The sequence below is a fragment of the Arcicella aurantiaca genome (genome assembly GCF_003148625.1).
Lineage (GTDB): Bacteria > Bacteroidota > Bacteroidia > Cytophagales > Spirosomataceae > Arcicella > Arcicella aurantiaca.
In genome coordinates this window covers 230,685-288,355 of the sequence record NZ_QGGO01000003.1, presented here as the reverse complement: position 1 = coordinate 288,355, position 57,671 = coordinate 230,685, and the positions used below count along the sequence as shown (strand labels likewise).

The 57,671-nt window shown below is 35.0% G+C and carries 44 protein-coding genes, 1 tRNA gene and 1 other RNA gene (1 of these 46 only partly in view); 32 read left to right on the top strand and 14 right to left on the bottom strand.

Going from position 1 to position 57,671, the window contains the following annotated elements; genetic code table 11:
* Positions 1 to 497, bottom strand: partial view of a DUF5686 family protein gene (locus LV89_RS04415; RefSeq protein ID WP_146199075.1) — the start only. 1,906 nt of this gene lie to the left of the window's left edge; only the first 497 of its 2,403 coding nucleotides appear in the window; its start codon is at positions 495 to 497; its stop codon lies off the left edge, out of view.
* A gap of 238 nt (positions 498 to 735) precedes the next feature.
* On the opposite strand from LV89_RS04415, the gene LV89_RS04410 reads away from it, so the two are divergent.
* The 4 genes from LV89_RS04410 to LV89_RS04395 all read left to right on the top strand — a co-directional run bounded on the left by LV89_RS04410 (position 736) and on the right by LV89_RS04395 (position 7,194).
* Complete coding sequence (locus LV89_RS04410) at positions 736 to 2,910, top strand: peptidase domain-containing ABC transporter (RefSeq protein ID WP_109741644.1); 2,175 nt, start codon at positions 736 to 738, stop codon at positions 2,908 to 2,910.
* A 97-nt stretch (positions 2,911 to 3,007) separates the two neighbouring features.
* On the top strand, positions 3,008 to 4,366 hold the full coding sequence (locus tag LV89_RS04405; protein WP_109741643.1) for an HlyD family secretion protein: 1,359 nt from the start codon (positions 3,008 to 3,010) through the stop codon (positions 4,364 to 4,366).
* A gap of 174 nt (positions 4,367 to 4,540) precedes the next feature.
* Positions 4,541 to 5,944: a TolC family protein gene (locus tag LV89_RS04400; RefSeq protein WP_158279507.1), complete on the top strand. Its 1,404-nt coding sequence runs from the start codon at positions 4,541 to 4,543 to the stop codon at positions 5,942 to 5,944.
* A 44-nt stretch (positions 5,945 to 5,988) separates the two neighbouring features.
* A complete protein-coding gene (locus LV89_RS04395; RefSeq protein WP_109741641.1) occupies positions 5,989 to 7,194 on the top strand; it encodes a THUMP-like domain-containing protein in 1,206 nt (401 codons plus the stop codon).
* Positions 7,195 to 7,211: 17 nt separating this feature from the next.
* Here the strand turns inward: LV89_RS04395 and LV89_RS04390 are convergent, their stop codons facing one another.
* On the bottom strand, positions 7,212 to 7,589 hold the full coding sequence (locus tag LV89_RS04390; protein WP_211321145.1) for a ribosomal maturation YjgA family protein: 378 nt from the start codon (positions 7,587 to 7,589) through the stop codon (positions 7,212 to 7,214).
* 93 nt (positions 7,590 to 7,682) lie between these two features.
* Positions 7,683 to 9,014 carry an APC family permease gene (locus LV89_RS04385; RefSeq protein ID WP_109741640.1) on the bottom strand — a complete coding sequence of 444 codons (1,332 nt, stop codon included), beginning with the start codon at positions 9,012 to 9,014 and terminating at the stop codon, positions 7,683 to 7,685.
* 117 nt (positions 9,015 to 9,131) lie between these two features.
* On the opposite strand from LV89_RS04385, the gene LV89_RS04380 reads away from it, so the two are divergent.
* Positions 9,132 to 10,493, top strand: coding sequence for a deoxyguanosinetriphosphate triphosphohydrolase (locus LV89_RS04380; protein ID WP_109741639.1), 1,362 nt, complete (start codon positions 9,132 to 9,134; stop codon positions 10,491 to 10,493).
* 52 nt (positions 10,494 to 10,545) lie between these two features.
* Here LV89_RS04380 and LV89_RS04375 read toward each other — a convergent pair whose 3' ends face one another.
* Positions 10,546 to 11,589, bottom strand: a complete 1,044-nt coding sequence (locus LV89_RS04375) for an SdrD B-like domain-containing protein (RefSeq protein ID WP_158279506.1) — start codon at positions 11,587 to 11,589, stop codon at positions 10,546 to 10,548.
* A gap of 558 nt (positions 11,590 to 12,147) precedes the next feature.
* The gene (locus tag LV89_RS04370) at positions 12,148 to 12,660 is read right to left on the bottom strand and encodes a methylated-DNA--[protein]-cysteine S-methyltransferase (RefSeq protein WP_109741637.1); all 513 of its coding nucleotides are present in this window, start codon (positions 12,658 to 12,660) and stop codon (positions 12,148 to 12,150) included.
* Positions 12,661 to 12,772: 112 nt separating this feature from the next.
* Here LV89_RS04370 and LV89_RS04365 point away from each other — a divergent pair, with 112 nt between their 5' ends.
* The 5 genes from LV89_RS04365 (at position 12,773) to LV89_RS04340 (ending at position 19,827) form a co-directional block, all read left to right on the top strand.
* Positions 12,773 to 13,654 (top strand): DNA-3-methyladenine glycosylase family protein, encoded by an 882-nt coding sequence (locus LV89_RS04365; RefSeq protein ID WP_109741681.1) that lies wholly within the window; start codon positions 12,773 to 12,775, stop codon positions 13,652 to 13,654.
* Positions 13,655 to 14,753: 1,099 nt separating this feature from the next.
* The gene (locus LV89_RS04355) at positions 14,754 to 16,790 is read left to right on the top strand and encodes a TonB-dependent receptor family protein (RefSeq protein ID WP_109741635.1); all 2,037 of its coding nucleotides are present in this window, start codon (positions 14,754 to 14,756) and stop codon (positions 16,788 to 16,790) included.
* Between the two features lie 143 nt (positions 16,791 to 16,933).
* Positions 16,934 to 17,332, top strand: a transfer-messenger RNA (tmRNA) gene (gene ssrA / locus LV89_RS04350).
* Positions 17,333 to 17,615: 283 nt separating this feature from the next.
* Complete coding sequence (locus LV89_RS04345) at positions 17,616 to 18,680, top strand: carbohydrate-binding family 9-like protein (RefSeq protein ID WP_109741634.1); 1,065 nt, start codon at positions 17,616 to 17,618, stop codon at positions 18,678 to 18,680.
* Between the two features lie 64 nt (positions 18,681 to 18,744).
* The gene (locus LV89_RS04340; RefSeq protein ID WP_109741633.1) at positions 18,745 to 19,827 is read left to right on the top strand and encodes a family 10 glycosylhydrolase; all 1,083 of its coding nucleotides are present in this window, start codon (positions 18,745 to 18,747) and stop codon (positions 19,825 to 19,827) included.
* A 237-nt stretch (positions 19,828 to 20,064) separates the two neighbouring features.
* Here LV89_RS04340 and LV89_RS04335 read toward each other — a convergent pair whose 3' ends face one another.
* The gene (locus tag LV89_RS04335) at positions 20,065 to 20,466 is read right to left on the bottom strand and encodes a prolyl oligopeptidase family serine peptidase (protein ID WP_229201471.1); all 402 of its coding nucleotides are present in this window, start codon (positions 20,464 to 20,466) and stop codon (positions 20,065 to 20,067) included.
* 227 nt (positions 20,467 to 20,693) lie between these two features.
* Positions 20,694 to 23,048: a DNA/RNA non-specific endonuclease gene (locus LV89_RS25530; protein WP_211321144.1), complete on the bottom strand. Its 2,355-nt coding sequence runs from the start codon at positions 23,046 to 23,048 to the stop codon at positions 20,694 to 20,696.
* Between the two features lie 504 nt (positions 23,049 to 23,552).
* On the opposite strand from LV89_RS25530, the gene LV89_RS04325 reads away from it, so the two are divergent.
* Positions 23,553 to 25,118 carry a L,D-transpeptidase family protein gene (locus tag LV89_RS04325; protein WP_109741632.1) on the top strand — a complete coding sequence of 522 codons (1,566 nt, stop codon included), beginning with the start codon at positions 23,553 to 23,555 and terminating at the stop codon, positions 25,116 to 25,118.
* Between the two features lie 185 nt (positions 25,119 to 25,303).
* Here LV89_RS04325 and LV89_RS04320 read toward each other — a convergent pair whose 3' ends face one another.
* Positions 25,304 to 26,851, bottom strand: coding sequence for a S8 family peptidase (locus LV89_RS04320; protein ID WP_229201470.1), 1,548 nt, complete (start codon positions 26,849 to 26,851; stop codon positions 25,304 to 25,306).
* Positions 26,852 to 27,019: 168 nt separating this feature from the next.
* Between LV89_RS04320 and LV89_RS04315 the strand changes: the two genes are divergently transcribed.
* The 4 genes from LV89_RS04315 to LV89_RS04305 all read left to right on the top strand — a co-directional run bounded on the left by LV89_RS04315 (position 27,020) and on the right by LV89_RS04305 (position 30,732).
* Entirely contained in the window at positions 27,020 to 28,342 is a 1,323-nt protein-coding gene (locus LV89_RS04315; protein ID WP_109741631.1) for a vanadium-dependent haloperoxidase, read from the top strand.
* 629 nt (positions 28,343 to 28,971) lie between these two features.
* A complete protein-coding gene (locus tag LV89_RS25005) occupies positions 28,972 to 29,130 on the top strand; it encodes a hypothetical protein (RefSeq protein WP_158279505.1) in 159 nt (52 codons plus the stop codon).
* A gap of 151 nt (positions 29,131 to 29,281) precedes the next feature.
* Entirely contained in the window at positions 29,282 to 29,932 is a 651-nt protein-coding gene (locus tag LV89_RS04310; RefSeq protein WP_109741630.1) for a cytochrome b/b6 domain-containing protein, read from the top strand.
* A gap of 50 nt (positions 29,933 to 29,982) precedes the next feature.
* Positions 29,983 to 30,732, top strand: coding sequence for a molybdopterin-dependent oxidoreductase (locus tag LV89_RS04305; protein WP_109741678.1), 750 nt, complete (start codon positions 29,983 to 29,985; stop codon positions 30,730 to 30,732).
* A gap of 46 nt (positions 30,733 to 30,778) precedes the next feature.
* On the opposite strand, the gene LV89_RS04300 is transcribed toward LV89_RS04305, so the two are convergent.
* Complete coding sequence (locus LV89_RS04300; RefSeq protein ID WP_229201469.1) at positions 30,779 to 31,759, bottom strand: phytanoyl-CoA dioxygenase family protein; 981 nt, start codon at positions 31,757 to 31,759, stop codon at positions 30,779 to 30,781.
* 279 nt (positions 31,760 to 32,038) lie between these two features.
* Here LV89_RS04300 and LV89_RS04295 point away from each other — a divergent pair, with 279 nt between their 5' ends.
* The 8 genes from LV89_RS04295 (at position 32,039) to LV89_RS04260 (ending at position 39,541) form a co-directional block, all read left to right on the top strand.
* Positions 32,039 to 32,878: an AraC family transcriptional regulator gene (locus tag LV89_RS04295; protein ID WP_109741629.1), complete on the top strand. Its 840-nt coding sequence runs from the start codon at positions 32,039 to 32,041 to the stop codon at positions 32,876 to 32,878.
* Between the two features lie 160 nt (positions 32,879 to 33,038).
* The gene (locus LV89_RS04290) at positions 33,039 to 34,262 is read left to right on the top strand and encodes an AAA family ATPase (RefSeq protein ID WP_109741628.1); all 1,224 of its coding nucleotides are present in this window, start codon (positions 33,039 to 33,041) and stop codon (positions 34,260 to 34,262) included.
* The gene (locus LV89_RS04285; RefSeq protein WP_109741627.1) at positions 34,246 to 34,788 is read left to right on the top strand and encodes a hypothetical protein; all 543 of its coding nucleotides are present in this window, start codon (positions 34,246 to 34,248) and stop codon (positions 34,786 to 34,788) included. Before LV89_RS04290 ends, LV89_RS04285 begins: the two co-directional genes overlap by 17 nt.
* Positions 34,789 to 34,835: 47 nt before the next feature.
* On the top strand, positions 34,836 to 36,848 hold the full coding sequence (nadE, locus tag LV89_RS04280; protein WP_109741626.1) for an NAD(+) synthase: 2,013 nt from the start codon (positions 34,836 to 34,838) through the stop codon (positions 36,846 to 36,848).
* A 50-nt stretch (positions 36,849 to 36,898) separates the two neighbouring features.
* On the top strand, positions 36,899 to 37,522 hold the full coding sequence (locus LV89_RS04275) for an HAD family hydrolase (RefSeq protein ID WP_109741625.1): 624 nt from the start codon (positions 36,899 to 36,901) through the stop codon (positions 37,520 to 37,522).
* 260 nt (positions 37,523 to 37,782) lie between these two features.
* Positions 37,783 to 38,544, top strand: a complete 762-nt coding sequence (locus LV89_RS04270) for a type III pantothenate kinase (protein WP_109741624.1) — start codon at positions 37,783 to 37,785, stop codon at positions 38,542 to 38,544.
* Positions 38,545 to 38,600: 56 nt separating this feature from the next.
* On the top strand, positions 38,601 to 38,819 hold the full coding sequence (locus LV89_RS04265) for a helix-turn-helix domain-containing protein (RefSeq protein ID WP_109741623.1): 219 nt from the start codon (positions 38,601 to 38,603) through the stop codon (positions 38,817 to 38,819).
* A gap of 2 nt (positions 38,820 to 38,821) precedes the next feature.
* Complete coding sequence (locus LV89_RS04260; protein ID WP_109741622.1) at positions 38,822 to 39,541, top strand: hypothetical protein; 720 nt, start codon at positions 38,822 to 38,824, stop codon at positions 39,539 to 39,541.
* Here LV89_RS04260 and LV89_RS04255 read toward each other — a convergent pair.
* The gene (locus tag LV89_RS04255; RefSeq protein WP_109741621.1) at positions 39,528 to 41,270 is read right to left on the bottom strand and encodes an Eco57I restriction-modification methylase domain-containing protein; all 1,743 of its coding nucleotides are present in this window, start codon (positions 41,268 to 41,270) and stop codon (positions 39,528 to 39,530) included. The genes LV89_RS04260 and LV89_RS04255 overlap by 14 nt on opposite strands.
* A gap of 462 nt (positions 41,271 to 41,732) precedes the next feature.
* Between LV89_RS04255 and LV89_RS04250 the strand changes: the two genes are divergently transcribed.
* Positions 41,733 to 44,219: a TonB-dependent receptor gene (locus LV89_RS04250; RefSeq protein WP_109741620.1), complete on the top strand. Its 2,487-nt coding sequence runs from the start codon at positions 41,733 to 41,735 to the stop codon at positions 44,217 to 44,219.
* Between the two features lie 181 nt (positions 44,220 to 44,400).
* Here the strand turns inward: LV89_RS04250 and LV89_RS04245 are convergent, their stop codons facing one another.
* A complete protein-coding gene (locus tag LV89_RS04245) occupies positions 44,401 to 44,685 on the bottom strand; it encodes a hypothetical protein (RefSeq protein ID WP_109741619.1) in 285 nt (94 codons plus the stop codon).
* Positions 44,686 to 45,012: 327 nt separating this feature from the next.
* Here LV89_RS04245 and LV89_RS04240 point away from each other — a divergent pair, with 327 nt between their 5' ends.
* Together LV89_RS04240 and LV89_RS04235 are read left to right on the top strand one after the other, a co-directional pair.
* A complete protein-coding gene (locus tag LV89_RS04240; protein WP_109741618.1) occupies positions 45,013 to 45,579 on the top strand; it encodes a DUF4082 domain-containing protein in 567 nt (188 codons plus the stop codon).
* Between the two features lie 113 nt (positions 45,580 to 45,692).
* Positions 45,693 to 46,991, top strand: a complete 1,299-nt coding sequence (locus LV89_RS04235; protein ID WP_109741676.1) for a serine hydrolase domain-containing protein — start codon at positions 45,693 to 45,695, stop codon at positions 46,989 to 46,991.
* A gap of 105 nt (positions 46,992 to 47,096) precedes the next feature.
* On the opposite strand, the gene LV89_RS04230 is transcribed toward LV89_RS04235, so the two are convergent.
* Positions 47,097 to 47,169: transfer RNA gene (locus tag LV89_RS04230), tRNA-Thr, on the bottom strand.
* A 365-nt stretch (positions 47,170 to 47,534) separates the two neighbouring features.
* Here LV89_RS04230 and arfB point away from each other — a divergent pair.
* The 4 genes from arfB (at position 47,535) to LV89_RS04210 (ending at position 52,381) form a co-directional block, all read left to right on the top strand.
* On the top strand, positions 47,535 to 47,951 hold the full coding sequence (gene arfB / locus LV89_RS04225) for an alternative ribosome rescue aminoacyl-tRNA hydrolase ArfB (protein WP_109741617.1): 417 nt from the start codon (positions 47,535 to 47,537) through the stop codon (positions 47,949 to 47,951).
* Between the two features lie 141 nt (positions 47,952 to 48,092).
* Positions 48,093 to 49,130 carry an agmatine deiminase family protein gene (locus tag LV89_RS04220; RefSeq protein ID WP_109741616.1) on the top strand — a complete coding sequence of 346 codons (1,038 nt, stop codon included), beginning with the start codon at positions 48,093 to 48,095 and terminating at the stop codon, positions 49,128 to 49,130.
* A 28-nt stretch (positions 49,131 to 49,158) separates the two neighbouring features.
* Positions 49,159 to 49,896 (top strand): hypothetical protein, encoded by a 738-nt coding sequence (locus LV89_RS04215; protein ID WP_146199073.1) that lies wholly within the window; start codon positions 49,159 to 49,161, stop codon positions 49,894 to 49,896.
* Between the two features lie 220 nt (positions 49,897 to 50,116).
* Positions 50,117 to 52,381, top strand: coding sequence for a peptidylprolyl isomerase (locus LV89_RS04210; RefSeq protein ID WP_109741614.1), 2,265 nt, complete (start codon positions 50,117 to 50,119; stop codon positions 52,379 to 52,381).
* 56 nt (positions 52,382 to 52,437) lie between these two features.
* Here LV89_RS04210 and pepT read toward each other — a convergent pair whose 3' ends face one another.
* On the bottom strand, positions 52,438 to 53,685 hold the full coding sequence (pepT, locus tag LV89_RS04205) for a peptidase T (protein ID WP_109741613.1): 1,248 nt from the start codon (positions 53,683 to 53,685) through the stop codon (positions 52,438 to 52,440).
* A gap of 264 nt (positions 53,686 to 53,949) precedes the next feature.
* Here pepT and LV89_RS04200 point away from each other — a divergent pair, with 264 nt between their 5' ends.
* Together LV89_RS04200 and LV89_RS04195 are read left to right on the top strand one after the other, a co-directional pair.
* Positions 53,950 to 55,224 carry a citrate synthase gene (locus LV89_RS04200; RefSeq protein WP_109741612.1) on the top strand — a complete coding sequence of 425 codons (1,275 nt, stop codon included), beginning with the start codon at positions 53,950 to 53,952 and terminating at the stop codon, positions 55,222 to 55,224.
* Between the two features lie 197 nt (positions 55,225 to 55,421).
* Entirely contained in the window at positions 55,422 to 56,597 is a 1,176-nt protein-coding gene (locus tag LV89_RS04195) for a septal ring lytic transglycosylase RlpA family protein (protein ID WP_109741611.1), read from the top strand.
* Positions 56,598 to 56,688: 91 nt separating this feature from the next.
* Here the strand turns inward: LV89_RS04195 and LV89_RS04190 are convergent, their stop codons facing one another.
* Positions 56,689 to 57,621, bottom strand: a complete 933-nt coding sequence (locus tag LV89_RS04190) for a methylenetetrahydrofolate reductase (RefSeq protein ID WP_109741610.1) — start codon at positions 57,619 to 57,621, stop codon at positions 56,689 to 56,691.
* Positions 57,622 to 57,671 lie beyond the last annotated feature (50 nt).

The following is a 57,671-nucleotide window of genomic DNA, read 5'->3' as shown; positions in this document are numbered from 1 at the left end:
TGTATTCTAAAAACCTTAATACCGTCTTTTTCCGAAATTCCGAGCAATTTAAAATGATAGTAATGAAAGGCTTTCGGAGAAATGGGTGAAATAGCCCCTGTTCCTAATATTGATTTGTAAAAATTAGGATTCACAAATTTATCAGGGCGGTCTTCAGCTTTGTAATTATTCCTAACAGCCTGATAGTTAAACAAATAATCATTAGTATTATTAACCAAAAACTTTGCAAAAGACTCCGACTGATAAACTAAACCTTCTTCCACACCTTCATTTACCAATAGTGATTTCCAAACATTGGGGATACGATTCCATTTTCCAGCATTTTGAATGAAAGTTTCTGCCTGATAATTAGCATAAGATTTATCGTGCGATGGAGCTGCTTCAATAGCTTTTTGAATAATCGACGATACCTGAACAGAATCTTCAAAGATTTTTGTAAAAGCCCATGAATCAGAGGCGTAAAGCACCAGAAAAAGTAAAAAAAATCTTTGAAGCATCATTTAGTTTTGTTTCTGTTTCGAAGTAAAATAGGTGGGATTTTAAAAGGCTACAAAATTACGAACAAACTTTGATAGTATTATTTCAGAACGATTAATTATTAAGAAACGGTGAAAAGTATGTTTTTTATCTTACTCAAAAGTGATTCTAATCTCTTTTTAATGTATTTTTAAAACCATAACATCTTTAGAGACGTTGTTTATCTGATTCAAATAATTTTCATTAAAAAACTAAACTATGCAATCTACTCAGTTAAGCCTTATTGTCAAGAAACTGACCGAGTTTTACGGAACTGGATTCGATAATTTTGCAAATCATTCGGCATTCTCTGAAACTAAACAGTATTCGGCAGCAGATATAAATTCATTCATCAATGATTTAATCGAAACAGCCCGAAAACAAAATTTCTTACTCGTTGAAAATTATATCAGTAAGGAAGAGTTCAAGCAATTCATTCAAGAAAATGACCATCCTGTCATATTTTTCAACGGTAATAAAATTGTTATTGGAGGTCGGTTATTAAAGACAAAAAAGCCATTTTTCTATCAAATATCTGATAATCAAGACTTTGAAGAAATTTCATCGGATACTACTTTCCATCCTCAAGTCATTGAAGATAATCCAGATAAGTCTAAAAACGGTAAAGTGCGTTTCTTAGGTGTTTACCCGCTTGAAAACATTACGGATAAAGAGCAAATAGAAGCTTTTAGTCCTCTTCAAAGACTGTTCAAAATGCTCAGAAACGAGCGAAAAGACATCAGTTATATTTACATTTACGCCATTGTGGTCGGAATCATCAGTTTGTCTTTACCGCTTGGTATTCAAGCAATTATAGGTTTAGTTTCTGGTGGATTAGCGTTTAGTTCTGTGTATGTCTTAATTGCAGTGGTTATTGTTGGAGTTATCGTTTCTGGCATAATGCAGATTTATCAATTAACCTTAGTAGAAGTTCTCCAACGAAGGGTCTTTACAAAAGCTGCTTTTGAATTTACATACAGAATACCACGTGTAAAATCAGAATCTTTATTAGGTTCTTACGCACCAGAATTAATGAACCGCTTTTTTGATGTTATCAACGTACAGAAAGCCCTTCCAAAAGTTTTGATTGATATGACGGCTGCCGTCATTCAAATTCTTTTCGGCATTATTTTACTATCTCTTTATCACCCTTATTTTATTGCTTTCGGTTTTTTAACGATTGCCATCGTTATCATTGTCATTTACTACAATGCACCCAAAGGCATGGAAACCAGTTTGGCAGAATCGAAATATAAATATAAAGTGGCTCAGTGGTTGGAAGATATTGCGAGAACCTTGTACGCTTTCAAATCAGCAGGTTCGACTAATTTACCTATGCAAAAAATGGACTACTTAGTCAATAACTACTTGAAATACAGAAAGAAACACTATCGAATTCTTTTGAATCTTTATGGCAATGCAGTATTTTTCAAAGCATTTATTACGGGTTTATTATTGATTTTGGGAACATCTTTGGTTATCGACCGCCAAATTTCATTAGGGCAATTTGTAGCTTCTGAAATCATCATTGTATTGGTGGTAAACTCTGTTGAAAAACTTATTTCTGGCACAGAAACCGTTTTTGATTTACTAACTGCCATTGAAAAAATGGGACACGTTACTGATTTACCCTTAGAACGCCAACGTGGATTGAAGGTTAATTTTCATGAGCAAAATCAAGGTTTAGCCATCAAAATGCAAGATTTGAGTTATAAATATGCCGATGGAGCAAAATACGTTTTGGAGAAATTAAACCTTGAAATACAACCTAACCAAAGTGTTTGCATTACAGGTACAAATGGTTCAGGAAAGGAAACTTTATTGAAAATACTTTCAGCTATTTTTACCGATTTTGAAGGCTCAATTTCCTACAACAACCTATCAATCAGAGACATAGAATTAAATTCTATTCGAGATGCTATCGAAAGAAATTTAGCAACTGATTTGATTTTCGACGGAACATTGTTAGAAAATATCGTGATGGGACGGGCAAGTATTACCCTTGCGGATGTTCAATGGGCATTAGAAAGCCTCAATATGAATAACAATATTGGCGAACTTGGCGAAGGATTAACCACACCAATGATTGCAGGTGGAAAGCGTTTTTCTGAGAGTTTTATCGCTAAAATTTCTGTGGCTCGTTGTATCGTTGAAAAACCAAAATTATTGATGGTTACAGATATTTATCGTGAATTACACAAAGCTGAACGCATGAGTGCTATTGCGTTTTTGACGGATAAAGCAAATCCTTGGACACTCTTGACTATCTCAAATGACCCAATGATTATGGCAGCCTGCGACCGTGTCATTGTGCTGAATGACGGTAAAATAACGCTCGACGGTACATATCAAGACTTAATTAGAAATCCTCTTTTCCAAGAAGCAGTTGATTAATGAATGTCTCAAGTATTATGCACAAAGTATCAAGAATATGCGAAAACAAAAAACCTTTTCTTAATACTTAATACGCAAGACCAAATACTACAAAAATATGCTAAATATATCAAAACAAAGTGTTAGTGATGCCGTACACGAAAAGTACGAATTGCACTCACTGAAGACCTTACATACTCCTCGCTCGGCGGTTATTTTAAAACGTTGGCTTCTGGCTATCGTAATTATTTTAGCGGTAATTCTGGTACTTCCTTGGCAACAAAATGTAAACGGGAAAGGTGAAATATCAGCTCTTACGCCCAAAGACCGTCCACAAAATATTCAAAATATTATTTCGGGAAGAATTGAAAAATGGCTCGTCCGTGAAGGCGATTTAGTACAAGCTGGAGACACGCTTTTAGTGATTTCAGAAATGAAAGATGATTACTTCGACCCTAATTACCCTAAAAGATTACAAGAGCAATTATTAGCCAAAGGTGATGCCATCAAAAGCTATCAATTAAAAATACAATCTCTTGATAATCAAATTATTGCACTACAAGAAAACAATAATTTTAGTTTACAGAAAGCTCGTAATAAAGTTCGTCAGGGCTATGCAAAAGTAACATCTGATAGTACCGATGTCATTGCGGAACGAGTACAAGTAAATATTGCACAAGTACGTTACGACCGTGGAGAAGACCAATATAAAAATGGCGGTTTAGTTTCTTTGAGTGAATTAGAATCCCGAAAATTGAAGTTGCAAGAAGTGCAAGCAAAGTTGATTTCGGTACAAAATAAATTAGCCATTTCACGACAAGAATTAATCAATGCTAAAATTGAATTAAACTCAATTAATGCCGAATATGCCGAAAAAATTGCCAAAGCACAGTCAGACCGCAGTTCAGCACTTTCATCTTTAGCCACAGGCGAATATGAATTGTCGCAATTACAAAATAAAATTACCAATGTGGATATTCGCAGAGGGCAATATTATGTAAAAGCTCCACAAGAAGGTTACATTGTAAAAGCATTAAAAGCAGGTATCGGCGAGACAATTAAAGAAGGAGAATCTATTTGTACTTTACAACCTTCCGCACCCGAAATGGCGGTTGAAATGTATGTGAGAGCGATGGATGTACCATTAATTGAAGCTGGACGAGAAGTACGAATGCAGTTTGAAGGTTGGCCTTCATTAGTTTTTTCGGGTTGGCCTTCGGCAACTGTTGGTACTTTTGGCGGTATTGTAAAAGTAATTGACCGCATTGATAACAACAAAGGTGAATACCGTTTGTTAATTGTGCCAAAGGTGGGTAAAGGAGAACAAGTATGGCCCAAACAGTTACGCATGGGTTCGGGTGTGGTAGGTTGGGTGATGCTCGACGATGTGCCTGTTTGGTACGAAATCTGGCGACAATTAAACGCCTTCCCTCCTACTTTGAAAGAAGAACCCAAAGCAGCATTGAAACAAAAGTAGAGACGTTGCCTGCAACGTCTAAAATCTTCAAAAAACAGAAATGAAGACCTTGCAGGCAACAAATTCTATTGTAAAACAACGATGAATGAAACATTGCAGATAATCTATCACTAATCTTTGATAATTTTCTTGGAAATAACCATGAAGACGTTGCAGGCAACGTCTCTACTGTGTATGAAAAAAACAAAAAATATTTTAAACGTTATTTTTCTAACGTTACTTTCAAATATTGCGATTAAAGCCCAAACCAATTTTGGTTACGAAGATTTTAAAAATTTAGTCCTTAAAAATCACCCAACCGTTAAGCAAGCAAACCTGTACCCCAAAGATGCAGAAGCTGAAATCATGCAAGCAAAAGGTGCTTTTGACCCAAAACTTTCTTCCAATTTCGACCGAAAAGCATTCAAAGGAGCAGATTATTACAATCGTTGGGAAAATGCTTTGAAAATTCCAACTTGGTCGGGCGTAGATTTTAAATTGGGTTATGAAAACAGAACAGGGAAAAATTTATTACCCGAAGAATCAAGCCAATTATTAGTTGCAGGTTTGAGCCTTCCAATTGGACAAGGCTTAGTGATTGATGCTCGCAGAAATACCTTGAAACAAGCTCGTTTAGCCAAAAATTATGCTGAAGCTGAACGCCAAAAACTTATCAATTCGACCATTTATTACGCTGCCAAAACTTATTGGGAATGGTGGTTTTCGTACCAACAATTGCAATTAATTAAAGAAGGATATGATTTAGCCGACAAACGTTTTGTTGCCACTCGTGAACGTGCGAGAATTGGAGAACAAGCCACCATTGATTCTGTTGAGGCAAAAATCACCCTTCAAGACCGCCAAGTGGCTCTGGAACAAGCACTTATCGACCTACAAAATAACCGTTTGGCACTTTCAAATTATTTGTGGAGTGCCGACGAAACACCTTTGGAATTGCCCGAAGATGCCGTTCCTCCGTTGGCTGCCATTCGTAAAGTAGATGATACAACTTTGCAATCGTTAATCAGTCAGGCAAAAGCACAACATCCTGAAATTCAGAAACTCAACGTAAAAATCGACCAATTGCAAATTGAGGAACGATTCAGAAAAGAAATGTTGAAACCTATTTTCAACGCTAATTTTAATTTCATTGCTGACGGTTTTGCCTCAAAAGCGATTTATAATTACGAAAATTCCTTTTCTGTGAACAACCATAAATTGGGTTTTGAGTTTGTAATGCCATTATTTTTAAGAAAAGAAAGAGGAAAATTACAGCAAATTCGTATCAAGCAACAATCTACTGGATTTGAGCTAAATTTGGCTCGTCGGGAGATTATGAACGACGTTTACGCCGCTTATAATGACGTTCGGAATTATGAAAAACAGTTGAAAATTCAGGAAGATGCTACTAAAAATCAAGAACTTTTGGTAAAAGCCGAACAACGTAAATTTGACATTGGCGAAAGTACCCTTTTCTTGATAAATTCAAGAGAAAGCAAGTGGATTGAAATGAAAACGAAGGTAGAATCTTTGAAAAGTAAATACGAAAAAGCGTTAGCAAATTTGGCTTATATGGCTGGTTTGTCGGAGATTTTGTAATTTTACAGAAAAAAAGATTTATCGAAAATTTAGAGAAATATTCATTGTCAGAAGCTGAAAAAGACTTCATCAAAGCTCATCAAAACGATGAAGTAACGACTTTACTTTTACAGGCTAAAAAGTACCCAAATCTCAATATTCCCGATTTGGTTTTACAAATTAAAGCCAGACAAAAAGCCAAAGTAAAACTCCCAGAATGGTTTGAAAATGAAGGAATTGTATTTCCTAAAATGCTTTCTGTGGAGCAATGTTCTTCTGAAATTACAGCAAAATTTAAGGCAAATTTAGTGCAAGGAGATACGCTCATTGACCTCACAGGAGGCATGGGCGTAGATATTGCATACATGAGTAAAAACTTCAAAAAGGCTTTTTACAATGAACAAAACGCTGATTTACTAAATGTTACGAAATACAATTTTGAGCAATTAGGTATTGAAAATGTAGGTTTCATTTCGGGAAATTCAGTGGAGAATTTTGAGAAAAGCACCCATAATTTTTCTTGGGTTTATCTCGACCCACACCGCCGAGACGATACAGGTAGCAAAGTAGTTAGATTACAAGATTGTGAACCTAATATTCTACAAATCAAAGATTTACTATTTGAAAAAACAGATAATATTTTACTGAAAACCTCTCCGATGTTGGATATTGATTTGGCAATTTCTGACTTAGGAAATGTCGCACACGTCTATATCGTAGCAGTTGAAAATGAGGTTAAAGAAGTGTTATTTCACATACAGTCTCCCCGCTCTGTTGGAGAGGAGTTGGGGCTGAAGTTACACGCCATTAATCTTGCCAAAAATCAGCAAAATGAGTTTACTTTCACAAAATCTCAAGAGAAAAATGCTACCATAAAATTGGGTTCTCCACAACAATTTTTATACGAACCCAATGCGTCAATTTTAAAGTCGGGTGCTTTCCGTTTCGTAGCACAACACTTTGATTTACAGAAAATTGCTCCACATAGTCACCTTTATACTTCTGAAAAATTAGTTGATAATTTTCAAGGAAGAGCCTTTGAAATTATAGCCGTTTGTAAATTGGATAAGAAGGACATTTCAAAGCATTTAACCGACAATAAAGCGAACATAACTATTCGTAATTTTCCGTTGACGGTGAAGCAAATTCGGGAGAAATTGAAGCTCTCGGAAGGTGGAAATGAGTATCTTTTTGCAACGACTGACGCCCAAAACCAGAAAATAGTTATTATTTGCCGTAAAACAGGAATCCTTCCTGTCAATTTGCCATAAAACGGGAATCCTTCCTGTTAATCGCAAGACAGGAAAGATTCCTGTCCTACTTTGTCCAAATAATAACCTCCTAAAATTCCCAATAAATAAGAAACTAAGTCGCTCCATAAAAATCCAAAACCTAAAATCAGACCTCCTAAACGATTCTTACGAATGGCGTCAATCCACTCTGCATGATATAACTGACTGATTTCTATGGCATAACAAAAAACAAGAGCATACCAAAATGCACTTGCTTTTTGGGGAAATAACATTTTGAACCCGAAATAAATCATCATCGCCCACAAAGCATCACCCACATAAAGTTTCATAAATTCAGTGCCAAAAGTACGAGTTGCCAAGCCAATCGGAATGAGGGATAATGCACAGAGCAGGTAAATTAGCCTATTTTTCATCAACTAAATTATATTTCTTCAGTCAGATTAGTCAACTTTTAAAAAGTTGACTAATCTTTATTTTACACTCAAACGACAGGAAAGATTCCTGTTCTACGATTTTGGAATAATCTTTTTAATGAGATAATACAAAGGCAAACCTCCTAAAAATAAACCAATTGCGATTGGTAAATTTTCCTTGTTACTGATTAAAGCACTTACTGCCACCAATGTATAAGTAATGATAAAAATAGCAGGGAAAAGCACTTTCCCGAAGCCAATGGTATAAAGACTTTCAGATGTTTCTGTGATTTTTTTACGTAAAATAAAAATAGTAAAAGCAGAAGTAATCATTCCTATTGAGTCGCAAAACATGACATAGTTTAGCAATTCCTTGAACGAATCTCCGAAGAAAAGAAACAAAATCAAAAAGCTAACATAGACTGTCAAAGCAATTTCTTGCACTTGCGATTGGTCATTTTGTTTACTGAAAAACTTGGGCAAAACGCCGTCCTCTGCCATGGCATAATACACTCGTGGATTAGTCAACATCGACGAATTGACAAAAGTTAAAACCGAAATAAATAACAAAACTGACGTAACTTTTGAGCCTGTTTCTCCAAAAAATACCTTCGCCAAATCAGAAGTTAATGAAGTAGAATTTGCCATTCCGTCCATTCCCAATACTTTATAATACGCAAAATTGATTGCCAAATATAAAAACATCACCAAGCCACAACCAATAAAAATGCCCTTTGGAGTGTTTTTTGAAGGATTTTCAATATCTGTTCCAAAATTTATGGTTTGCTGATAACCTCCATACGTAAAGAAAATTGGAATGAAACTAAGAGCCAAAGCCTTAAAATAATCCATCGTTTCCCAATGTTCGCTCACTAAATTGGTTGAAGTTTTTGGCGTGGGGTGATTTCCGAAAATGGTAAGAATCAGCAAGCCCATCAACACAATTTTTATCATTGAAAGCACATTTTGCGTCTTTGCCGAAAGTCTAATTCCGATAAAATTGATAGCGTATAAAATCACGATGGTGCTGATAGATGTAATTTTAATTCCCAATTGATTTTGTAATGATTCGGGCATCAAAACAGGATTGATGTATTCCGCTCCGACCATTGCCACAATTGAAACTGCTCCCGCATTTGAAATTACTAACATCCAGTTGACCATAAAAGCAAAAGCGGGGTGATAACAATAGGAGAAAATCTTGTAAAATCCGCCTTTTACGGCATATCTTGAACCGATTTCTGCGTAAGTTAAACCGCCCAAAAAGCTGATGACTCCACCTAAAATCCAAGCTAAAAAGAAAATTGTGGGAGTTTGTGCCGTTTTGGCTACTTCTACGGGATTTCTGAAAATCCCCATACCAATAATTAGGCTCACCACAAGCATAATGGTATCGAAAAGGTTTAGTTTGTTTTTGTGGCTCATATTTGTTGATGAAATTTCTTCTATCGTAAATTAGAAATTAGCACTCAGAAATCATAAATTTGAATAAAGAAATTATTGAATTTAACCGATAACTAAGGTCAGCCTTTTTACGCAATTATGAACTGGAAAACTCTATACACAAGCAAGCGACTCGGTGATGAAAAAAAGTACGAAAATGAAAAATCTGACCCCGTTCGGAATGCTTATTTACGTGATTATGACCGACTTATTTTTTCTTCTCCTTTCAGAAGGATGCAAAATAAAACGCAAGTTTTTCCAGTTCCCGGCCCTATTTTCGTTCATAATCGGCTAACACATAGTTTGGAAGTGGCATCGGTTGGACGTTCTTTGGGAAAAGCTGTTGGAGTAAAATTATCCCAAAAATATCCAGAAGAATCAGCCGATTTCCATGAGTTTTACCGCTACGATTTACCTACCGTTATTGCTACGGCTTGTTTGGCTCATGATATTGGAAATCCTCCTTTTGGGCATTCGGGCGAGTCTGCTATCAGAAATTATTTCGATAACCTTTCGGGAGAAACAAAAGACACTTTAGAAGCCGAGCTTTCAGAAAATCAGCTCAATGATTTCCGTAGATTTGAAGGAAATGCCAATGCTTTCAGAATTTTAACCAATGCCGACAATGGTCATAAATTGACTTACACCGCCATTGCTTCCATCGTGAAATATCCAACGGATTCGACTAATGGATTTGATAAAACAACAGGATTTATTGGCACAAAAAAGTCTGGATTTTTTGATTCAGAAATTGAGATTTACCGAAAAGTAGCCGCTGAATTGAACATTAGGGTTTTAGACGATGAACGCAACACCTACGCTCGCCACCCTTTCGTATTTTTGATGGAAGCCGCCGACGATATTTGTTACAGAATTATTGATTTAGAAGATGCTCACCGTCTCCGAATTTTGAGTGTTCAGCAAGTAATTGATTTGCTTTTACCATTCTGGGAAAAAGACGAAAAGACTTATAACTACATCAAAAATGATAAATTACATCGTATTGAAGATAATAATGAAAAGTTGTCTTTCCTACGAGCCATGTTGATAAATCTGCTTTCTCAAAAATGTACAGAAGCGTTTTTAGAGCATGAAAAAGAGATGTTAGCGGGTAATTTGAATAAATCTTTAATTGATATTTTGGACACTCATACGCTTGCTTGCTTAAAGAATGTCGATAAAATTTCAATTAGCGATATTTACAATCATAAATCGGTCATTGAAATAGAAATTGCAGGCTACAACGTAATTGGAGCATTATTAGACGAATTTGTTACGGCAATTTTGCATCCACAACGCCCCAAATCAGGGAAATTATTACAACTAATTCCCAAACAATCGAACATCAAACAAGGAGATTTGTACAACAATATTCAAATTGTTGTGGACTTTGTAGCGGGAATGTCTGATTTGTATGCCGTAGATTTGTATAGGCGGATTACTGGTATTACAATTCATTAAGTAGCACATACTTTAGTCTGTACTCAAACATACAGACTAAAGTATGTGCTACTTAAATCTTTTTAGCAATAAACGGAACACATTTAGGAATTGCAGGACATTCAGATTTATGAAGTCCAAAATCAATGGTTAAGTTAGAATTTTTATCTGCCGCAGTACCGTTTGTGGAGTCTCCATCGTTTTGCGGTTCTGTATAATTACTCAGTTCTATATAATTTGTTCTGACGGTTTGCCCTGAAACCGTTGTGCCATCATCATCGTTATTAATATCATCATTTGCACTTATAGAAGGCTCGTAAATACCTGTTGGAGAACCATTTACGCCCACGCTCGACTTATAATCTGTTGGAGCTTCTACTTCTACAATATAAAATCCCGGAACTAAATTCGCAAAAAGATATTTACCTGTTGTGGCGTTGGTTGTCGTTGTCTGAATAGCAACGCCATCAACATTATTCGTTGGCGAACCGCCTTCAATTTTAGCTTTATATAGCCTAACTGCCACATTGCCAAGTCCAACTTCTGTATTATTATTCAAGCCATCATTATTGGTATCGTTCCAAACTAAATTACCGATACTCAAACATTTATTCACCGTTGGCACTAACGAAGCAATAACAATACAACCATTTTCATACGTTTCTGTTAATGTATAAGTTCCCACTTGACGGAGGTCTTCAGTGGTTGGAATATTGGTGGCAGAAGCCGTTGAAGTATAACTATCTGGACCAGTCCAAGCATAAGATAAAGGTTGTTCGTTTGCGTTACGAATAATCACATCCCTCAATCGTAAATTTTCACCCACGCATACATTTGTAAAACCACCAATAACTGCCACCTCAATAGCATTTGATTTAACCAAAGTTGTTGCCGTTGCCGATTGTCCAGTTATAGAAACCGTTACGGTATAAACGCCCATACCTTTGTCAATCAAGTTTGTGATTGTTGCGTCTTTTTCTGACGAAGTATAGCCATTAGGACCTTGCCACGAAAAAGTTGCTCCAGTTCCTGCATTAGTTGTTGTTGCAATTTTAAAGTTAGCCCCCAAACAAGTGGGTATCGTATCTTTAACCGAAATGCTAATTTGGGCTTTCATTTTAAACGTAATCGTAAAAAATAGAAAGAATAACAAGCAAATGATTGCTGTTTTTGAGATTTGAAAATGGGAAGATTTCTTCATCACCAATGGGTAGTTTTTAAGCTGAAAAGATTTAATTTAAAATCGCTCAGAGCGATAAATTATTAAAACTTAGGCTTAACAGAAAACCTCTGAAAAGAATTTTCAGATTTGTTTTACTGTTTAATTTTATCAATTATTATTGATAAAAACACCTCTACTTGGCAATTAGGGGATATAATTAAATTCTTGGCAAAAAGATTTTCAAGATATTTTGTTTTTGGCATAGCTCTGAAAATCAATCAATAAATATGAGCAAAAATTATGCCGTTAGGCAGTAACACAGACTTTAGTCTGTAAAGGTAAATTTCAGATACAGGCTAAATACAGTGTTTAATAAGTTTCTTCAACTTCCCGAAAGTAGAAAAAACTTTCGGGAAGTGAACCTCTCGACCACTTCCCGAAAGTTTAACCCACAATGGAATTGTTTCGGGAAGTTGAAATAACTTATTAAACAGTGTACTAAAGCCTGTATTACTAAAACAAACTTGTTTGATAATTTCCTGAAAACTTGGCTTCATGTTCCAAAAGCCATTTTTTTCGCCATAAATCGCCACCATAACCAACCAATGAACCATTTGCACCAATAACTCTGTGGCAAGGAACAATGATATTAAATTTGTTATTCCCATTGGTTGTTCCTACGGCACGAATGGCTTTTTCGTTGCCAATTCTACGAGATAATTCTAAATAGGAAATCGTTTTGCCGAAAGGAATATTTTCTAATGCTGCCCAAACGGTCTTCTGAAAATCTGTCCCTTTGTGTTGAATTTTCAAGTCAAAATCTTTTCGATTTCCCTCAAAGTATTCGGTAATTTGCTGAATATAATCGGTTATTACTTTTGGAACATAATCCGTTTCTACCTTTCTTGGACTTGGCTTCTTTTGGGCATCTACAAATAAAATAGAGGTCAAATAATCTTCCGTTGCTGAAATTTCTAATTCGCCCAAAGGAGAATCTATATATTTTGTAAAAATTGTATCTTCCATAAATTAAAGGAGTGAAATTCGTTTTCCTTTTACGCAATTTGCAGATTTTTTCACATATTTCTATTCCGTATCTTGCGTTTTGATTTTAACGATTGTTTTGACTTCTTTGCTTATGACTTTTTCAATTCCAATTCCTCCCAATTTCTCTTTTCAAGAATGTCTTTGGTTTTTAGATAGAAATTATGATGACTGTCTGCATGAAATCCGAGAATCTTCAGTCAGGAAGTTAATTTTAGTTCAAGCAATACCAATCTTAATTGACATTTCTGAAAAAGAACAAAATCTAATTATCACTATTTTAGAAGGGAATCCGCAGCAACAAATTGTTATTGATTTTGTAAAAGAATGGTTTGACATTGAACGAGACTTAACAGATTTTTATCATCTTCTACATCAAGATTCTGACCTCAATTACATGGTTACTGAATATAAAGGTCTGCGACTTTTGGGCATTCCTGATTTATTTGAAGCATTATGTTGGTCAATTATTGGTCAGCAAATCAATTTGAATTTTGCTTACAAACTCAAAAGACGTTTTACTGAAGTCTATGGCACAACATTTCACTTTCAAAATTCTGTGTATTATGCTTTTCCTTCTTGCGAAGTTGTTGCCAAGTTAAAAGTTGAGGATTTATTACCGATGCAATTTTCAAATAGAAAAGCAGAGTATTTAATAGAAATTGCCAAACAATTTGTAGATGGAAATATTTCCAAAGCAAAACTTTCTGAATTAAGTACAGACGAAGCCCTCAAAAAACTAATTCAAGTGCGGGGTATCGGAGAATGGACAGCCAATTATGCCTTGATGAAATCTTTAAAAAGATTAGAATGTATAACCTACGGAGATGTTGGATTATATAATGCCCTACATTGTCTAAAAAAATTCCCAAAACGCCCCAGTCGTGGAGAAATAGAATCGTTTTTTATCAATTTTAAAAATTGGGAAGCCTACACGGTTTTTTATTTATGGAGAAGTTTGGCTATTCCTCAATAATTAAGGCTTAAAACTTTTCTTTTTACTTTTTTCTTATTTCACAAAAAGTTTGGCACGGCATTTGTCATAACATAATTATCCCAGCAATGCCGCCACAAATGTTAGGAGTCGGAAGACAAAAACTAAAAAAAGTAGTAACCTGTCAAGAAAGTTTGGCACGGTAATTGAAAACAAAAATATCAGAAGTCTAAATGCAGATTTCTATTATTAATTGACTAAAATCCAATCTTTTTACCGCCATGAAGAGAATTTGGGTCAAGCTAAGGAGTTTGAATTCTCCTGTTAAATTAGGAGAATTCAAACAAAAAAGCCTCGATATAGCTAAACCAAATCTTTGAAAAATAACAGTGGCGGAATTCATTTACAATTCCTTTCTTGCAGAATTTCTCTGCCCTTTTTACCACCGTATTTTACATTTTTTTGAGTTAAAATTTAATCAGCCATTTTGATTATTTAATGCTGATTTGCACATGATAAACATATTAAAATTATATGTAAAAATGTGTTTGAAAAATTTCCCCGAAGTGAGCAACAATTTAAAAATGTTGGCGGACGTTTTTAAAGGGCAACCTTCGGGAAAGACCTTACGGGGAGGAAAGTTTTGCACGCTACGATGTGTTGGCGGACGCAGAACAGATGTTGCAGAACGATCAATTCCAAATCCGTATTAGCAGAGGAAGTGGAGTAAATTGATTTTAAAAAGTTGGCGGACTTTGAGAGTCGATTCTCCACTAAACCTTTGTATTTTGAAAGTGTATAATCCTTACTTAATATAAAAGTTTAATAATCCAACCCATAATACAACCCTGTTGAGTCTCGACTTTTCAGGGTTTTTTTTATTTAATTGTGAGTGGTGATTTAGTGAATTAGTGATTGTTATTCATCCGATAAATCACAATGAACCATTTACCAATTCACACTTCACTAAATCACCAATTCACTAAATCACCATTCACCAATTCACCAATCACCAATTCACCAATTCACCAATCACCAATTCACCAATCTCCAATCACCAATTCACCAATCACCAATTCACCAATCACCAATTCACCAATCACCAATAATTCCTACCTTTGTGAAATAACGAACACAAAAAATGTATAGAATTATTTTACTTTCTTTTTTCCTATTTTCATTTAAGATTTTTGCTCAAACAGATACAACTTTGCTATCAAAAGAGCTACAATCTGTTACGATTTCGTCTTCACGATTTGTCGCAAAAGATATTCAAACGCCACTTTCTGTTACCGTAATTGACCAATCTCGTTTACAAATTGGGCAATCCAAAATTTCTCTTTTTGAATCTTTAGGGGCAGTTTCTGGAGTTTTTGCGATGAATTCAGAAAATTTTGCCCAAGATTTACGCATTTCCATTCGTGGATTTGGTGCAAGAGCATCTTTTGGTATTCGAGGATTAAAAATTATGATGGACGGAATTCCAGAATCAATCCCAGACGGCACAGCAAAAGTTGGAAATTTAGATGTTGGCATGATGGAACGCATGGAAGTTATTAAAGGACCTGCTTCGGGACTTTATGGAAATGCTTCGGGCGGAGTAATTAGTATGTTTTCTGAAAATGCCACAAAAAATTTTGCAGAATTTCAAGCAAATTTTGGCTCTTTCGGTTTACAGAGATACCAATTTAAAACGGGACAAGAACTTGGGAAATTAATGTATTTTGTCTCGGCTTCTCGTTTGCAAAGCACTGGTTATCGGGAACATAGCCGTTTGGAACGCAATTTTTTGAATGGAAAAGTGATTTATCAATTTACCGATAAAAATAAATTAACTTTTTTAGCCAATTATATCAACAGTCCGAAAGCAGAAGATGCAGGAGCTTTAACTCAAACGGAAATTGATAATAATCGTCAACAAGCGAGACAAGTAAATTTAACATTTAATGCCTTCGAAACCTTCAAACAAGGACGTTTGGCATTTATTTACGACCATAATTTTAATGAAAAACATCAAATTAACGCACGAGTTTTTTATTTGAACAGAGATTTTTCTAATCAGCAAGCCTTACAAGCGAGCGGACAAATTGCATTTAATCGTGATTTTGCGGGCGGTGGATTTAATTATCAATTTTCTACTAAAAACTATCGCCTAAAAACAGGATTAGACATTGAAAATCAACAGGATAATAGAAAAAGATTTGATAATTTATTGGGAGAAAGAGGAACTTTACGTCTCGACCAAATAGAAGAATTTAGAAGTATTGGCGTATTTATTTTACAAGAATTTTTATTCAGTTCTAAATTTAGAATGTCATTAAACACTCGTTTTGATGATGTTCGTTTACAAGTTTCGGATAAATTTCTGACCGATGGCGACCAATCTGCTACGCAATCTTTCCAGAAAATTAATCCAATGATTGGATTTTCTTATGCTCCTACCCCATCACAATCAATTTTTACCAACTTTTCTACCAACTTTGAAACGCCATCTTTGAATGAATTATCCAATAATCCCAATGGAACAGGCGGGTTTAATCCAAGTCTCAATCCACAAAAATCAAGAAATTTTGAAGTGGGGTACAAAGGCATTTTAAGCAAGAAATTCAGAGCCGATTTATCATTATTTTACATAGAAGTTGAAGACGAAATTGTACCTTATCAGCTACCCAATCAGGCAACAAAAACCTATTTCAGAAATGCAGGATTATCGGAAAGAAAAGGAATCGAATTGGGCTTAACCTATAAAATCAGAGCAGGATTGACGACGTATTTTAACTATACCCTTTCAGATTTTCAGTATAAATCTTATCAAACAACAGCAGGAAAATTTGATGGAAATATGCTAACAGGAATACCTAAACACAATATTTATGGCGAAATTAGATATTTTCCCAGCATCGGAATTTACGCCATTGCACAAATAAGAAGTATTAGTAAAATCTATGCTGACGATGCCAATTCTGTAACCAATAATGCTTATACAACTGTAAATCTGAGAGTTGGTTACAAGAAAAACATTGGAAAACTCCAATTTGAACCGTTCTTTGGCGTAAATAATTTACTGAATGAAGTTTACAACGCTAATATTTTAATTAATGCCACTGCCAATCGCTATTTTGAACCAGCTTCGGGGAGTTTTATTTTTGGAGGTTTGACGGTTAGTATTGGAAAATAGTATAACCGCAAGGACGCTATGACGCAAAGAAAAGATTAATCTTGTAGCAAATTGGATATTTTATTACGCAAGGTAAAAAAATAGCGTCATAGCGTCATTGCGGTAATTTTTTATCATTACCTTTGCAATCCCAAATGCAAAATGGGGACGACCGGTATTGACAGCTTGTGCAGGTCGGTAGTAAGCACGTCGGGAGTTGGTCTTGACCTCCCGTAACTAATCAGTCCAAACAATAATCGGCAATACTCAGTATGCCATGGCAGCTTAATTCTTAATTGAATTTCGTTTTGGATAGTCCCAATTAGATTGCGACTATTCGCCACCTCCCACTCCGCTAAACTTTGCCGTGGAGAATTGGGGGGACGCTACGCAAAGTCGAATGTTGTGATTTCTCTAAGCAAACATTTAGTACAGAGAGGATAAGGACGGAATTAGGTCAGGCTTGAACCTTGCCCGTCTCGAAAAAATAATCAAGACTAAACGTGTAGAAAGTTATCGAGTTCCTTGTCTGGACGAGAGTTCGAATCTCTCCGTCTCCACAAATAAAAACCGCTTAAATCGTCAGATTAAGCGGTTTTTTATTTTCTATTGATTTAGAACGACAACACTTATTCCTATTTTGAGATAAAACAATACTTTTCTAACAACTTCTTAAATTCTTCCAAATAATTTTCCAAAACACTTCAAAACAGGATTTGAATTCTCCTACAAAAGTCTATTTTAGCAATTGATTGATTAGAAAAACACACAAAGTTGTCTGTACTAATCAGATTATTTCATCAACAAAAGTCGTGATTTTTACCTCAAAACGACTGTACTTAAAATATGAAAAAACTATTTCTTTCTGGAATAGTTTGCTTAAAACTGTGTTTTGGTTTTTCGCAAGCAATTCCCAATTCTCTCCATTATACTTGTTTCAGAGCTGAAAAACCTTTAAAAATTGATGGAAAATTAAATGAAACTTCTTGGCAAAAAGCTCAATGGACAAGCCTATTTGTGGATATTGAAGGCGATAAAAAACCTTTGCCAACGCAAGCTACAAAAGCAAAAATGCTTTGGGACGACCAATATTTATACATTGCGGCGGAATTGGAGGAGACAAATATTTGGGCTTATCAAACCACAAAAGACCAAATTGTTTACTTAGAAAATGATTTTGAAGTATTTATTGACCCCGATGGCGACACTCAAAATTACTTTGAATTGGAAGTAAATGCGGCAAATAATACGTTTGACCTTTTCTTACCAAAACCTTATCGAAACGGTGGAAATGCCCTGATTAATTGGGACATGAAAAACCTAAAAACGGCTGTTCATATCGACGGAACGTTAAATAAATCGAAGGATATTGATAAAGCTTGGACGGTGGAAATTGCCATTCCAATTTCATCGCTAAATATGGACGATAAAAATCATCTTCCGCAAGATTTATCGTTTTGGCGAATCAACTTTTCACGTGTTGAATGGGATTTTTCTTTAGAAGATGGAAAATATATTCGCAAGAAAAAGGAAAATAACGAAGGCGTTTTACCAGAATACAATTGGGTATGGTCGCCACAAGGAGCAATCAATATGCACTTGCCTGAGCGTTGGGGCTATCTCGTTTTTTCTACTCAAAATGTTGGGGCAACGCCTATCAATTTTACACTTCCAGAAAGCGAAAAATTAAAACAAATTGCTTGGCAAATTTACGACAAACAAAAAACGTATTTCGCTAAAAATCAACGATATGCAAGTAATTTAACAGAACTTTCATTTGACAATAACGACTACGAAATCTCGATGGAAGCGACGAGTCAAACGTTTATCATTTGGGTTTCGGATAAAGCTAAAAAAACGTTCATTACGCTCAATCAAGATAGTGTTTTAAATGTCAGACAGAAGCCGTAAAACCGAATTTTATTACATTTTTTAAGATAATTAACGAACTATTTTTCATCATAAAACCTCAAACATGAACAAACGTACCTTTTTAAAACAAGTTGGTTTAACTGCCTTTGCAGCCGTTGAATCTTCACAATTGATTAATGCAAAACCTGTTTTGCCTCCACAAAAATCAGCGAATACGCTTAAAAATTGGGTTTGGGTTAATCCTGACCATAAAGAATCGGCGGAAGTTTTGACAGAGCGTTACAAAAAATACAAGGCTCACGGCATTACGGGAATTTTCTTTGAAGCTGACGACGAAAAGCATTTCACCATTGCCAAAAAACAAGGTTTAACAACGCACCGTTGGATTTGGACACTAAATCGTGGCGAAGAAAGTCTTTTAAAAGCTCATCCAGAATGGTATGCTATTAACCGAAAAGGAGAATCTTGTGCCGACAAACCTCCTTACGTTGGGTATTATCGTTGGCTTTGTCCGTCTCGTCCAGAAGTACGAGATTATCTTGAAAATGTTGTAAAAACAGAATTGAGCAAACCTTATGTTGATGGCATCCACTTAGACTATGTGCGTTATTGCGATGTTATTTTGGCGGTAAATCTTTGGCAGGTTTATGGTATTAAACAAAACCAAGAATTGCCAGAATATGACTTTTGTTATTGCGAAGTTTGTCAGCAAAAATTTAAAGAGAAAAAAGGAATCGACATTACAAAAGTTGAAAATCCAGACCAAAATTTATCGTGGAGAAAATTCCGTTATGATAATGTAACTCGCTTGGTAAATCATCTGGCTGAAACGGCAAAAAGTTTCAAAAAACCAATCAGTGCGGCAGTATTTCCAACGCCAGAAGTTGCCAAAAGAATCGTTCGTCAAGATTGGGTAAATTGGAATTTAAACTTAGTTTGTCCGATGATTTACCATAAATTTTACAAAGAAGATGTCAGTTGGATTGGCGATGCCGTAGAAGAAGGTGTAAAAGCATTGCATGGCAAATTTCCGTTATATGCAGGACTTTATTTACCAGATTTTGACAGCAACGATGAAATTTCTCAGGGAATTAAATTGGCTTTGAAAAATGGAGCAGCAGGGATTTCGTTATTCGGAAATGTCACCGATGATGTTTTGAAAGCTTTGGTAAAAGGTGTTAATTAAATGAGGCGACCGTCGCTCGATTGATATTCTTTCAAAAAGCCGTAGGCTTGACCCATCTTGTAGCCCCGAAATTCATTTCGGGGTGAAAATGACCAAACAAACCTTTAAATATTCCGTTATTTCCCCGAAATAAATTTCGGGGCTACAAAATCTCCCGAGCCTACGGCTCTTTTTAAGGCAAATATTAAAGTGCCAAAGTAGAATTAGTAGATTCATTCCGAAATATAATAGTCACCCCTAAAAACCTATTTCCTTCAAGAAAACATCAATTTTGTTCATTAATTCTTTCTTTCCATAAGCAGGGTCAGAATGTCCTGCATTAGGAATAAATTCGATTTGAGCTTTCAGATTTTTACTTTTATACGCACTCCATAATTCAATCGACTGATTAACGGGAACTTGAATATCTTGCTCGCCATGCACAATAAACATGGGTGGGTCAGTACTGTCAACTTGATAAACAGGACTTGCCAATTTTGCCAATTCAGTAGCTTGGTCTAAAGGTTTGCCTAACAAAATTGCCAAAGCGGGTAAGCGTACATTCAAGCCGTGCGGGGTTGATTGATTAAGAATGGTCAGGAAATTAGTTGGCCCATAAAAATCTAAACAAGCCTGCACCGACGACGACGTATTTTTCAACTTCTCGAAAGTAGAAATAACTTTCGAGAAATGAAGTTAGTGTTTTATACTTCTCGAAAGTTATTTACCCGCAATGGATATTGTTTCGAGAAGTTCTTTCGGATAATTAAGCTTCCCCAAAAAACTTATTAAACACTATATTAAGTTAAGCATCATTTCATAAAAAAACCAAGTCTCATCTCGAAACTTGGCTTTTTTGAAGAAACTCAAAATGCTTCTTCTGTCACTTAATTAGACACAGTATCTACCTGAGCCTCAATAACATTTTGAATCGCCGTTGGTACATTCGATAAGAAATTATAGCCCGTCGCTGCTTCAATGGCATCAACGGTTGTGCGGTATGTTCGCCAATCGTTGGTTCTGATACCTTGAACATTAGGCATAATAATGGCAATAACACGAGTAGAAGTTGAAACTCTATTGGCGTCATCATCACCATTTGGAAGAATTACCGCAATTTTGAAAGTCTGTGCTGGTACGGTAATTTTCCCACCTGCAATGGTACTAACTGTTCCTGCCGAGCCTGTTCCTCCTACTCCATACGAACCTGCAATGATGTAAATTTCCTGATTACTACCCAATTGACCACGTAAATAACTTTCGAGTCCCTCCCAAGGACCTTGGTTATTATCGGGTGCTTGCGGAATCATGTTTGTCATCAAGAAAGTGGCTGAGTTATTGGCAACTGTACTCGTTCTATCTCCCGACGGCGTCATGTGTCCACGGTCAAAACCACTTCCAGAATAATCGGTATTGGTTACTTGATACCAACCACTTGGTAAAGAAGTATCATTTCTAAAATCGTTCTGACGAGTGGTTGAGCCAATGGAAGCACTATTCAAATACCAACTTACCCAATTTGAAGTTGCTTTTGCTCGGCTATAACTCATCACATATTGAGGTTTTTCAAGCAAATAGTTATTTTCATTACTGATAGCAGTTGTGGCATTGGAAGGATTTCCCATAGCTAAATTAATATTGGTAGATTGCACAGGAACAACAGGAAAATTCACTTTAAAAGTTGCCGTTTGGATATTCAAAGTACCACCTGTATCTACAATTAATTTAGCACAACCTTGTTCAAGATCTGAATTGATGACTGTAATAACGTGCGTATTTCTTACACGAACGGTATCACTTAAAGCAGGAATACAATTACAAGTCCAACTGGTAGGGTCGTTCCAATTCCCACTTTTTACAGACCTAATTATTGCCGAAGGTGTATTGTCAATAATACTAATAGCAGGGCTATTTACAGCACTTAAAGCATCACCAGAAACAACAGTTGCCGTTAAAATTACTCCCAATTCTTCTTTATCATAAGTAACTCCGCTAATGGCTACACTATTTTCGCCTGCGGGAATAACGCCTGTTAATGTTCCTCCAAGAGTGCCTGTTCCTGTATTCAAACTAAGCGAAACAGTGGTTGCCATTGCTACATTTTGAGGATTTTGATTATTATCTTGTGCTTGAATATTGACAATAAATGCAGTATTTGGCGAAGGCGACGTGGGCGTGATACTCGTAATTGCCAAAGTTGTAGGTAAAACAATATCTGCTACTGTGCCTGACAAACTCACCGTTGGGCTTGTAGGTGCTGAACCTCCACTATGTGCGATACTTCCCGAATATGTACCTACTGATAGTCCTGCAATAAGACGTGCATAAATGGGAGTATTCAACGAACCTGCATTGGGTGTTAGCGTAAGTGTATTCCCAAATCCAGCAGAAGCAGAAGTTGATATTTCAAAATTGTCATTAACTGTCAATGTTATGTCACCAGTTAAAGATGAACCAATCACATTATAATTTCCAGCACTTGAAGGACCATTTCCTGTAAAATAATTGAGGTTTGTTAGGCTATTGGGATTTACCGTAATAGTTGGGCCTGTGCTAAGACCTGTAACAGTCACATTATCAATAGAAATCTTCGGACGGCTACCTGTTGGAGATGTTGCAGGTCCACCATTGTGATAGTAAAAACGTAATTTTACAGTCCCCTGATTATTCAAAGCTGAGGGTAAGGGAATGCTAATATTAGCAGATTTTGCTACGTTATTATTGGCGGTAAACGGCAAATTTGTACCTGTCAATTCTGTCCAAGTAGTGCCATTTGTAGCATAATAAACTTTCAAACTTCCTGCTCTATTTCCTGTACTGTTAACCACAGAGGCAGCATCAAAAGTTAATGTTCCTGCATTTCTATTAGTAAAATTTAGATTTAAGTCTAAGGCAACAGCCGACGAATTATCGCTTGTTCCTGTTGATAAAAACTGAATATTGGTGCTTCCATTTTGTACACCACCAGAAGTTCCAGATGAAAATGCAACAGAGGCAACCGTTGTGGCAGTTGCCGAAGGAATTGTTCCCGCACTTACCGCTACTGATGACCATGAATTTGTAGAAGGCGTAGTCCAACTGGTAAATGTTTCTGAATAATTTCCCAGAGACATATCATAATAAGTTTGCCCAAATGAGCCAAAACAACTAACAATAAGTAGGAAAAAAGAAAAAACAATAAATCTCAATAGATTCAAACGAGTATTAGTCAATACTCTTGAGAGGGTACGAATTTGGTTCATAATAACTTAGGATAATTTGTTTGTTGAAATATTTTTAAAAGGCATAGCAAAGCCCAATTACCAATACCGACAACCGTAACAATGCGTCAGCATAAGGAATTGTGTGTTTCAAAACAGCAAAATGAGTAGAGCCTAAAATGTTGAATTATAGGTACAAGCAATCGAAAGTAGAAAACAGATAAAATTTGATTAGGGTAGTTTTTAACCGTAGAAGGTAATCATTGATGAAATGGTAGATAGGCTTGTTGATAAAGTGAATAGGTCTGTGGGTTTCAAACTCTCTTCAGACTTATTTAAAATTTATACAAACCTACAATCAGAAAGTATTGCGGAGCGATAACAAACTATTAAGAAATTATAAATTAATTGAAAAAGTTTAGACTGCCTAAAATATCACTTCAAAAAATGACTTTCATCATGTTTGAGCGATACGAATCCTCTGATATTTGGTCTATTTCAAATCAGACAAAATATTAACCGATACTTTTCATTTTCTTTTAATTTATGAAAAAAATATCCCCACAAAAAAAACTTTACGTCACGTTTCTCATTTCTTTTTTGCTCACTTTTCCCTTTTATACGAAGGCTCAAGAAAACGATAAGGAATTGCTAAAAACGCTGATAGAACAACTTTGCAACGACAAAGGGTTTGCCCAACAGTTAGAAATTACCGAGCCAGAACAACTCCAAAAGTTTTATTCTCAAATTGATTATCAAATGGCTTGGAGTAAACAAAATACAAGATTCGCAGAGGAATTTATGGCAATATTGACCAATGCCAACGATTATGGAATGTTGAAGGAGGATTTTCATTACAATTATTTAAAAAGCAACCATAAAAATCCTATCGAAAAAGAGGTCGTTTGTACTCACGCTATGCTTTCTTTTTTATCAGAAATCACGAGTGGAAAAGGGAAAATTGATTTGGATTACAACGGATTAAATTACAACAATAAATGCTTGAATTTGGAACAATTATTGGCTTCAACATACCAAAAAGGATATTTCTCAGATATTCTTAAATACGTTCAGCCACAGTCGATGGCGTATGATGCCAATATTCGTTTACTCCGCAAAATCAATGTTTTCCTTCGAGATTCTTCCTTCAATGAACTACCAATTGAGATACTTCCAACACTTAAAGAAAACAAAAACCTTATTCAAAAATTATATTATTTAGGTTTTATTGCTAATCCAACAGATACAGAATCGCTTCATGAAAATAACTTAATCTATGCTTTGAAAGGTTTTCAAAGCTTATTTAATCTCACGCAAGACGGAAAACTGGGTTTGCAAACCTTGAAAAAACTAAATACTTCGTTAAAGGAAATTCAAAGTATTCTCATCAAAAACTTACATCGTTGGAGAAACCTAAATTGTCTGGACAATCAGCGATATATTTTGATAAATATTCCTTCGGCAGAATTAAGTTTTTATAATAAAGATAGTTTAGTAACTGCCATGAAAGTTATTGTGGGCAAAGCATCAACCGCTACACCACTTATTAGTAGTAAAATTGACCAAATCATATTTTTCCCTTATTGGTATGTTCCAAACTCGATTGCAACCAAAGAAATATTACCTATTCAACAAAAAGAAGCCACTTTTTTAGAAAATAATGGCTTTCAGGTTTTAGATGAATTAGGCAATACCATTGACCCTACCACGCTACCTTGGGCAACCTATACGGCAACAAATTTTCCATATCGTTTTCGTCAAGTTGCAGGTTGCGACAATTCTTTGGGCATTGTCAAATTCAATTTTGAAAGTCCATTCGCAATCTATTTGCATGACACCAATCATAAAGAATTATTCAGTAAAAGCAATCGGCAAATTAGTCACGGTTGCGTGCGTTTAGAAAAACCGTATGATTTAGCAGCCATTTTATTAGGAAGTCGCTCGCAAGTAGAAGACGCTCTAAAACACCGCTTTGATACCGACTTAAAACCCAAATATATACGTCTCGACAATCCTATACAGGTTTTTATCACCTATATGACAACCTCAGTAGATGAGTTTGGCAACTTGGTAATTTTTGAAGATGTTTATCGAAAAATGGGGAAGAAATAATTGCTACAAAACAAGAAAAGCTACCTCAACAAAGGTAGCTTTTGAATAAAATCACTTAATCCTAAGTAACCACATAGGAGAATTTGGAATAAAACAATAGACAAATAGACGATGGAGACTGACTAATTGCTAAGAAATTGATAAATCTTAAACTTGTTTCTGAATTCCAAACGCTATGCAGTTTGTTAGTTTAAAGCGTTATTAATATTGATTCTTCCCCAACCAAAATTTCCATTTCTACTTGGGTAATAACTTGCATTTTGCTTTAATCGGTCAAAAACTTGCGTTCTCGTCCATGTTGGATATTTTGAGAAAACCAACGTTGCCATTGCCGCCGTTGAAGCCGTTGCCACTGACGAACCTCCAACCGTTGAAGGAGTGTCGCCAGACATTGCCAAACTTAAAGGTTTGCGAGCGTTGGCTACTTTTTCCATAACAACTACAAAATCTACATCCGAACCTTCATGGCAAGCATCGCAACGTTGTGTTAAATTATCTTTGATACCTGTAACCGCCACAGCCTCAGCCATACTTGCAGGGAAAATTACACCCGCCCAACCAGCAGTCCAACCAAAAGATGTACCCGCTGCACAGAAAATCAACTTTCCTTTTCCGTAAGCATAACGCACGCCATCTCCAATTTGACTATTTGAAATAATATTACCCATCGACATTGAGATTACTCTTACATCAGTTCTATTACCTGCCAAAGTGAAAGCATCCGCAACGCCTTTTGCTTCACGACTTTCATTCAAAAATACATCTGCTGCCGCACGAATACTGATTAAATTGGCGTTGTAAGCAATTCCTGCGGTGTTTCCGTCTGTACCACGTGGGGCAGTTGCAGCACCTTGCATCGACGTTCCGTGTCCACAACCATCATTTGGCGTTTCTACTGAGCCAATCGGAATTCCTAAAAACGTATCACGTGGCAAAGTCACTAATTTTTCAATTGTTCGTCCAGAAGATGAACCCTGATTGAAAGTTGAACCTAAATTTTCTTGTGTGTTACTACAACCTGTATCAATAATCACCATTTTTGCACCCGCTCCCGTGCTTTTTGCCCAAGCTTGCGTAACGCTATGATAAGCATAATTCCATGAAGCTTTTGCATTCGGAGAAATCGTTGTGTAGTCAGCAGATGTTAAGCCTGTTTCGGGTGTATTAGAGTCACATCCACTATCTGAATTAATTTTAGCGTTTGCGTTATTTTTATTTGTTTCAACATTGGGTGAATAGCCCATTGGTTCAGCATAACGCACTAATTTTGAAGCTCTTAATCTTTCAATTGTACTCAAATTGCTCACTCTTACATCAATAACGGGCAAAATATTTTCTTCAAAAACCTCTAATTCACTTCTTTTAAGCGAAGAGTTTGTTTTGCTTTCTTCTTCAAAAATAATGTCTAAAACTTTTTCACGAGCCGTTTTCCAAGCGGTTTCTTGAATATTTATCTCATGAATTTTATGGTCGATATTTCCTTCATTTTCTGGCTTATAGCCCACTGAAAGCACTTTGTCAGACTGATTTAAGGCACTCCAAACCATCACATCCGACACACTCGACCATTCAAATTTACCTTGGTCTTGTAAACTCTTAAAAATAGTTTGGTCAAGTTCTGTTTTTGAAATTGGCGAAGCAGGATTGGGGGATAAACTCTCGTTGGAGGAGTTTTCAACGGTACAGGCACATAACGAAATGACCATAAACGCAAAAAAGGTAAATTTTCTCATAGTAGTATATTTTAAATTTTGCGATAAAATTATACAATTTATTAGAATAAGTAAATTTTAACATTAAATTTTCTGCGATTAATCACTAATACTTTATCAAATGGAAGCATTAGCAGGTATTTAGACAGCTTTTACGTAATTTTAGACTCCATTTTAATATGCTAACCAATGAAACGTAATCTTTTTATTCTTCTAACCGGTATCACTTTGATATTTAGTTGTAAGAAAGACAATGGAGACTGGAAAAAAGCGGCTGAAAACCCAGAGTTTTTACGCCGTACACAACTCCAAGTAACAGAATCTATCATCCATGATATATTTCCTCCGCCAGTTTCGAGTCGTATTTATATGTATGCGTCCTTAGCAGCGTATGAGGCAGCTATTGCGGGCAATCCCAAATATCAGTCGATGGTAGGTCAGTTGAAGGGTTTGAAAAAAGTCTATCAATTAGACACAAACAAAAAAATCTGTAACGGATTAGCGGCAACCAGAGCTTTTTTAACCATTGGAAAAAACTTAACTTTTGCACAAGAAGTTTATGTTGATTTTGAGAAAAAAATGTGGGAAGAATATAAAGCAACAGGAATTCCAGACGATATTTATCAAAATTCAATTGCTTTTGGAGACTCAGTAGCGGCATCAATCATGAATTATTCAAAAAAGGATAATTATAAACAAACTCGTGGTTTCCGTTATACTGTAACAAATAAACCCGGAACGTGGATTCCTACGCCTCCTGCGTATATGGATGCAGTTGAGCCAAACTGGACAAAAATCAGACCTTTGACTTTAGATACATCGGCTCAATTTCCTCCAATTGCCCCTTCAAAATTTGACTTAACCAAAGGAAGTCAATATTATCAAGAAGTGATGGATTGTTATAACGTTGGCAAAAACTTAACCGATGAACAACGTAATATTGCCAATTTCTGGGATTGTAACCCTTTCAAAATGAATATTACGGGTCATGCGATGTTTGCAACTAAAAAAGTTTCCCCAGGTGGACACTGGATGGGCATCACCACCCAAGTATCTCGCCAATTAAAAACCGATTTAGCACAAACTGCGGAGGCATACCTAATGACTTCAATGGCTGTTTTTGATGGGTTTATTTCTTGTTGGACAGAAAAATATCGTACCGTTAGAATCCGTCCAGAAAGTATTATCAATGCCAATATTGATAAAGACTGGCAACCAGTTTTGCAAACGCCACCGTTCCCAGAATATACATCTGGACACTCTGTAATTTCGGCAGCAGCATCGGTTGCTTTAAGTAGAACATTAGGGGCAAATGTAGCCTTTAATGACTCAACAGAAATTCCTTATGGCTTACCTGTAAGAAAATTTACCTCATTTAAACAAGCCGCACAAGAAGCATCAATCAGTCGTTTGTATGGAGGAATTCACTTCCGCCCTGCTTTGGACAATGGTTTTGCTCAAGGAGAAAGAGTTGGTGGTTGGATAGTTGGGAAGATAAAAACGAGAAAGTAGGTGTAACCGTCGTTCAGCTATCAGATGGCACGCAGATGACACAGATGTAAACAACGCAGATTTTATAGATTTTTCAATAAAATATCATTTTAAGTAAGAATTGCCAACTTTCTGAAAAGTTGGCAATTTTAGTTTGGAATTATAAATACAAAACCGATGTCCATTATCATACTTGAAACTTAGATGGCACGCAGATGACACAGATGTAAACAACGCAGATTTTACAGATTTTTCAATAAAATATCATTTTAAGTAAGAATTGCCAACTTTCTGAAAAGTTGGCAATTTTAGTTTACACTATATATTTAATTGTGTTTCAAAAACTTTATCAGTAGGGGTGTCATCAGTGGTTAGATTCTGAAGATAAATGATTTGTTTAAGAATACATTAAAAGTGTAATTTCACGGAATAATTAAATTTAATTGCACAATAAAAAGAATCTACATTGGAATAATTATATTTTTATTCACCTTTAGAACTTTCTTTTGTAAATTTGTGTCAAGATTAAAATTGGTAATGAGTCTATTGTATTTGAGTATTTAGATTCCATTTTTATAAATTTAAAACTATTGTAAAGTTTTGCTCATTGCCAATCATTACTGAATACTCAGTACCAAAATTTGAAACGTATGAAGTACGATTTGTTATTGGCGGAATTAATTGTGAAAAGTTCACAAAACCGCACAGAAGAAAGTCAGATTGCTGAAAGTCAGGAATCTTCTAAAGGTTGGTTAGAACGCTTTTTTGAGTTCTTAACTCCCAACGACATCAACATTGCCACAAGATAGCAATCCATACCATGTAAACGAGCCTCATCATTTCGATGGGGCTTTTTTGTTTGACAAACTTTTTATCGGTAATTATCGTAAATTTGAAAGTATCCCGACAAATTAGAAACAATTAGTTTATCAAATTTGTATCAGAAACAAAAAGCTCAAAATGCAAAAAATCATTCATAAACATTCCTTAGCAATTCGTTGGTTTCATTGGATTAACTTTCCCCTACTTTTCGTGATGATTTGGTCAGGATTATTGATTTATTGGGCAAATGGCGTTTATAAAATCCAAGTCGAAGAAACGCTCATTTTTAAGTTTTTCCCAAAAGGTTTTTATGATTTTTTAGGACTTTCTGGACAATTAGCCAAAGGAATGGCTTGGCATTTTGCCACGATGTGGTTATTTACCGTCAACGGTATTTTGTATGTACTTTATACCATGATTTCGGGTGAATGGCAATTAATTGTACCAACTAAAAACTCCTTTAAAGAAGCTTGGCAAGTTGTTTTATTTGATTTAGGAATTAGTAAATTATCTCCTCCGCAAGACAAATACAATGCAGCCCAACGAATTGTTTATACTTTGGTAATCATCATGGGATTTGGTTCAATATTAACAGGTTGGGCAATTTTTAGACCGATACAAATTTCTTGGTTAACAAATATTTTAGGAGGATATAAAGCTGCAAGAATTGAACATTTTATCCTGACTATTGGATTCTGTTTGTTCTTTTTAGTTCACATCATCCAAGTTATCAAAGCAGGCTGGAAGAATTTCCAAAGTATGATTACAGGCTTTGAAAAAGTTGATTGACAGTTTCACAATCGCACATTCACAAATTACTCAATCATTCATTGAATATTATGAAAGAAGAACTCACAAGCAAGCAAGAAATTAGACGTAAAACCATCAAGGCTTTTGTGGGTTTTGGCGTAGCAAGTCTTGTTCCTGTTGGTATCTGGAAATGGATAAAGTCAAGTGACAGGTTAGATTATCTTTCTGCACCTTTAAGAAAAACCTTAGAATTTAATGAGAAATTAACTTCTAAATTATTGTCCAATAGTCACTTAGCTCCCATTTTTTCAAAATCGCAAGCTGAACGAAAAGTTAGATTTAATGGAGCAGTTGGTTTGCAATTTCCACTTTCTGAGGATTATAAAATACAGGTACAATCAGGCGAAAATAAATTTGAAGTAACGATAAACGACCTCAAAACTTTACCAAAACAAGAAATTATTTTTGAATTTAAGTGCATTGAAGGCTGGTCGCAAATACAACATTGGGGAGGCGTTCGTTTTGTTGATTTTATGAATCATTATAAAATCGGACAAAAAGATACTGAGAATTTATTTGAATATGTAGCGATGGAAACACCAGACGGATTATATTACGTTGGTGTAGATATGCCAAGTGCAGTACATCCGCAGACCATTTTGGCTTATGAAATGAATGGAAAGCCATTATTAAAAAAACATGGCTCTCCATTGAGACTGATTATTCCTGTAAAATACGGCTACAAAAGTTTGAAGCGAGTGGGAAAAATATCGTTTTCAGACGAACGTCCAAAAGACTATTGGGCATCATTGGGCTACGATTATTTTGCAGGTTTGTAGCACAGGAATCCTTCCTGTATGTTCACAGGAAGGATTCCCGTGGTACTTACCATTTTTCTAAGCCTAAAAGTTTTTTTCCTAAATCTGTTAATTCGGCAGTTTCATATTTAGTTTGTTCCCAATTACGTGGGTCACCTGGGAAGGCGTAACCTTCGGGAGCAATTCGATTTTTCCAAGAATTTACACGCCAATTTTTAAGACCTTCATTATCTTCTTCGGCAGGCATCATCGAAATATACTGAGCCATTCTAACTTTATCTTTTGAATTATTGGCTCTGATTCCGTGCGGTTGAGAGCTATTGAAAATCAATAAATCGCCCGCTTCCATTTTCACTTTATGAAAATCATTTTCAAAACCTGTTGTATCAGGTTTAAAACGGTTTCTGTCCTCTGGTTGCGTCAATTTCCAAGTATTGTATGTTCTAAATAACTCTGGAATACACTGAAATCCGCCCATATTTTCGTCGGTTTGGTCAGCCAAAGCCAAAACTCCTTGCACATTTTGTGGCTTCGTTTCAGGGTCATAATCCCAGTGAATAAAGGCTTTATACTCATATCCTTCACGCAAAGGAAAATTCAAATTGGCACGGTCGATAGTTACCCATAATTTTTCCGTTCCCCAAATATCCGCAAAAGCGTCGTGTACACGTTGCATTTGGCGGTTATTCCATAAATGTTGGTTATTGTAAACCTCCACCATACCCGTTCCTGCTAATTCTTTCATTTGCATTTCAGCACGTGGGGCAGTGTACCAAGTTTCTGGATTGTTGGGGTTCTTTTCCTCAAATTCCCACAGAAATTGAGCCGTTGCCAAAGCCTGTTCTCTCGGCACAGCATTTTTAATAATTACATAACCATTCTCAATCCAAAACGCCCAATCTTCTTCACTCAATACGCTAAGTTTATTTCCATCAGCAATACTTGTACGTAATTTTATCTGACTACTCGTAGCCGTTGAAGGGTTTCCCGGTTTATCTGTATGATTTTGATTTGCCATCATGGTTGGCACCATAGTTTGAGTTTGCATGGTCGTTATTTATCTTAAAATTAATATTTATTATTAAAATTGTGATACAAAATTAGGACTTAAAAATGAAAGATATTTATCCAAAAATTGCCATTTTTTGAACAATTTTGACTTTAATATCCTTTTAAAAACTATATTTAACAAATAAAATGCAATTTTGAGTTATATGCTGATTCAATTGAGATTTGATAAAAGAAATCATGTGAGTTTTATTCATTCGCTCTTTCGCAAATCGCTTTTCGCTTGGTATAATTAAAGATTTTCAAAACTGAATATAGAATGAAAATAGTTTTAGAAGAATTTACCATCGACTCTGAAAGTTCTTTTAGAATTTTTGAGCCACGTTTGAGTCAAGTGTTTTATTGGCACTTTCACCCCGAATTTGAATTGGTTTATATTGAAGGGACAGACGGCACTCGTCATGTGGGCGAGCATATTTCTCGTTTTGAACAAAGCGATTTAGTTTTTATCGGGTCAAATATTCCACACCTCAATTTCGATTATATGGTGAAGACAGACTACAAAAAAGTAGTGTTACAAGTCCGCCAAGATTTTTTAAAAGAAGCATTTGCGAATACGCCCGAACTTTCTGGTATTTTTCGTTTGTTTCAATTATCACAACACGGCATTGCGTTTGGCTCAGAAATAAAGCAATTCATTGGCGAAAAATTGAAAAATGTTGGTCAGAAATCAAATTTTGAGCAGTTTTTAGAAATTTTAAATATTTTCCAACATTTGGCAAATACGCAAGATTATGAATTACTCCACGAAAAACCCGTTGAAAATCAATACAATAAAAAAGACCAAGAACGAATAAAACGGCTATATCAGTTTATTGATGAACATTATCAACGAAAAATAGATTTACAAGAAGTAGCCGAGTTAAGTAATTTGAGCGAAGCTGCTTTTTGCCGATATTTCAAGAAAATGACCAAACTTACTTTTGTAGAATTTTTGAATCATTATCGAGTAAATCAGGCAAAAAATTTATTATTACTCGATAAAAACATAACAGAAACCTGCTTCGATTGCGGTTTTGAAAGCATTTCTTATTTTAATCGAACTTTCAAAAAACTCACAGGCGAAAACCCTTTAGGCTTCAAAAAGCGATTTAGATAGTTTTCATCTGATTACAATACTTAGTAATTTTCAAAGGTATCAGATGGAACGCCTAATCATTTTTTGGGGGTATCGAAATCTTGATATAGGCGTTTCGTGGTTTGATAAAAAATAGCGTATTTTGTAAAGAAGACCAACGAGTTAAGGAAAATAGAAAATTATGAACGAAAAATTGATAGTCAAAAATTTTGGACCAATTAAAGATGCTGAATTGGATTTGAAAAAAGTAACCGTTTTCATTGGTCCACAAGGAAGCGGGAAATCTACTTTGGCTAAGTTGGTGGCTATTTGTAAGGATAAATCATTCTTAGCTGATAGTCATTTGGGGAAACCTAATCTCAGTTATTTTGAAAAATATCAGGCTCAATATTTTATTAATTCAGATACAGATGTTGAGTTTGTTACCCCAAAATACTCTTTCAATTATAAACCAACTGAAAATAATTTTCTTCTTAAAGATTCAAGTGAAATGACAGGAGAATTATTTGGGCGATTACAAGCAACAAGTTTTCATCCAACTTTTGAATCGACAAAAAATGGTTATAAAGGCTATCTTGAAATTCAAAAAAGAGGATATGGGAATTACAGAGTTATTTATCCCACGGTTGAGAGTATAGTTAGAGAAATGATTGAACAATTAACCTCAAAAACAAAATACCTTCCGACTGACCGCTTATTAATATCTTCAATCTCAGATTCAATATTAGGGTTATTAAGTGCAGAAGTTGCCTTACAAAAAAGTACAGTTTCATTTGGTGGAGATTTTGAAATTGCTCGTTTGAAAATTCCAACTTTATTCATAGGTTATTTGAATATTACCTATAAATATGAGAATGGAAGAAATTTAGTTTTTCATAACGAAACAGATTCCGTTCCATTATCTGCAAGTGCGAGTGGTCATCAATCAACAATTCCCTTACATCTAACTGTGGAGCATTTTGCGAAAGAAGAGAGTACTCACTTTATTGTTGAAGAACCAGAATTAAATCTTTTTCCAACTACTCAAAAGCAATTGGTTGGTTATTTGGCAGATAAATGCACAAAAAAAGATAACGAGCTTTTAATGACTACGCATAGTCCTTATGTTTTGAGTTCTTTAAACAATCTACTATTTGCGTATCAAGTAGCCAATAAGTATCCAGAAATGTCAGATGAAATTGCAACCATTATTCCGAGAGAACAGTGGATAAATCCTGATGATTTTGAAGCTTACTATGTGGGAGAAAATGAAAATGGAGAAAAAGGAGGGATACGTTCCATTTTCAATAAAAAAACTGGGCTAATTGGCGAAAATGAATTGGACGCTATTTCAGAAGACTTAGGAGGAGAATTTGACGCATTAATGAACATCTACCGTACAAAAAAACGTGAAACAGTTAATTGAAAACACCTTCCCTTGTCAAACTGGCAAGTGCATTGAAATCAGAAATGAAAGTAAATTTTGGATTGATGAACATCCAGAAAAAGTTGAATTTGGGCAAATACCTAAAAAGTCATTCGTCTTACTACAAACAAATGATGACTTACTTTTTACAGTATTAAATCCTACACAGAAAGAAATAACCTTCTTAGCCATTGATGAAGGTGTTTTTCAAGGAACAATTGAATACTCAGACGGAAGATGTGACTTTGCTTTATTTGACGATAGGAGATTTTGCTTTGTAGAAAATAAGAATGTAAATCTTAAACATCGCCGACAAGAACGATTAAGTGCATTTGACCAACTCAAAGAAACCATTCTAAAGTTTAAAGAAAAACTTGATTTCGGAAATTATCAAGTAGAAGCACAAGTTAGCTTTAAAGCCAGTCAAATATATCCACGTCAAAGGAGTTCTAATCAAAACAAAGTTGTAGAGTTTGAAGACGAACTAAACGTAGCATTATTCGAAAACAACAACATAGAATTTTAAAATGAGCTAAACCATCACTCATTCACAAATCATTCACTCAATAATAAATGAACCTAATAAAAGTAGCAGCAGGCGTGGTTAATCAAACGCCATTGGCTTGGAATAGTAATAAAAAAAATATAATCGACTGCATTGAAGAAGCTAAAAATCAAGATATTAGCCTTTTGTGCTTACCCGAATTATGTATCACGGGTTATGGTTGTGAGGATATGTTTTTTGCACAATCTACTTGTGACTCCGCCCTTGATATTTTAGAAGATATTGTCTCGCATACCTCAAGCATTGCCGTTTGTGTGGGCTTGCCTATCCGAATTTCAAATCATGTGTATAATGCCGCTTGTTTGATTGTCAATAAGCAAATTAGAGGTTTTGCTTTGAAGAAAAACTTGGCAAATAACGGTATTCACTACGAAACTCGTTGGTTTCAAGCTTGGCCTGTGGGGGAACGTACAGAAATGAGAATTGGCGAATTTACGTATCCTGTCGGAGATTTAATTTTTGATTTAAGTGGCGTAAAAGTCGGTTTTGAAATTTGTGAAGACGCTTGGATTGCCAATCGCCCCGGTAGAGATTTATATTTACAGGGTTGTGATATTATCATGAACCCAACAGCGTCACATTTCTCTTTCTTCAAAACACAAACTCGTGAGCGACTTGTGCAAGATGGTTCTCGTGCTTTTGGAGTAGCCTATATTTATGCCAATTTATTGGGAAATGAAGCAGGAAGAGCCATTTTTGACGGTGATGCCATGATTGCACAAGCGGGCGAAATGTTAGTTTCGGGAACAAGATTTTCGTACAAAGACCATTATTTAACTACCGCAGTCATTGATTTAGACAAAATCAGATTGGAGCAATTGCAAAATCGTCTGACTTTCAAAGCATCAAATCCTGTTCAAGTTTTATTTGATTTTCCAGAAATTGCCCCTGTAAAAAATATTTATGCTTTAGAGTCTTGGGAAGCAAACGGAAAGCAAAAAGAAGAAGAATTTGCTCGTGCCATTGCTTTAGCGTTGTTTGATTACCTCCGCAAATCTCGCTCGAATGGTTGGGTAATTTCGCTTTCGGGTGGTGCAGATTCTTCTGCTATTACGGCTTTATGCTATTTGGCAATTGATATGTGTGTGGCAGAATTGGGTTTAGATGGCTTCAAGAAAAAATTATCTTACATAAAACAAATTCAAAACTGTAAAGATGTAAAGGAATTATCGGCAGCTTTGATAACCAATGTTTACCAAGGAACGCAAAACAGTTCAACGGCAACTCGTCATTCGGCTACTTCTTTGGCAAAAGATTTAAACACGACTTTTTACGATATTGACATCAACGGTTTGGTAGAAACCTACAAAGGATTGATTCAAGGAGCAATTGGTAGAGATTTATCTTGGCAAACCGACGACATCGCCCTTCAAAATATTCAAGCACGGGTACGTAGCCCAAGTGCATGGCTTTTGGCAAATATCAATAATGCTTTGTTGCTTTCAACTTCAAACCGTTCGGAAGCATCGGTTGGATATGCCACAATGGACGGCGATACTTCGGGGTCAATCTCCCCTATTGCGGGTATTGATAAACATTGGCTTCGTCATTGGTTGCGTTGGTTAGAAAATACGGGGTTGGGCGGAACGGTGAAAATTGCGGGTTTAAATGCCATGAATAATCTGCAACCAACTGCCGAACTTCGTCCCTTAGAAGCCAAGCAAATTGACGAAGAAGATTTAATGCCTTACGACTTACTCAACGCCATTGAAACGGCAGCCATTCGAGACAAAAAATCACCAAAAGATTGCCTTCTAATCATGGAAATGGAATTTGAAGGTATTTATGAACGTGAAAAATTGGTAATGTCTATCGAACGATTCTTTAAGTTATTTGCCAGAAATCAATGGAAGAGAGAACGTTACGCTCCAAGTTTCCATGTGGACGACCGTAACCTCGACCCAAGAAGTTGGTTAAGATTCCCTATTCTTTCGGGTGGTTTTGAAAAAGAATTAACCGAAATGAAAGACTATGTAGAACATTCTGGAAAGGGAAAACGTAAAGGTAAAATTGGGTTTTAAAACTGTATTAACTATCATTTACTTTTCAAAATATAAATAATATTCAAACAATGGCTAACCAAATTAACACAATCATTTTTGACTTAGGCGGTGTATTAATCGACTGGAATCCGCTTTATGTTTTTAATGATTTAATTCCAGATGCAGAACGTCGGAAAGAGTTTTTCGATAATATTTGTACAATGCACTGGAATGAACAACAAGATGCAGGAACGCCAATTGCACAAGCTACTGAAGAGAGAATTGCCTTGTTTCCAGCATGGGAAAATGAAATTCGTGCGTATTATGGACGTTGGGTTGAAATGTTGGGAGATGCCAATCATGGAACGGTTGAAATCCTGAAAAGTTTAATTGATTCACCTGATTATAGAGTTTATGCTCTTACCAATTGGTCGGCAGAAACATTTCCAATTGCAAAATCTATGGAACGTTTTCAGTTTTTACATTGGTTTGAAGGCATTTTAGTTTCGGGAGAAGAATTTTTATTAAAACCTCAACCCGAAATTTATGAGGCAATTTTAGAACGCTACGATATTGACAGACACAAAGCTGTTTTTATTGATGATAATTATAAAAATGTGGTTGGCTCAGAAGCCGTTGGACTAAAAGCAATCCATTTCACCACGCCAGAAAAATTGGCGGAAGAACTTAGACAGTTAACAGTGAACATTTAACAGTTAACAGTTAGCAGTTTATCAGTAAGCAGTTATCAGTAAACAGTTATCAATTACGAGTTTTTAGAAAATCTACAGAGACTATCTAATAAATTACCGCTTACTTATAATCAGAATACCTAAAATACACTGATAACTGTTTAGTATTCACTGATAAACTGATAACTGCTTACTGATAACTGTTCACTACTTACTGATAACTGTTTACTGATAACTGATAACTGATACCTGCTTACTGATAACCTGATAACTGAAAAATTATGCTTTTAGCCATTGACATCGGCAATACAGATATTGTTTTTGGAATTTATGAAAATGATTCATGGATTCATCAATTTCGTATTTCGTCATCTTATTCCAATCGAGCAAGCGATTATGAGGCTCAATTGCGAATGCGTTTTTTAGAAAACAACCTCAAAATCAGCGATATTGATAAAGCCATTATTAGTTGCGTTGTTCCTGACCAAAAAATTGTACTGAAGGAAATGGTGCAAGAAATGTTTGCACTTGACCCCATTATGGTTGGCGTAGAAATGTACGACAAACTAAAAATGGAAATTTTGAGTCCTTACGAAATCGGGACAGATTTGGTCTGCAATGCCACTTATGCCTATTATACGCACAAACGCACGTGTATGATTGTGGATTTTGGAACGGCTTTGACTTTCACCGTAATTTCTGGAGAAGGCAAAATAATGGGCGTTTCCATTGCCCCAGGTTTGAAAACTGCCGTAAAATCTCTTTTCTCAAATACGGCTCAATTGCCCGAAGTTCCTTTGGTCATGCCAGATTCTGCCATTGGTAAAAATACCGTTCATGCCATACAAGCGGGGGTTTTGTGGGGTTACGTAGGAATGGTTCGTGAAATGATAAAGCAAATCAAAAACGAAGTAGGACAAGATTGTTTGGTTTTAGCCACAGGCGGACTTTCATCTATTTTAACGCCTCTGCGTGATGATTTTGACGAAGTTGACAAATTATTAACCTTAAATGGTTTGAGAATAATAGCGGGATTGGTATGAGATACTATACTTATAGTCCGTTGTTTCATAAACTACAAAGATAGAACTTTGTAAACATGGACATCAGAAGCAAAATAGGGATACGACTTAAAGAACTTAGAAACGAAAAAGGTCTTAGTCAAGAAAAATTCTCATTCTTATGTGAACTTGACAGAACCTATATTGCAAGTATTGAACAAGGAAAAAGAAATGTTTCAATTGTGAATATTGAGAAAATTGCAAAAGCCTTTGATATGTCTGTTTATCATTTTTTCAACTCAGACTTATTTCAATAAATATGGATATTCAAGCATACGAAACACTTATTACAACTCAATTAAATGAACTTTTAGGAAACATAATCAATACAAATCCTAAATTGAATATTGCTGTTAAGAAAGGTGAACGAGTTGGAGATGGAATTAGCAAATTTCTTGAAAATAGGTTTGTAGAATTTACTCAAAACCATCAATATTTTAAAGAATCGTTGGCTTCACCAGAAGGGAAAACTAAAAATCCTTTTGATGTTCAAACATTTTTTGAAATCAACAACCATAGAGAATTACTTTGGATTGATTTTAAAGCCATAAATATTGACAATGACGACACCAATCCTGATAGCGGTACACCAGACAAAGTATTGACATTGATGAATAGTGGCTATTTTTATTTGGTTTACATTCTTGTCTATTACAAAGGAAATGAAACAGGGTTAGATTTTGTAAAGAATAATGAAATATTTGTAAAATCATATTTCCTTAAAGATGTTAGTAGTACAATGAGAATAACACCTGCAAACCAAATGCAAGTCAATGGTTTTGCAGAACCAATGTACAGAACTCGAGAAGAATTTTTAGAGTTTTTACTTCAAAAGAAAATAGAATCTAACGAAAGAAAACTGAAAAAGGCAACTGAAGAATTAGAAAACTTAAGACAAGGTAATTTCAAAAAAGACTTATCCTTGGAACAGCTTAAAGAACTTAATAAATCACAAGAAGAAAGTATCAAAAATCTTTAATACTTTTTTTAATAGTTGAAATTTCAAAATCGGACAAGTCATAATAAGAATAAACTAAATTATCTATTTGTGTTTTTACAGTATCTTTTGAATCAAAATCGGTGTAAACTTCTTTACACAATTTAGAAATTTCATTTTGTAATTTAATATCATTAGGAACATAAATAGTTCCTAAGTCACCAATTTTTATTTGCGGTTGTTTACCTTGTGAAAACCTTATTATATTCATTTGTTGAGCGTAATAAGTCACAAAATCTGTATTCAAAAAACCACATAGAAAATATAAAAATTCAATTGTTTCTGCAGAATTATTTCTTAATGAAAAAACGTAAAGACTATTATTTGCAGAACTTTTGCCTAAATCTATTGTAGCAATTATTTCTTTTGCCGACTGTCTAATAAACAATTTTGGATTATCATAAATAATCGTTTCGCCCAATCCTAATCTTTTTTTATTCTTAACACCTTGTTTTTCAAGTTCAATTTTCAATTCATCATTAATTGAATCTTGTAACGATTTGTCATAGTAAAAATATTTTTTAAAATCCAGTTTGCCATACTTTTCAGAAAGTGCTTTAGAACCTTGATAATATGGGTATAAAAAATTCTCTTCTCTACTTTCTTTATTGGTAAAAGTAAATTTATCTTCCATATCCAAAAGCATCACGCAAGTACGGAGATTTTTATTTGGATATAATTGCAGTATGGTTTTATCTTTTTTGGCTTCTACTTTGTCTAAAATTTGCTTTGAAATTGAGCAACCATTGTATCTGAATTTATATTCATCATTTTTATTATACCAAATGTTTTGTTTAACTAAATAACGATTTTCAGTTTTATGGTCAATAATTTGTACTTTATGATTTACAGTTTTAGTTTTTGAAAGTTTTATAATTACTTGACCACTCGCAACATCAAAATCTTTAATGTTCACCTGCAATTCATCAATAGTTGTATTTTCTAACAAATATTTTCTTGTAAACTCATAAGCTGTTTCAAAAAAAGAAACATCAATAATAAAACTCAACATACCATTTTCTTTCAAAAAATCAAGCGAATGTTCTATAAACAACATTACAAGATTAAGTTTCCCATTTTTTACAGAACTTGGAAACTGATGATAATTATTTAAGTAATTTATTCTTTGTTCCTCGCTTTCCTTTTTATCTCTTCTTCCATATAATGTAACATAAGGAGGATTACCAATTATATAATCAAACGAATTGTATAAATTAGAAAAAGGAGTGGTTTTAACCTCATCAAACAGCGTTAATCCAGAAGAAACTTTATCCGTAAAATCCCAAGTTATTCCGTTAAATGAACCTTGAAAATTTTCATCAAAAAGAAACGTATATAATTTCTGTATATTACTTTTGGTTTTTTCAACCATTTCTTCTTGAACATCAACAAAGAAAATATTATTTGATATAAAATTTGAAATTAATAATGAGTCGGGAAATTTTAAATAAATATCCGAGAGCAATTTTAAAATAAAAATTCCTTGACCACAGGAAGGCTCAAGTATTCTTCTACCAAAAATTCCTGAATCAATTAAAACAATATCTAATAAATTTTCGACTGTATTAATCGAGTTTGTAAAAAAAACACCATTTTTCTTTCTATCAATTTTGTTTAGACATTGTTCGTAGCCATTTTGTCCAAAGATAATCTTATCAAGAAAAGATGAAACTTGTCCTGTATTTTTAATTTCTCCAATTAAAAAATCCATATAATTTATTTTTATTACAAATTAAAAATGTAAAGATAGCGAATAAGTGATACTTATAATCTACCATTATATAATCTTATATTGATTTACTATCTTCATCACAAAAACTGTCATTCCTCAAAAATGAAAGTTTTTTTATGTCCTTCTGCAACCTTTTTCTCAGTACCTGCATCTCATCTACAAAATCCACTCTTCCAAAACTAAACAAAATACTTTACGAGAATTCTCAACCATTCATCCTTTGAGGAAACCAATCAGGTAGTTTGTTATGCAAGGTAGTATGTTTAATATATAATTTTGATTCAACATTATTGAAGATATTTCTCTTAATCTATCATTTTCAAAATTGAGTGTAAAATGTGGTAAAACGAATACAGCGTCGATTATTTATTTCAACATGAAGTCGAGATTCTTCGCTTTTCGCAAATCGCTTTTCGCTTACAAAATCAATACAAACTCTTTATGAAAACTTTATTTTACTTTCTAATCGCCCTCATAAGCCTCAACAGTTTTAAAACTAATGCACAGGGAAAAATCAGTGGACAAATTACTGATGACAAAAACAAAATCGTGGAATTTGCTAATGTTACTTTATTAAAAGCAAAAGATTCTACCTTGGTAAAAGGAGCATTATCTGACCAAAGCGGTTCATTTGAATTTGAAAAAATTACTTACGGAGATTATATCGTGAATATTTCGCAGTTAGGATACAAGAAATTCTATACGCCAAAATTTACGATAAATTCGGAAAATGGCACAGTAAAATTATCAAATCTTGTTATGCAAGAAGATTCCAAGCAATTATCTGAGGTTCAAGTAGTTGCAAAAAAACCTTTTATCGAACAACAAATTGATAAAACGGTTGTCAATGTTGAAAACTCTATCGTTTCAGCGGGAAGTACGGCATTGGAAGTTTTGGAAAAATCACCGGGCGTAACGGTTGATAAAGATGGTAATATTTCCTTGAAAGGCAAGCAAAATGTGATGGTAATGATGGACGGAAAACCAACGTATATGTCAGCATCGGACTTAGCTAATTTGCTCAGAAATATGCAGTCGAGCCAAGTGGATAAAATCGAATTAATGACTAATCCACCTGCAAAATATGATGCAGCAGGTAATGCAGGCGTAATAAACATTAAGATGAAAAAGAACCAAAACATGGGTTTAAACGGTTCGGCAACGTTGGGATTGGGTTATGGTTTTTATCAATCTTTACCAAAAGAAAATGCGAGCTTAAATCTTAATTATCGTCAAGGAAAAGTAAATGTATTCGGAAATTTCTCTGGAAATAACCGCAAAAGTTTTCAAATCAATGACATTAAACGCAAGTTTGTAGAGAATGGGAAAACGCTTTCAGGATTCGACCAAATTGCCAATTCTGACCGTCAAAATAGCTCATTTTCTTATAAAGTTGGAGCAGATTATTTCATCGACTCTAAAAATACTATCGGTGTTTTATTCAATGGTATGAATGGAAATTGGAAAGAATTGCTTGATAACCAAGCAATTATCAAAAATTCTTTAGGAATGATGGACTCTACTTCAATTACCAAAGGAGATATTAATAATAATTGGGGGAATTATTCAACCAATGTCAATTTCAAACATATCATTGACTCAACAGGTAAAGAATGGACAATGGATGCCGATTATGCTCGCTATGATTCTGACAATAATATGAAATATCGTACTTCAAAATACGACATTAATAATATCCTCCGCCAGACACGTAATGAAGATGGATTGACAGCTTCAAAAATTGATATTTATTCGTTAAAAGCGGATTTGGTATTTCCAATTAATAAAAAGGCAAAATTTGAAGCAGGCGTAAAATCAAGTTATGTAAACTCTAATAATGATATGCGATTTGAGTTTTTGGTAGGCGACAATAATAATCGTGTGCTTGACCCAACTCGTACTCGTGGATTTTTATACAAAGAAAATATCAATGCAGGATATGTAAATTACTCTCAGCAATTCAAAAAATTGAGTGTACAATTAGGATTAAGAGTTGAAAACACCAACGGACAAGGAACTTTACAGGGCAAAGAATTACTAAATCGTAATTACACAAACTTATTCCCAAGTATTTATTTACGTGAAAAATTGTCAGCAAAACATCAATTAGGCTTGTCGTATAGCCGTAGAATTGACCGTCCGAGTTATGAAGATTTGAACCCATTTTTATTCTTCCTCGACCCATATACTTTTGAAAAAGGCAACGAATTATTACAACCACAATACACAGATGCCATCGAAATGTCGCATACTTTCATGGACGCCATCACGACAACTATCAATTATAGCCGTACCAATGGTGTAATGACGCAGATTTTGGAACAAAATAATGCTCTTAAATTGACGAATGTTACAAAATTCAACATTGGTTATGTAGATAATTTCGGCATTTCATTCTCTGTGCCAGTGCCAATTACAAAATGGTGGTTTAGCAATACTTATTTCAATTTGTACAACAATCATTATGTAGGAGATATTCCTAAAACAACAGTCGGAGCAGATGGCGTGGCAACAACAATTTTTCAACCTTTAGATGCCAGAGCCACAACGTATCAAGCCAATATGACGCATCAATTTACGTTGCCAAAGAAATTTTCAATTGAGTTGAGTGGTTGGTATCAATCTCCATTCGTTGAAGCACAATTGATTGGAAAACCAATGGGAGCAGTTTCTTTCGGGGTTCAAAAGAAATTCTTAAAAGATAAAGCAACCTTAAAATTGAATGTAAACGACGTATTTTGGTCAAATAGTTTCCGTGGAAGCTTTGCCTTCAATGACATCGACGTACAAATTGCTAACAAATGGGAAAGTCGTGTAGCTCGCTTAACATTCACTTATCGTTTCGGAAATAACAAAGTTCAAGCATCTCGCCAACGTCAAACAGGCTTAGAAGCAGAAAAAGGACGTGTTAAAAATGGAGGGAATTAGGTGTTAGGTGTTAGGTGTTAGGTGTTAGGTGTTAGGTGTTAGGTGTTAGGTGTAAAAAAGTCCCAGTTGGAATTATTAGTTCCAATTGGGACTTTTTTAATATTTTTCTATTTTGGACTAATCAATCAATAACCAATCAACCAATTACCAATCAACCAGTAACCAATCAACCAGTAACCAATTACAACTTCTCCCCAGGAAGTAAATATTTAAACTTCGTTTTTCCTGATTTTTTATCTTTTTTCCCGTTAAATTTCTTTCCTCCTCCCAAACGACTCCAAGGCCAGTGTTTCTTTGTTGTCACCCACGAAAAAGCTGCTCTTGGACGATAAACGCCATTTTCATGTTTATGCTCATTGGCAACTCTACACGTTTTTTCAGGACAACGCCTTGCCCAAATACAGCCCGTCAAAGCTTGACTTCCTATTATCAACAGTACAAAAAATAAAAGCGACTTTAATTTCATTGATTGGGTTTGTTTTATAAATCTACCATGATAAAAGTCTAAGCAGATTCTATTTAACAAAAGTAATGGAAATATTAGTTAGGGTAAATTTTCTCCTGTTTTCATAAACGTTTTTTCTACTAAAATATTAGCATTTGTTACTCTACATTCATTTTTTCTCGACTAAAACAACAAAATAAAGATAGAAAATACCGCTTACTCATAAGTTTTACCATTAACTCAATTATCGCTCCATTTTTGAAAACAGTACAACAATTTTGCATCAGAACTCTTGAAAAGAGCGAGTATTTAAACACTCAATAATTAACAATTAAAAAATAACTTACCATGAAAAACTTATCAATTTTCTTTTTCACCCTCATTTTATTAGCAAGTGCTTGTAAAAAAGAGGAAACCACCACACCAGCAGAAACGCCATTAGCAAGTTTTTTCGCAGATAGTACAGTAAAGTTTGGTGCAAAAACCATTAATTCAACTTACTATGAATACGGACAGAGGTTTCAAGTGTCAAAAGCAGGAAAAATTACCCGATTAGGCGTAAAAACACCTACTCCGGGTTCGTACAGAGTTGTTATTTGGGACGTAGCCACAAAAAGCATCGTAAGCCAAAAAACCTTAGAAGTAACCATTGCTAATGACCAAGCTTGGGGAGACATTACTCCTCTTGCATTAACTGCCAACAAACAATATTACATTACTTATTTATCTAATAATTGGAATATTGTCTATCCTAAAACAGGTAGTAATTTCTCATTTCCAATTGTAAAAGGCAACGTCGTATTTTTAGCCTATGGTTACATCAGTAGTGCTTTAGGAGCTGCCCCTAAATATCCAACTACCGAGCCTACAAACTATATGGCTGGTTTTGTAGATTTTACTTTTTTACCTGATTGATTTTGATTCTCAAGCAAATAGGAGTCTGCCAGTCAATTTTGTTGACTGGCATTTTTGTTTTTTATCATGAAAGGTTTAATTTCATTTTTTTATATTATTTCAAAACCAAAAACATGAAAAATATACTTACTATTCTTTTTCTGCTTATTTCTATTGGTGGTTTCTCACAAACTAAATCCGCTAAAAACTCCCCTACAATTACCGATGGCACGCCCGAAAGCGTAGGCTTATCAAGCGAGCGAATGGCACGAATGGATAATATTTTCCAAAATGCTATCAACAATAAAGAAGTGCCAGGCGTAGCGGCAATCGTTGTAAAAAACGGTAAAATTGTTTATCACAAAGCCTTTGGAATGGCTGACAATCAGAGCAATAGAGCCTTGAAACGAGACGATATTTTCAGAATTGCTTCCATGACGAAAGCCATTACCTCAACGGCAGTCATGATGCTTTGGGAAGAAGGAAAATTTCAGTTAGATGACCCCATTTCTAAATACATTCCAGAATTTAAGAATCCAACTTTAGTGAAAAGTTTTACCTTTAAAGATAGCAGTTACACAACAGAACCAGCTAAAAAGGAAATTACGATTCGTCATTTATTGAGCCATACTTCAGGTTTAGGTTACGGAGCAATCGATTCAGACGAACGCTTTAAAGCCATGTATAAAAAGGCAGGAATTACCGATTTATTTACAACCGAGTCAATCAAAATTGGAGAAAGTGTCAAGAAATTAGCCAAACTACCTTTACACCATAATCCCGGTGAAAAATACACCTATTGTGAAGGATTAGACGTATTGGGCTATTTTATCGAAGTAGTTTCAGGAATGCCATTTGATGAGTTTTTAAGAAAAAGAATCTTAGACCCATTAAATATGAATGATACATACTTTTATTTACCCGATGCAAAGGCAAGCCGTTTAGTATCCGTGCAAAGACCCGACAAAGACGGAAATTGGGAGAAATACCCAACCACTTTCTACGACCCAGAATATCCAATAAAGGGAGCTAAAACGTTTTTCTCTGGCGGGGCAGGACTTTCAAGTACGGCAAAAGATTACGCAACATTCTTACAAATGTATTTGAACGGCGGAGAATTGGGCGGTAAAAGATTTTTGAGCAGAACTACCATTGATGCTATACTTTCTAACCAAACAGGAATACTTTTCAGTGGAGAAAACGGAGATAATTTCTTTGGTTTAGCATATAGCGTTCTCAAAGCCAGCGGTGAAGACAAAGGCGGAATTGGTAGCGAAGGCTCATTTACTTGGGGCGGTTATTTCAACACCAACTACTTCGGCGACCCCAAAGAAAAAATCATTGGCGTTATCATGAAGCAAACGCAACAAACCAAAGGAGATAATTTAAATAACTTATTCCGACAAATAATTTATCAGTCGATAGACGATTAAAAACAAAAGTCCCTTCAAAGTATTTTGGAGGGACTTTTGTTTTTAGTACCTTAAAATAAGGTCAAAAAAAAAACACTTCAAACGCCATGCTTGAAGTGTTTTGAGAGCCTTCTATCGGGATCGAACCAATGACCTACTGATTACAAGTCAGTTGCTCTACCAGCTGAGCTAAGAAGGCTTTTTTCAACGATTAACTTACTTTTTGTTTCTTTATTTCAGAAGCGTTGTTCGTTTTTCGTGATGCAAAATTAGGGCGATTTTTATTCCTGTGCAAGTCTTTTTGAAAGAAAATTTCAAAAAAAATGAAAATAATTTGTAAACTTTTGATTTTCAAAAACTTAACCTTGAAAGTTTTTTTAACTTTTTTTCATCATTTACTGCTCACTCCAAATTTTGTATCAATTATTAACCGATTTTAATTGAAAATTTATGAAAATAGATGTTTAAAGTGTTTTTAAATACCTTCCAGATGCTTAAAAGTATAATTTAGCAGTCTAACTTTGTATAAATATTTTATCAGCCAACAACTATTCGTTAAAAATTATGACTTTACCAGAATTACTTAAACAAGATTTCTCTACTGAGTGGCAATTCCAAGCTTCTCGTAGTGGCGGAGCTGGTGGACAAAATGTAAATAAGGTTTCTACAAAAATGGAATTACGTTTTAATGTTCTAAGCTCCCAACTTTTAGATGAAAGTCAAAAGCTATTAATTCAAGAAAAACTTAAAAATCAAATTAATTCTGAAGGGGAGTTAATTATCGTTTCTCAAGAAGAACGAACTCAACTCAGAAATAAAGCAGTTGTGATTAAAAAGTTTAAAGAATCATTGGTTAAAGCTTTAACTATTCCTAAAAAAAGACTCAAAGTAACTCCAACTGCTGCAATGATTGCAGAACGCCTTAAAAGTAAAAAGAAGATGGCTGAGAAAAAGGCTAATCGTGGCAAAATAGACTTCTAAATAGGGATTAGGCTTTAGTTGTTGGGCGTTAGTGTTGGAACTCGCTATTAATCAAGATATTCCACCATAATTGGTCAACAGCAAACTAATTCTTAAAAATACTTAAGGCAAGTAAAAATATTTAATTTTCATCAAAATATCATGACTCCTAAACAACAAGGTTTTTTCTTTCCTGCCGAATGGCATAATCATGTAGCAACTTGGCTGACTTTCCCTCACAACGACCATTCTTGGCAAGGTGATAAATTGGCAAAGATGTATCCGCAATATTTTCAGTTTATCAAAGCAATTTCTAAAGGTGAAAAGGTTGGCTTAAATGTGAACGACGAAAAATTGAAGACATTTATTTTGGAAGAATTAGACCGTTATTCTATCGACGCAAATCAGATTGAGATTTTAATTAACCCAACCAATGACGCATGGTGTCGTGACCACGGCCCTGCATTTTTGATTAACCCAGAGACAAAACAACGAATGATTGTCAATTGGGGTTATAATGCTTGGGGTGGAAAATATCCTCCATTTGGTGATGATGATAATTTACCAGTTCAAATTGCAAAATATCGAGGATTAGAATACGTTACGCCCAATATCATCATGGAAGGCGGTTCGGTCGATTTTAATGGAGCAGGCAGTGTGCTAACAAGTCGTTCGTGTTTGTTGAATCCAAATAGAAACCCACATTTGTCACAATCTCAAATTGAAGAATACGTTTGTAATTACTACGGTGTTGAGCAGGTTTTGTGGGTGAATGATGGTATTGTGGGTGATGATACTGATGGACACATTGATGATACGGCTCGTTTTGTGAATGAAGATACCGTCGTGGCTGCGGTTGAGTACAATAAAAACGATGAAAATTATGAGGTGCTGAATGAAAACTTACAACTCATGAAGCAAATGCGTTTATTGAATGGCAAACAATTGAATGTCATTGAATTACCAATGCCTGCCCCTGTGGTAATTGATGATTTCAGAACACCGGGGTCTTATGCCAATTTCTTGATTTGCAATGCAGGCGTAATTGTACCTACGTATCAATGTAAAAATGATGATGTTGCTTTGGATATTCTTTCTCAATGCTTCAAAGACCGTCCTGTCATTGGTTTAGAAGCTACTGATATTATTTGGGGACAAGGAAGTTTTCACTGTCTGTCGCAACAAGAACCGAGTGTATAATTCAGAGAATAGATAATCCATAAATCTTATGATAAAGAAAAGTTTTCTAAGCAGTCCATTTGTTGTACTTATTTTTATAGTAAGTATTACCATGTTTTTCTCTTCCTGCAAAAGCACCAAAAACATATCGTCAAATCAAGCTCAAAAGCAAGATTTATCAACCGCTAAATCTTTAGTTTTTCAAGTAAAATCTTTAAAAGCTATTGATTTAGAGGAAGATTTGACTTTTGCAGATGAAGTCACGCTTACTTATTCACTAACGGCTGTTGATGAAAACAATAAAGTTGTTCAAGTAGCCAATGGTTCTTGGGGCGTTGAAAGCATGAAAAAAGGGCAAATTGCTTTGGAAGAAAGGTTTAAAACTATTGAATTACAAATTCCTGCAAAAGGAAAAGTCTTGACATCAGTTATTTTAACAGAAATTGAGGATTATAAAAAAGCTCAAAATACTGTCAAAAAGATAAATGAATTTGGGAATTTGGGAAAAATACCGACTCTTTTTATTGCTTTAGGAGAATATGAAACACCTTTGGCGATAGTTTTTGCAAGTCTTCAAGCGGCGGGAATTGGGTTAAAAGCAGTAGAACATTTTGACCAAGATGATTTGCTCGGACAAAATACTTTTGACCTCAGCGTAAAGGCACTTTCAGAGAAACAAAAAGTCTTTCCTGTCAAGCTTACTTTTGAAGGAGAACACTTTAAAAATAAGTTTCATTATGAATTAACCTACGAATTAAAGGTTAGAGAAAAGAAATCTAATGATTAAAGCTAAATAGTAACATCTATTGGCATTTACCGATTTTCTACGACTAACATAGTCTGTCTGAATAATTATTTGTATTTTTGCGACCCCAATACAATAAATTAGCACACTAAATAGTTAAAAATCATATCAGAATAATGTGAAAGAAAGTTTTGTGCGAAAGAGTTTCTGATAGAATAATACGTTTGGAATCCGCCCTTTCAGACATTAAGAATTAGAAAATATGACTTATACTCTTAGATTATTATATATACTAACTACTTGCTTTTTTTTCAGTACAATTGCTGTAAATGCCCAAACAGAAACTTCTGCTATTAAAATTGGCAATCGTATTATAACACCTGCCGAATTCTCACAGACTTATCGCAAATTACTTCAGAGTGATAGCGTAAAAAAAGATAATGCCAAAGAATTTTTGGATAATTATATCCATTACAAATTGATGGTTTATGCTGCTCAACGCATGGGAAAAGACACTACGAAAGCCTTTCGTGAGGAAATTTCTGGGTATCGAAAAGAATTAGCAGCTCCATATTTAGTGGATAAAAATGTTCTTGAAAAATTGATTCAAGAAACCTACGAGCGTATGCGTGAAGAAGTAAAAGTGGCTCAGGTTTTTATTCCTTTACCCAATAATGCCAGTCCAGCAGATACAATGGCGGCTTATGATGATATTAGAACTTTAAGACTTAGAATTTTAAAGGGTGAGCCATTCGACCAAATCGCAAAGAATTACTCTCAAGACATTAAAACTGCTGAAAAAGGTGGAGACATGGGTTTCATCGCCGTTTTAGAAAATCATTATGCTTTTGAATCTGCGGCTTATAACACCCCAAAAGGAGAAATTTCGTTACCTTTCCGTACCGATAAAGGTTTTCATTTAATTAAAGTTTTAGAAAAGCGTTCATCAAAAGGGAAAGTAAAATTAGCTCATATTTTAGTTAGCGTTCCTGCAAATGCGAGTGCCGAAGTTGCCGCTGCTGCCAAACAAAAAATAGACGAGGCGTACAACTATCTAAAAAAGAATGAACCGTTTGAAGGAGTTTGTAGAGTTTTTTCTACCGACCCTAAAACCAAAGATAAAGGCGGTGTTTTGAATCGTTGGTACGAAGCAGGTACTTTAATTGATGATAAAATGGCTGAGGCTGTTTTCGCACTGAAAGAAAAAGGTGAATACACTGCTCCTATTCAAACTTCATTGGGTTGGCATATTTTCAGATTGGTAGAAAAAAAATCTCTTTTAAAGTTTGAAGAATTAGCTCAATTTATCCGTGAGAAAATAACAGCAGATGCTTCAAGAGGAACAATTATCAAAGGTAATTTAGTTAGAAAATTGAAAAAAGATAATAATTTTCAAGAATCTATTTCCGTAAAACAAGAAGCTTTTGATAATTTTTATAAAGACAGAGTTGGCAACGAAGATTACTTAGCAAAAGCAATTTTTACAATTAATCAGTCGCCCTCTACTGTTCGTGAGTTTTATAGTTTTGTAACCAAACTCCAACGCCAATTGGCTAAAATTGGAGCATTGAACGACAAATCAGAAAAAGACTGGTATAACCTTTTTGTAGAAGATAAAATTCTTCGTTATGAAGAAAGTAACCTTGAAATTAAGTATCCAGAATTTAGAGCAGAGATTCAAGATTTTAGAGATGGAATTTTGCAAAAAGAGATTCTCAATGACAATGTCCTCGAAAAATCTTTGGACTCTTTAGCACAGGTTAGATATTTCAACCAAAATGCTCAAAATTATCAATATACGAATCGTGTTTTAGCGAAACTTGTCACAACCGACCGTAAAGAGACAATGGAGCAAGCAAAGGGCGTTTTAGCAAAAGCTCCTTATCCATTGAATCGTCGTTTTCCTGATATTTCTTTTGAAAAAGAGAAATCAGATTTTTCAAGTGATGTACAAAAAATGCTTTATGATTTAGTAGTGATTTTGACTAAAAATAGAGAGTTTACCGTTGAAGTTACAGGCAATTCAGACCCAGAAGAATCAGAAAGTATTTCAGCACAAAGAGCCAGAAAAATAGTCAACTATCTTATCAATAAAGGCATTTCTCCAATGAGAATTATCGAGAAAGATGATGGAAAATATAAACCTGTTTCTAAAACTGACCGCAGTAAAAATATGAGAGCAGGTGTGAAATTTTTCTCAAATTCAATGGAAGATGTAGTAAAACGCTTCAATGCTTTAAAACCGGGAAGTTTAACTGCTGAAGAACGTTACTTCAAAAAAGGAGAAAATGAATATTTAGATAATGTCAATTGGGTTGTAGGAGAAAGCACTTCTGAGAATAAAGGCAGACAAGTTTGGTTAAACATTTTAAAAGTTGAAGAGCCAAGAGCAAAAACATTCAGAGAAGCACGTGGACAAGTAATGAAAGATTATCAAAAAGTATTGTTCGATAATTGGATTAACCAACTAAAATCTAAATATCCAGTACAAATCAATCAAGAAGAAGTTAATCGTATTTTAGATTAAAACAATAATAGCCAACTTGTACAGGTTGGCTATTATTGTTTTGGGAAAGTATTCGACTAACTTTTCTCTTCCCAAACCATGCAAAGATTTACAATTGTCTCCACTGCCTTCTCCATATCTTGTATAGTTACCCATTCGTGCTTACCGTGAAAAGCGTGTTCACCTGCAAATATATTTGGGCAGGGTAAACCCATAAAGGATAAACGAGAACCGTCAGTTCCGCCTCTAATACTCATACATTTGGCTTCAATGCCACTTCTTGTAATTGCCTCCATTGCATATTCAGTTACATGAGGATATTTATCCAAAATTTCCTTCATATTTCGATACTGCTCAGTAACTTCAAAGGTCGCTTTAGAATTAGGATAAGCATTTAAAACATCATCTAAAATAGCCTTTAAAACGGCTTCATGAGCGTGTAATTTTTCAACGGTGAAATCTCTAATAATAAAATCAATAGTAGCCGATTCTACCGCACCTAAAATATTGGTAGGATGAATAAAGCCTTCTTTGCCTTCGGTTGTTTCGGGAGATAAAGTTTCTTTGGGAAGTTTTGCAACAATTTCAGAAGCAATCTTTAAAGCACTTTCCATTCTACCTTTAGCAAATCCAGGATGTTGACTCACTCCTGTAATAGAAATTCTAACACCATCAGCCGAAAAGGTTTCATCTTCTAATGAACCCAATGTTTCACCATCAATGGTATAGCCAAAATCTGCCCCCAATTTTTGTAAATCAACCGCTGCTGTTCCTCTTCCTATTTCTTCGTCGGGCGTAAACAAAATTTTAATTGTTCCGTGTTTCACTTCTGGATTATTGATTAAATAATAAGCCGCATCCATAATTTCGGCAACGCCCGCTTTATTATCCGCACCCAAAAGCGTTGTACCACTTGCCGTGATTAAGTCATTCCCAAATTGGTGAGCTAAATCTGGGTGGTCAGTAAGTTTGATAATTTGCGAATTATCATCAGGTAAAACTATATCTTGACCTTGATAATTTGAATGAATGATAGGTTTTACATTTTCTCCAGAACAGTCTGGAGAAGTATCCACGTGTGAGCAAAAGCAAATGACAGGCACATTTTTATCTGAATTGCTTGGAATAGTGGCATAAACATAGCCAGAATCATCTAAATGAGCATCTGTTATTCCCATTTCTAATAATTCAGCGACCAAAACATTACTCAAATTTTTCTGCTTTTCAGTAGAAGGTTGAGCGTCAGAATAGGGGTCAGACTGTGTATCTATTTGAACATATTTAAGGAAACGTTCTGTTACTGTATTTTTATATTTGTTGAGCATTATGGTATTTTTTTATCACACAATATTAGAATTCGATTACATTTATCGACAAAGGTAACAATCCTTTAAATTTTCGTGTTTATCTTGCATTAAGATTTAATAAAAGGTAAGTGTTAATATCCAAAAATGGTATATTTTCAATAACTATATTAATTTTGCTAAGAAAAAAACATAAGAGCATCAAAAAGACGTTTTTTCTCTTAATTTCGTATCAACAAAATAAAAACATATTTTTTAAAGATAAAGCCCAATAATATATAGGTCATGTCAGAATTTGCAGAATTATCGTTAGGCGACAAAAAGTATCAATTTCCCGTAATAACAGGAAGTGAAGATGAAAAGGCAATTGATATTGCTAAACTTCGTGATGAAACTGGTCACATAACAATTGACTCAGGTTACAAAAATACAGGAGCAACAAAAAGTGCTATTACCTTTTTAGATGGAGAATTAGGAATTCTTCGTTACAGAGGTTATTCAATTGAAGAATTAGCTGAGAAAGCTTCTTTCTTAGAAGTTGCCTATCTTTTGATTTACGGCGAATTACCAACTACTGCACAATATGCTGAGTTCGAGAATTCTATCAAAATGCACACCATCGTAAATGAGGATATGCGTAAGATATTTGAAGGATTCCCTGTTAATGCTCACCCAATGGGCGTATTGTCTGCAATGGTTTGTGCTATGTCGGCATTCTATACAGGTGATAAATCAGGTTCTGACGAATTGAATATTATTCGTTTAATGGCTAAAATGCCATCAATGGCAACTTGGTCTTACAAGAAATCACAAGGACATCCAGTAAATTACCCTAACAACTCTTTGGACTACTGTTCAAATTTCTTGAACATGATGTTTGCTTTACCAGTAGCACCATACCAAGTAAATCCAGTTGTTTCGGCAGCATTAAATAAATTATTGATTCTTCATGCAGACCACGAACAAAACTGTTCAACTTCAACAGTTCGTTTGGTGGGTTCTTCTCATGCAAGTTTATATGCTTCAATCTCAGCAGGTATCAATGCTCTTTCTGGTCCATTACATGGTGGTGCAAACCAAGAAGTAATTGAAATGTTGGAAGCAATCAAAGAAGATGGTGGAGATACATCAAAATATATCGCAATGGCTAAAGACAAAAATTCAGGCTTCCGCTTGATGGGCTTTGGACACCGTGTTTATAAAAACTTTGACCCACGTGCAAGAATCATCAAAAAAGCAGCAGACGATGTATTAGCCGCTTTAGGTATCAATGACCCAGTGTTGAAAATTGCTTCTGAATTAGAAGCAGCAGCATTAAGTGATGAATACTTTGTAGCACGTAAATTGTATCCAAACGTTGACTTCTACTCAGGAATTATTTACCGTGCATTAGGTATTCCAACTGATATGTTTACAGTAATGTTTGCTATCGGTCGTCTTCCAGGTTGGATTGCACAATGGAAAGAAATGAAAGCTAATAAAGAGCCAATCGGTCGCCCACGTCAGGTATATGTAGGAGCTACTGAACGTGCTTATGTATCAATGAGCGAAAGAGCTTAATCATTGTAAATTTCAAAAAGAGGTTGCCCTAAAAGCAACCTCTTTTTATTTATAAATAGCTTCAATTCAAATACTTAAACTACCTAAGTGTAAGCGTTTTGTAAACTTGATGGTATTTTGTATCTTTACAGATTATTATTCGGAAAATTCTTCCTGCATTTTCACTGACATTCCTTTAAAATTTAACCCATGATTGCATGAGATTCACCAAACCATTATTATTTATTACTTTATCGTTATTAGTCTTTGTTAATGTACAGGCTCAGGTTGGGGAAAAATTTTATGGTAGAGCTTCTTATTACGCAGATAAATTTCATGGTAGAGCCACTTCAAGTGGAGAAACTTACGACCGTGCAGAATACACAGCGGCACATCGGGAATTACCTTTCAATACCATAGTAGAGGTTCTCAATACTTCCAATAACAGAACAGCAGTAGTTAAAATCAACGATAGAGGTCCTTTTGCCTATAATCGGATGATTGACCTTTCTTTTGCTGCCGCTAAAGATTTGGAGCTTTTGGGTACTGGTGAAGCCGAAGTAGAAATGCGAGTTTTAGCAATGGATAATCCAGAATACACTATTTCAACATTTTATGCAGGTGCAAAAAATGAGTTTAGACGGGATTTCCCACAATATGAACCCATTGCAATTGGTAATAAAAATACTTCAAAAGTAGCTATTGATACGTCTTATGCTTCTGTTATTCCCGATGCGAAAAGCTTACAACCTAAACCTGTTACAGAAGCATTTGTCATTGCAGATAGTTTGAAAAGGAAGCAAGCCGAAGGAGATAAAATGGGCTTTCGCCAACATAAATATATCAGGGTAATTAAAGATGGAGATGGACGTTATCGTCTTGATTCTTCAATTGTGACTCCTCCAACTCCACAAGAAGTTTATTCCGTTGCTCCACAAACTTCAAAATATCCTACTTTTGAACCTCGCCCAACCATTGCTAAAACAGAAACGAAAGTAGTTGAAACGGCAAGTAATGATACCCAAAAAGTGATGAAAAGTGTAGAGAATGAAGTCATTCAACCATCAACACAAATCAATGGTTTTCGTCAACATCAATACGTTAGGGTTTATACAGATAGTGAAGGAAGAATTCGATTAGACACTACTCAAAAATCGCCAGAACAATTTGCTAAAAACGTAGCATCGCAACCTGCTAAGGTTGAAGATAAAAATAAAGTAAACGCTCCTACTCAGCCAAGTTCTCCTGCGGTAAATAATACTCAAAAAATAGAAGCAACAAAACCTAAAGAAGTTTATCAAAACGGATTTAGACAACACGCATACATAAAAGTGTATCGTGATAAAGACGGTAAAACTAAATTAGATACAACAAGCTACGAAAAGCCGAAATGATAAATTACGGTTTTGTAGAAAAAAACTAAAATAAAAGGCTGTTTTCAATCAAGAAAACAGCCTTTTTCATATCTCATTATTGTTGTGTAAATTACTTTCTGATTCCAATCTCTTTCATCATCTCTCCTACTTTGTTCACCATAAAAATTGACGCTTCGATTTCGTCTTTTCTAATGGCAACACTTTCAATATTAAAGCCAAATGGAACATTTTTTTCTGAACAATATTTAATCAACTCGTCAGCAATAGTAATACAAACATCAACAGACCTTTCTAAAATATTCTCTGAGTTTCTTAATTCTTCTTTTAAATCTTCTGGAATATGAATTCCTAACCACTCCATAAAATGAAGTGTTTTTATCGAACCACAAGCTGTCAATGTAAAAATCAAGGTCGGGATTTCGATATTTTTCGCCGTACAAGTTTTCGCTAAATCATCAACAACACGTTTTGCATAATCAACATTAAATACACATTGCGAGATAAAATAACTTACTCCTGAAGACATTTTATCCAAAATACGTTGGTCTTCATCATTCAAAACAGCATGACGTTCTGGAATCATTACAGCACCAATCACCGATTTTTCTTCGTGTTTACGCCAAACATCATACGCTTGTGGCAAAGTAGTGATTGGCACAAAATCAGGTGCGGGAACGCCTACAAATACTGGTGAAAAATCATGAGCAATCACATCATCAACCCAAACACTAAGCTCCTCTTGCGTGAATTTACTCGCAGGGCGATAAATAATTTTAGGAATATTAAGGGAATGAAGATGGTTCTTAGCAAATTCAAAAGGGTCATGAGCAGACAAAAATGGGAATGGTCGTTCTTCAGTAGTACGAGCAGATTCATCCTGTACATCATAAACTACTAAAGCATCAATATCCAAAGAATGTAAACGAGCTAAGGTCTTCTCCGCTATTTCAACAACTTTTTGAGGCTCAACTTGCGACTTTGGAGGTGTTATGCCATACAATAATATTCCTGACTCTTTCGACTTTATTCTATCTAAAAACATAAATAATTTAATGTGATTGTGCTTACAAAGGTAATATTTTTTATTATTTA

Bases quoted from the DNA above. Each gene is read 5' to 3' on its own strand.
- LV89_RS04270 (WP_109741624.1), top strand. From the start codon at position 37,783: ATGCTTTTAGCCATTGACATCGGCAATACAGATATTGTTTTTGGAATT.
- LV89_RS04300 (WP_229201469.1), bottom strand. From the start codon at position 31,759: ATGCAAACTCAAACTATGGTGCCAACCATGATGGCAAATCAAAATCAT.
- LV89_RS04310 (WP_109741630.1), top strand. From the start codon at position 29,282: ATGCAAAAAATCATTCATAAACATTCCTTAGCAATTCGTTGGTTTCAT.
- LV89_RS04315 (WP_109741631.1), top strand. From the start codon at position 27,020: ATGAAACGTAATCTTTTTATTCTTCTAACCGGTATCACTTTGATATTT.
- LV89_RS04245 (WP_109741619.1), bottom strand. From the start codon at position 44,685: ATGAAATTAAAGTCGCTTTTATTTTTTGTACTGTTGATAATAGGAAGT.
- LV89_RS04390 (WP_211321145.1), bottom strand. From the start codon at position 7,589: ATGAAAAATAGGCTAATTTACCTGCTCTGTGCATTATCCCTCATTCCG.
- LV89_RS04365 (WP_109741681.1), top strand. From the start codon at position 12,773: ATGACTTTTTCAATTCCAATTCCTCCCAATTTCTCTTTTCAAGAATGT.
- LV89_RS04235 (WP_109741676.1), top strand. From the start codon at position 45,693: ATGAAAAATATACTTACTATTCTTTTTCTGCTTATTTCTATTGGTGGT.
- LV89_RS25005 (WP_158279505.1), top strand. From the start codon at position 28,972: ATGAAGTACGATTTGTTATTGGCGGAATTAATTGTGAAAAGTTCACAA.
- LV89_RS04240 (WP_109741618.1), top strand. From the start codon at position 45,013: ATGAAAAACTTATCAATTTTCTTTTTCACCCTCATTTTATTAGCAAGT.
- LV89_RS04255 (WP_109741621.1), bottom strand. From the start codon at position 41,270: ATGGATTTTTTAATTGGAGAAATTAAAAATACAGGACAAGTTTCATCT.
- LV89_RS04405 (WP_109741643.1), top strand. From the start codon at position 3,008: ATGCTAAATATATCAAAACAAAGTGTTAGTGATGCCGTACACGAAAAG.
- LV89_RS04190 (WP_109741610.1), bottom strand. From the start codon at position 57,621: ATGTTTTTAGATAGAATAAAGTCGAAAGAGTCAGGAATATTATTGTAT.
- LV89_RS04200 (WP_109741612.1), top strand. From the start codon at position 53,950: ATGTCAGAATTTGCAGAATTATCGTTAGGCGACAAAAAGTATCAATTT.
- LV89_RS04265 (WP_109741623.1), top strand. From the start codon at position 38,601: ATGGACATCAGAAGCAAAATAGGGATACGACTTAAAGAACTTAGAAAC.
- LV89_RS04385 (WP_109741640.1), bottom strand. From the start codon at position 9,014: ATGAGCCACAAAAACAAACTAAACCTTTTCGATACCATTATGCTTGTG.
- LV89_RS04375 (WP_158279506.1), bottom strand. From the start codon at position 11,589: ATGAAAGCCCAAATTAGCATTTCGGTTAAAGATACGATACCCACTTGT.
- LV89_RS04340 (WP_109741633.1), top strand. From the start codon at position 18,745: ATGAACAAACGTACCTTTTTAAAACAAGTTGGTTTAACTGCCTTTGCA.
- LV89_RS04215 (WP_146199073.1), top strand. From the start codon at position 49,159: ATGATAAAGAAAAGTTTTCTAAGCAGTCCATTTGTTGTACTTATTTTT.
- LV89_RS04195 (WP_109741611.1), top strand. From the start codon at position 55,422: ATGAGATTCACCAAACCATTATTATTTATTACTTTATCGTTATTAGTC.
- LV89_RS04370 (WP_109741637.1), bottom strand. From the start codon at position 12,660: ATGGAAGATACAATTTTTACAAAATATATAGATTCTCCTTTGGGCGAA.
- pepT (WP_109741613.1), bottom strand. From the start codon at position 53,685: ATGCTCAACAAATATAAAAATACAGTAACAGAACGTTTCCTTAAATAT.
- LV89_RS04275 (WP_109741625.1), top strand. From the start codon at position 36,899: ATGGCTAACCAAATTAACACAATCATTTTTGACTTAGGCGGTGTATTA.
- LV89_RS04400 (WP_158279507.1), top strand. From the start codon at position 4,541: ATGAAAAAAACAAAAAATATTTTAAACGTTATTTTTCTAACGTTACTT.
- LV89_RS04325 (WP_109741632.1), top strand. From the start codon at position 23,553: ATGAAAAAAATATCCCCACAAAAAAAACTTTACGTCACGTTTCTCATT.
- LV89_RS04295 (WP_109741629.1), top strand. From the start codon at position 32,039: ATGAAAATAGTTTTAGAAGAATTTACCATCGACTCTGAAAGTTCTTTT.
- arfB (WP_109741617.1), top strand. From the start codon at position 47,535: ATGACTTTACCAGAATTACTTAAACAAGATTTCTCTACTGAGTGGCAA.
- LV89_RS04380 (WP_109741639.1), top strand. From the start codon at position 9,132: ATGAACTGGAAAACTCTATACACAAGCAAGCGACTCGGTGATGAAAAA.
- LV89_RS04290 (WP_109741628.1), top strand. From the start codon at position 33,039: ATGAACGAAAAATTGATAGTCAAAAATTTTGGACCAATTAAAGATGCT.
- LV89_RS04210 (WP_109741614.1), top strand. From the start codon at position 50,117: ATGACTTATACTCTTAGATTATTATATATACTAACTACTTGCTTTTTT.
- LV89_RS04305 (WP_109741678.1), top strand. From the start codon at position 29,983: ATGAAAGAAGAACTCACAAGCAAGCAAGAAATTAGACGTAAAACCATC.
- nadE (WP_109741626.1), top strand. From the start codon at position 34,836: ATGAACCTAATAAAAGTAGCAGCAGGCGTGGTTAATCAAACGCCATTG.
- LV89_RS04355 (WP_109741635.1), top strand. From the start codon at position 14,754: ATGTATAGAATTATTTTACTTTCTTTTTTCCTATTTTCATTTAAGATT.
- LV89_RS04250 (WP_109741620.1), top strand. From the start codon at position 41,733: ATGAAAACTTTATTTTACTTTCTAATCGCCCTCATAAGCCTCAACAGT.
- LV89_RS04320 (WP_229201470.1), bottom strand. From the start codon at position 26,851: ATGAGAAAATTTACCTTTTTTGCGTTTATGGTCATTTCGTTATGTGCC.
- LV89_RS04410 (WP_109741644.1), top strand. From the start codon at position 736: ATGCAATCTACTCAGTTAAGCCTTATTGTCAAGAAACTGACCGAGTTT.
- LV89_RS04345 (WP_109741634.1), top strand. From the start codon at position 17,616: ATGAAAAAACTATTTCTTTCTGGAATAGTTTGCTTAAAACTGTGTTTT.
- LV89_RS25530 (WP_211321144.1), bottom strand. From the start codon at position 23,048: ATGAACCAAATTCGTACCCTCTCAAGAGTATTGACTAATACTCGTTTG.
- LV89_RS04260 (WP_109741622.1), top strand. From the start codon at position 38,822: ATGGATATTCAAGCATACGAAACACTTATTACAACTCAATTAAATGAA.
- LV89_RS04220 (WP_109741616.1), top strand. From the start codon at position 48,093: ATGACTCCTAAACAACAAGGTTTTTTCTTTCCTGCCGAATGGCATAAT.